Source organism: Pigmentiphaga humi (assembly GCF_900606115.1).
In the GTDB taxonomy this organism is placed as follows: Bacteria; Pseudomonadota; Gammaproteobacteria; order Burkholderiales; family Burkholderiaceae_B; genus Pigmentiphaga; species Pigmentiphaga humi.
Genome location: NZ_UWPJ01000029.1, coordinates 1 through 55,851, shown reverse-complemented (window position 1 = coordinate 55,851; position 55,851 = coordinate 1). Strand labels below are relative to the sequence as shown.

Genomic DNA, 55,851 nt, shown 5'->3' with positions numbered 1-55,851 from the left:
CGGACAGCACGGATGCCGATGTCTTTGTCGGGGTCAGGAAACTGGACGCGAACGGACAGAAAATCGGGCTAGCGTTCATGGCTGAATACGACGACGGCCCGGTCGCGCTGGGCTGGCTGCGTGCCAGTCACCGCAAGCTCGACACCCGGCGATCCTCCCCTGAACAGCCCTGGCATAGCCACGACGCCGAGCAATTGCTGCAACCCGGGGAAGTGGTGCCTCTGGACATCGAGCTCTGGCCGTCGTCCACCGTTTACGAGGCCGGGGAACAACTGCAGCTCGTCATCCAGGGCCAGGACATCTACGTTTACCCCGGCGTCCGCCATGGGCAGGTTCACGACGAGCTGCGCAACCAGGGACCTCACGTCATTCATGCGGGTTGCGCCCGCGATTCCCACCTGCTTATTCCCGTCATTCCGCGCGCGCCGTCAAGAACGGCGCTCAACTAGACACGGCGGCCCGATAGCCAGCCGCGCGAATTCTGGAGACTCCATGTTGAAACGCACTATCTCGACCCTCATCCTCTGCATGGGCGTGGCAGCCAGCGCCACGGCGGCAGCGGAAAGCTACACGCTGGTTGCTCCGTTCAGCGCCGGGTCCGGGCCCGACGTCCTGGCGCGCGCACTCGCCGACGAACTGGAAAAACAACTCGGCGACCACTTCGTCGTGGTCAACAAACCGGGCGGCAACGGTATCGTCGGCATCCAATTTCTGGAGAAATCGCCGCCGGAAAACACGATCGCCTTTCTTGACAGCACCATGCTCACCGTCAATCCCGCGCTGCTGCGGAACCTCACCTACAGCGCGAAGAGCTTCGTACCATTGAGCATGGTGGCGGACACGCCGTTCAGCTTGTTCATCAACACCTCGCTAAACATCAATTCGGTGTCCGAGTTGATCGCCTATGCCAAGGCCCATCCCGGCAAGCTCTCCTACGGCTCGCCATTGGGGGTGGGCCATCCCGGGCACCTGGGCATGGAAGCCTTCAAGGAAAGTACGGGCACCGACATGATCATGGTTCCGTACAAAAGCTCCCAGACCATGCTGGCCGACATGGCGTCGGGGCGCATACAGCTGGGATGGTCCACCTTCGCATCCGGCCGATCCTTCATGGAAACGGGCAAAGTCAAGGTGATCGCCACGGGCGGCGAGCGCCGCATTACGCCGCTTCCCGACGTGCCGACCGTTGCCGAAGCAGGAGGGCCTGCCGATCTGCGCGTAGATGGTTTGCTGGCGGTCTATGCCTTGCCGGGTATGTCGGCCAAGACACGGTCGAAGCTGGAAAAGGCGCTCGCACAGGTAGTGGGATCATCGGCGATTCAACAGCGCATTACAGGGGTCGGCTACGAAAATGCCAGCGGCGACGGGCAGGCCGTCACCCGGCGCCTGGATCGCGAACTGGCTCGGTATATCCCCTTGATCGAAAGGCAGCACATCCAGCAGAACTGACCGATTCGACGTCAGCGCTTCGCCTTCCTCAGCGCCGAGCCCTTGTGCGCCGCGATGTGGCTCGTTTTGTCGCTCTTGATTTCGTACTGCGGGTCTTCCTCGCTGGCGCGGTGCGTGTGTCCCTTGTAGTCGAAGTCCTTCGTGTGCACGCGGATGATCGTGCCGCCGACGACGCCTGCCTCGGAGTTCCAGGCGACGTGGTCGCCCACTTTGAATCGGTCCGCCATGGCGGTTGTCTCCTGTGTGTGAACGCGGGCGGGTCATGCCTCCGGCGAGTACGTCAATGCGCCGTTCTCCAGGCGCGCCGCCGACGTGAAGGGATGGACTTCGCTTTTTCCGCTGCCGAGGATATGCCGCACGCACACCCCACGCGCTTTCAGGTAGTCGGCGATCAGCGAGCGGTGGCATCGCCACCACACCGCTTCCGCGCACATGACGGCCGTGCGCCGGCGGCGGGCCAGCGCCAGCAGGCGTTCGATACCCGCGTGGAAAGCCTCGGTCTCCATGTAGTCGGCATAGCCGCGGAAGGACGCGTTCCGCCAGACGATGTTACGGGAGTCCGCGCGGGGGCGCCGGCGCCCGCCGAGTTCCGGTAGCGGCACATATTCCACGCCGGCCTGCGCCAGGGTGAGGCGCAGCGCATCGGGATTGAAGTGGGGATATTTGCGCGAGCCTGCATGCCGCCGCACATCGGCCAGCGCCTCTATGCCATGGGAAGCCAGGAGCGCCAGGAACGCTTGCATGGGATGCGTGGAATGCCCCACCGTCCACACTTCCACCCCTGCCGTGCCGTCCATCGCCGCCTCCGTCTCCTGCGAAGGTTTCTATAGTATTCCCTTGCTATCCAGACCTGGTTAAATCGGGTTACAAGCCAGCTATCCACCCTGCCGTGCGGAACAGCGCTTCATCGCGGTGTTGGCCGCCTATGAGCTGCAGGCCTACGGGCATGCCGCCGTCTTCGAGCATGGGCACGGTGATCGCGGGTGCGCCGAGTAGCGAGGCCTGGACGGTGAACTTGCTGTTGCCGGTGTTGGACAGGCCTATGGGAGCGGCGCAGGGGGTGGTGAGGGTGATGATGCCGTCCGTGTCCGCCACGAGCGCTTCGAACTGGGCGCGCAGCGCGGCGCGGCGGTTCAGCAGTGCTCGATATCCTTCCCGGCCCAGGGCCGACGATTGCGCGATGCGGTCGTGCATGCGTTGGGTCAGGCCCCAGGCATCGTGATAGGCAGCGGTCTTGAGCGGCCACAGCGATTCATAGCCGACGAGTTCGAACGACAGCGCCTGCATGTCCAGCGCCGCCTGTTCGAACGCCGCGACGCCCGCATGGGCGGCGCCGGTCAGCAACTGCACGCCGGCCGCGCTGCAGGCCGACAGCAGGGACTCGAACTGCCGGTTCACGTCGGCGGGCACGGTTTCCCAGTCGGGCATGCGCAGAACGATCAGGCGGGACGGGCGCGAGGGCTTGGGGGGTTCGGCATCGCCGAACAGCCCTGGATGCCCCGGGTCGCCACCAGCGCGCAAGGCGATGCCGAATACCGTGTGCCATAGATCCGCCAGGCTCGCGCCTATCGCGCCTATGCAGCTCTGGCTTTGAAAGTCGTGACTGCCGCCCCGGTTGATCGCGCCGAAGGTGGGCTTGAAGCCGAAGGCGCCGCAGTAGGCCGCCGGGCGCAGGACCGACCCGATGACCTGCGTGCCGAGCGCGGCCGGCAGCACGCCGCCCCCGACTGCGGCGGCGGAGCCCGAACTCGACCCCCCCGGCGTGCGGGACGGTTCGAGCGGGTGCCGGGTGTCGGTGGGAAAGGTGCTGGCGAATTCGGTGGTCTTGGTCTTGCCGACGATGGCGGCGCCGGCTTCGCGCAAGGCGAAGACGCAGGCGGCATCGCGCGGAGCGCGGTAGCGTTCGCTGGTCGGCGAGCCCAGGCCGGTGGGCATATCGAAGGTTTCGATGACGTCTTTGATACCGATCGGCATGCCGTCGATGGGCGACAGCGGACGCCCTTCGCGCCAGCGTTGGGTGGCGGCGTCCGCGGCCACGCGTGCGCGCTCGATCGACAGGGCGGCAAACGCACGCGTCGTACCCTCCACCGCCTCCAGGCGTTCAATGGACCGCTCCAGGAAGTCGCGAGGGGTATCCTCGCCGGCGCGGAACAGCTCCGTGGCGGCGTGGTAGGAAAGCAGCAGGGGCGAAGGGTGTCGGCTCATGGTCTTATTTCACCCCGGCGCCGGTCGCGTCGACCAGCTTTTTCCACGTGGCGGACTCACGCTGCATGTAGGCGCCGACTTCCTTCGGGTTCAGCGGGGCGGCGACGTCCATGGATTGCACGGCGAATTTCTGGCGCAAGGCCGGGTCCTTCAAGAGCTGGTTGACGGTGGCATTCAACTTCTCGACCATGGGTGCCGGCGTGCCCACGGGCGCGAACAACACCGTCCATGAAGCGCTGAAGTTGTCGTAACCGAGTTCCGCCATCGTCGGCACATCGGGCAGGATGGGCATGCGCTTGTCGTTGCCCAGCGCGAGGATCTTCATGCGTCCGGCCTGCTGCATGTTGTAGGCGCCTCCGATCGTGGTGAAGCCGACGGGGGGTTCGCCCGATGCGACCGCGATGTCCGCCGGGCCGGCTCCGCGATAGGGCACCGCCGCCATATCGCTCTTCCAGAGCGCGTTGAACAGGTACATCCCGATCATTTGCGACGAGGTTCCCTGCCCGGAAGTGGCGAACGAGAGTCCGCCTTTCTTCGCCAGTTTGTGCAGGTCCTCCAGGTTCTTGACGGGCAGGCCGGGGTGGACCACCACCGCGTTGGCCTGCGTGGCCATCAGGGCGATCGGCACGAAGTCCTTGTCGGGGTCGTAGCCAGCGTTCGGCGTGGTCAGCGCGTTCAGCGTCAGCGCATTGGCCGCGACCAGCAAGGTATAGCCATCGGGAGCGGCCTTGGCCACATACTGGGCGCCGATGCCGCCGCTGGCGCCTGTCCGGTTCTCGACGATGAAAGTCTGCTTGAGCGCTTTCTGCAAGCCCTCGGCAATGATCCGCGCGGCGACGTCGGTGGGCCCGCCCGGCGGGAAGCCGACCACGATGCGGACCGGGCGGCTCGGATAGCTGTCTTGGGCATGGGCGACGTTGACCAGAGAGCCGGCCATCAGGCACAGAGCGGCAAAAGGATGCCAAAAGCGCATTGCATGTCTCCATTTCTGTTATTGGAATTCGAGCGCGGGATGACGCGCTCTCGCACGGTGGATCCGTGCTCGTCCGTCGCCGCCATTATTCGTCTTCGGGGGGATGCCGATGATTGTTTTTTCCGCGCCTATCATAAGCAAACTCTTATATTTCCAATGAAGCTCCGCCGAAAATAGAACGGCTCTCGAGCGCAATAAAACCGAGAAACATAAGAATTTCCTGATATCCGTGACCGCCGTTGCGGACGATGCCCACACCAAACGGTTCAAGCACATTCGCAAAGCTCGCAGCCTCACGGCGCTCCCGGCTGGATCGAACAGGCTCGGGCGTCGGTCTGAGGCGCGAAAATTGTGCACAAAATTAATATCGTGCATTAAGGGTTGATCCTGATGAAGGCGCTATTCCCACATTCTTTTTTTATGCATAAAATTCTTCCCATGCACAATATCGATGAGATCAAGAAAGAGTCGACCTTGGTGGAGCAAGCCTTTTCCAGGTTGCGTCACGGTGTGCTGACCGGCGAATTTCCCGCCGGCGCCAAGCTCAAGATCGACGAACTCCAGAAAACCTACGGGTTTTCGAGCAGCCCGTTGCGCGAGGCGCTGAGCCGCCTTGCACAGGAAGGGCTCATACGCGCCGACGAACGCCGCGGCTTTCGCGTGGCCCCGATTTCGCTCGAGGATCTCGCCGACATCACGCACATGCGCTTGATGATCGAGGTCCCGGCGTTGCGGGAATCCGTCGTGCGGGGCGACGATGCCTGGGAAGCGGCGGTCGTTGCGTGCTATCACCGGCTCGAACGCATCGAGGCCCGCCTGAGCGACGGGCCGGTCGCGCTCGACGATGAATGGGCGGGCCTGCATCGCGCCTTCCACCTCTCTCTGCTGGCAGCCTGTCCCTCCGAACGGCAGCGGGTCTGGAGCGCCAGCCTGTTCGACCAGGCCGAGCGCTATCGGCGGTACTCCGCGCGCTTTCGCGAGGCCAAGCGCCGCAAGTCGAACGAACACCGCAAGATCATGGACATCGCATTGCGCCGCGATGTCGAGACCGTCTGCGCATTGCTGGAAGAACACATCCTGAGCACGCAGCGCAATGTCCAGGCGGCGTTCAAACGCATCCAGGGTGCTTGAACGGCAGCCTGCAGAGGCAGTGATCGAATCATTCATCCGATTGGAGAAGCCCATGCTCAAGGTCCAGCGACCGACTCCGTCACACTTCGGCATCTTCGTCACGGATCTCGAGAAAATGGTCGCGTTCTACACCGAGACCTTCGATCTCACGATCACCGATCGCGGCGTGGGCCGCACCTTCAAGAATCAGCTGGTCTTTACCAGCGCCAGTCCCGACCAGCACCATCAATTGGTATTGGCTTCGGGCCGCCCGCCGGAAGCGACCTTCAGCACGGTCATGCAGATTTCGTTCGCGGTACCGAGCATCCAGCACCTGCGCGACGTTGCGCATCGCGCCCAGGCGCGCGGCGCGACCGAACTGAAGGGACTGAACCATGGCAATGCGCTGTCGGTGTACATGCGCGACCCGGAAGGCAACACGGTCGAGATCTACGTGGACACGCCCTTCTATGTGGCGCAGCCCCATGGCGACCCGCTCGACCTGAGCCAGGACGACGAGACGATCATGCGCGAAACCGAGGCCATCTGCCGCCGGGATCCCACGTTCATGCCGCTGGCCGAATGGCAGGCCAGGTTCCTCGCCAGGTCGGAGTTCGCGACGCCGGCCGACCCGTCTGACCCCCATTGATTTTCTTCCGCTGGAGACCTCATGAAACTGCTGTCATTCATCCATCAGGGCCGCGAGACCTGGGGCGCCGTCGTCGGTGACGGCGTGGTCGACCTGGGCAAGGCCCGTCCGCACCAGGCCACGCTGGCCGACTACATCGCTTCCGGCGACTACAAGCAGGCTGCGCAGCATGTCGCTGGCCTGGATACGGCGGCCAAGCTGTCGGACATTACTTATCTGCCCGTGATCACCAAACCGGAAAAGATCATTTGCGCGGTCCGCAACTACATGGACCATCACCAGGAAGTGCTGGCGGCCGGCATGCAGCGCGATCTGTCGGAAGAACCGCCCATCTTCCTGCGCGTCTGGCGCTCGCAGACCGCGCACAACGCGCCCATCGTGCGTCCGCGCGTGTCGGATTCGCTCGATTGGGAAGGCGAGCTCGCCGTCATCATAGGCGCAGGAGGCCGCGATATTCCCGAGTCCAAGGCGTTCGATCACGTAGCCGGGTACGCCTGCTACAACGATGGCAGCGTGCGCGAATGGCAGTTCCACGCCAAGCAGATCGCGTCGGGGAAAAACTTCGAATCCACAGGCGGTTTCGGCCCCTGGATGGTGACCGCAGACGAAATCGAACCGGGACGCCAGCTCAAGCTCGAGACCCGCTTGAACGGCGAGGTAATGCAGTCCAGCCATACGGGACACATGATCTTCAGCATCCAGAAGCTGATCAATTATGCGTCGACCATCTTCACGCTGACGCCCGGCGACGTGATCGTCACCGGCACGCCGGCCGGAGTGGGCTGGAGCCGCAAGCCGCCGCGTTTCATGAAACCGGGCGACGTGTGCGAGGTCGAGATCGAGGCAGTGGGGATTCTCGCCAATCCCATCGTGCAGCAAAGCTGAACCCGTAGTTCCCATCCGGCCCACGGCGGCCGGATGGCGAGCGGCCGCCCGAGCCGTCGTTCACCAAACTGGAATGGAGACAACGATTATGCGACGCAAGATCCTACTTGCTGCAGGCGCGGCCCTGGCCGTCGTTTGCTTGCCCGCGAAGTCCGAGCAGTTCCCGGATCGGCCCATCAAGATCTACCAGGGGTTTGCGGCGGGCGGCAATGCCGACGCCATCGCCCGTGTGGTCGGCACCGAGATGGCCAAGACCCTTGGCCAGCCCTTCGTCGTCGAAGCGCAGGCCGGGGCGGGCGGAACCATCGCGGCGACGACCGTGGCCCGCGCCAGGCCTGACGGCTACACGCTGCTGCTGGCAACCGGTGGCCATGCCGTAGCGGGCGCGCTCTACTCCAAGCTCAACTACCAGACCGTCGATGACTTTCAGATGGTCTCGACGCTGACCTTCTTTCCGTTTCTGCTGGTGGTGCGCGCCGACTCATCCTACCAAAGCCTGGCAGACGTACTGAAAGCGGCGCGCGCCGATCCGAGCGCGATCTCGTATGGCACGGCCGGCATCGGATCCACGCATCATCTGGCGGGAGAACTGCTCGTCAAGATGTCGAAGGCGAGCATGCTGCACGTGCCGTACCGCGGCGATGCCGCGTCGCTCACCGCGCTGCTCAGCGGCGATGTGCCGCTCGTCATCGCGCCGCCCACCGCGGTCATGGCCAACATCAAGGCGGGCAAGCTGCGGGCGCTGGCGGTCAGCGGCGCGCAGCGCTGGAGCCTGATGCCCGAGGTGCCGACCATCGCCGAGCAAGGCGTGCCCGGTTACGATGTCACGTCATGGGCCGGTTTGATGGCGCCCGCCGGCACGCCCCACGCGGTGGTGAACCGGCTGCGCGAGGCCGCGCTCAAGGCCCTCCAGGTGCCTGAAGTGCGCGCCCGCCTGGCCGACATGGGCGGCGAAGTCCGCGGCAGCACGCCGGAAGAAATGACGTCGATGGTGAGCGCCGAACTCAAGAAATGGGTAGCCATCGTCAACGAAGCCAACATTCCCAAGCAGTGAGCCAACCATGTCCCTGATCGAAATCCGCAAGCGCAGTCTCACCATCGAGACCATCTACCACGAGGGCGGGCCCGCGCCCGCCCAGCCGCTGAAGATGGCGGCGTCGTGCGCGGTGATCCGCAATCCCTATGCGGGACGCTATGAACCCGACCTGATGCCCTTCATGGCCGAGCTGCGCTCGTTGGGCACGCTGCTGGCCCGGGAACTGGTCGATACGCTGGGCCGTGACGAGGTGGAGGTCTACAGCAAGGCAGCCATCGTCGGCGTCAACGGCGAAGTGGAGCATGGCGCTGTCTGGCACGAAGCGGGCGGCTGGGCCATGCGCGAGGTGCTGGGCGAACCGAAGGCGATGGTTCCCGCCTCCAAGGCCGTCGCCTCAGCGGGATATCGCCTGATGGTGCCGCTGCACTACATTCATGCGTCGTACGTACGCAGCCACTACAACAGCATGGAGATAGGCATCCAGGACGCCCCGCGCCCCAACGAGATCCTGTTCGCGCTGATGATGGGAACCGGCGGCCGCATTCATGCGCGCGTGGGCGGCCTGACCAAGGATCAGGTATCGGTTCATGACGGGCAGCGCTGAATGAACGCCGCGATCCCAGCGCTGATGCGCGCAGTTCAGGTCCGCGTGCCGGGCGGCCCCGATGCGCTCGATCTCGTAGAACTGCCGGTGCCGGCTTGCGGTCCGGGAGAGGTGCTCGTGCGCGCCGCCGTCATAGGCGCGGGGGGTCCCGACGTACTCATCCGCAAGGGCATCTACAAATGGATGCCGCCGCTGCCGGCCATACCCGGCAACGAGATGAGCGGCAGGATCGCGGCCGTAGGCAAGGGTGTGGACCCCGGGCGGATCGGCCAACGGGTGCTGGTGAGCTCCCGCGAGTTGCCCGCGCGCGGCGGATGCTATGCGCAGTACATCGCCATTCCCGAGCAGGCTCCCTTTGCATTGCCCGACGGCGTCAGCGATACCGATGCGGTCAGCCTGGGCAATCTGCAGTTGGCGCAAGCCATGCTACTGCACAGCAACGGCGGCCTGCCGGTGCGTTCCATTCTCGTGCCGGGCGCTGCGGGCGGCGTGGCGACCGCACTGGTACAACTGGCCGCGCATCACGGCATGACGATCATCGGCACCGCCTCGACACCCGCCAAGCAGGCCCATGCACTGGCTTACGGCGTCACGACGCTGGTGGACGCCGAGCCGGCGGGCTTGCCGCAGCGGGTCATGGCGGCCACAGGCGGGCGCGGCGTCGACCTGGCCTTCGACCACGTCGGCGGGGAACTGTTCATTGCCTGCATCCGTTCGCTCGCGCCGCTCGGTACCGCGATTTCATACAACATCGCGAGCGGACCGCCGGCAGGCGACGTCTTCATGGAGCTGCGGGCGCACCTGAGCAAAAGCCTGGCCGTGCGGACTTTTTCCATTCATACTTTCGACGAGGATCGGGACCTGCGGCGGGCGCTGATGGAAAACGCCATCGCGCTGATGGCGCGGGGCGCGGTCAAGGCGCCCCCGACACAGGCCTTCCCGTTGTCCGAGGTACGCCAGGTGCACGAGATGCTGGATGCCGGCTCCACGCTGGGCAAGCTGGTACTGGTGGCGGAATAAGTGGCGCACCGGGGCCGACCAACGCATCACGGATGAAGCCGGCTTGGCCTGTAATCGCGAATCAAGGAGCCTGCCATGAGTGCCAGCCCCGTTTTATTCATCGGCCATGGCAGCCCGATGAATACCTTGGAAGAAAACCGCTACACGCGGGCCTGGCGCGAGATCGGCCTCGCCCTGCCAAGACCGCGGGCCGTGCTGGTGATCTCGGCGCATTGGTTCTTCGGAGCAACGGCCGTAACGGCGATGGCCAAGCCGCGAACCATCCATGATTTCTACGGCTTTCCGCAGAAATTGTTCGATGTCGACTATCCCGCGCCGGGAATGCCCGATCTGGCTGCGGAAGTGGTAGAGGCCGCCAAACCTCAATGGGTGGGCCTGGACCACGACCAATGGGGACTCGACCACGGCACCTGGAGCGTGCTTGCGCATATCTATCCGGACGCCGATGTGCCGGTCGTGCAGTTGTCGATCAATGCATTCAAGCCGCTGGAATACCATGTCGAACTCGCGGCAAGGCTAGCGCCTTTGCGCGATCGGGGCGTAATGATCATAGGCAGCGGCAATGTGGTGCACAACCTGAAGCGAGTTCAGAGGGATCAGCGGGAGGCCGCGTTTGACTGGGCCGAGCGGTTTGATGACGCCGTGGCCGACCAGATGTCCTCCGATCCCTCGGCAATCTTGAAATCGGTCGAGCATCCGGATTTCTCGAGGGCAGTCCCCACGCCGGAACACTTCATCCCGCTCCTGTATGTTGCAGGGCTTGCAGCCGCGGGCGAAGGCAAGGCAACCGCGTTCGCCCGCGGCTACACCATGGGGTCGATTTCGATGACGTGCTACGCGGCCGGCTGCGAAGCGTTTGCGAGCGGCGGCGCCCCGGCGCCAGCCATGCTTCCGGCGGGTGTGCCGCCCGAGCAGACCAATATATGACGAACGAGGGTATCGCTTGGCGTAGCGGGCTGACCGGCTGACATCGTCCAGGCCATCCCCGGCGCCATCGCAGCCGGGACGTCAGCGCTTGATTCCGTATGCGGACCTTTCTAGCCGGCGGGGTGCCTATAATCGCCTGGCAAGGAGGCCTATAGTAGCCGCCTGCGATCCATACTTCGTTGAATACGTCTCGAATGCCCCCGACTCCCTCCACTCCGCCGGCGCCCGCCATTCAGCTGGCCGCGCTGTTCAAATTGCGCCCTGCCGGCCGCCGGTGGCCTTTCGCGGCACGCGCCGCGCTGTGCATGGGCGTGCCGGTTCTGACGGGCTGGATCGCGGGCGACGTGTCCGCGGGGCTCATGGCCACCATCGGCGCCTTCACGTCGCTCTACGGCGGCGATCGCCCGTATCTGAACCGCGCCATCCATCTTGCCGTGGTCGCGGCATCCTTCGCCGCAGCGGTCATGCTCGGCGTCTGGGCGGCCGGAATGCCGGCGATGGTGGTGCCGACCATCGTCGTGATCGCCATGGTTTCGACCTTTCTGTGCAATGCGCTGCGCATCGGGCCGCCGGGAGCCTACATGTTCGCGCTTGCCTGCGCCGCGGGCACGGGCATGCCCATCAGCCATCTGACCGTTCCCCAGGTCGGCCTCCTGGTCTTCTCGGGCGGCGCGTTCGCCTGGCTGGCCCATATGGCCGGGGCGCTTGCCGGGCCCAGGGGGCCGGAAAGAACGGCGGTCGCAGCGGCGGCCCAGGCCATCGCGCGCTTTGTCGACACGGTCGGCAAACCCGGCGAGGACAGCGCCCGCCACGCCGCCGCGCTGGCCCTGCATCACGCCTGGACCTTGCTGGTGACCTACCAGCCCGCGCGGCCGCGCCCCAGCGGGGTACTGAGCCGCCTGCGCGCGCTCAATAGGGAATTGAACCTGCTTTTCGCGGGCATCCTGAACATTCCCGCCTCCGCCGGCGCCTCGCTCGCGGACGCCGCCGGCACGGCGCGGTCGATTGCGGTCCAGGCGAAAAATGCCCGGGCCCGGCAGGAGCCCACCGATCCCCGCCACGTTCCGCTCGGCCATCATGGCGTGCTGGAGTCGCTGTGGGAGAATCTGCGGCCGTGGTCGCCGGCCCTGCTGGCGGCCGCCCGCATCGGCGTCGCCACGGCCATCGCCGGCCTGATCGGCGCCGCGCTGGGGCTGGAGCGGGCCTACTGGACCATGGCGGCGGCCGTCCTGATGCTGCACCAGGGGCTCAACTGGATGCGCAGCCTGCAGCGCGGCATCGAAAGAATGAGCGGCACCCTCGTCGGCCTGGTGCTGGCGGGAGGGATTCTTGCCGTCCATCCCGAAGGGCCGTGGCTCGTCATGACGCTCATGCTTCTTCAATTCATCATCGAAATGGTCGTCATCCGCAACTATGCGCTGGCCGTCGTGTTCATCACGGCCGCCGCGCTGACCATCGCATCGGGCGGGCATCCGGTTCCGGACATCGGACACCTGCTGTGGGTGCGCGGCGTGGACACCTTCATCGGCTGCGCCGTCGGCCTCGCGATACTGGCATTGACGTCGCCTCGCTCAATAGCGGTGCGCATCCCCCAGGAACTCGTGAATACGCTGGCGGCGCTGAAGCGGGTCCTCGCCCATGCCGCCGCGGGCGAAGTCACCGCCAATGCCGCGCGGCGGGCGCGCCGCGACCTCCAGCACCGCACCATCGTCCTGCTGCAGGCCTATGACGCCAGCGTGGGAGCCACGCCGTGGCACCGCGATGCGGCGGAACGGTCATGGCCCACGGTGGTGGCGGCACAGCGCCTCGCCTACCGTGTTCTCTCCGTTTGCTGGTCGCTGGAGAATGCCGGCGCCGGCGCTCCCGCCATGGCCCGGACCCTGCTCGGCCCGGACGGCGAACAACGCGTAGGCCGCGCGCTGGCGGCGCTGTCCGGCGCGATCCGGGCAGGCGCCAAGCCCGAGCCGCTTTCCGATGTGCCGGAATTCCTCCGCACCGAATTGCAGAACCTGCACGATTCGCTGGTGTACGTCGGAGCGGGCGGCCCGGGCAAGCATGGCGCCGAAGGCGGAAAACCGGATCGGCCGCAGTAAGTAACCAGGCCAGCGCAGGCCGTCTCCCCCGGCCCCCCTTCCCGGCTCAACGCCCAGGATGCGGCGTGAGGCGCAGATACGGCCGCTCGGCGCGATACCCCTTGGGAAATTTCTCGCGGATTTCCGCTTCGTCCTGCACCGTGAGCGGGATGACGACCTCGTCGCCCGGCTGCCAGTTGCCCGGGGTGGCGATGCCGTAGGCATCGCTGGCCTGCAGCGCATCGACAGCGCGCAGGATTTCGTTGAAATTGCGGCCGATGCTGAGCGGATAGGTCAGCGTCAGGCGCAGCTTCTTCTGCGGGTCGATGATGAACACGGTGCGCACGGTCACGGTATTGGACTGGTTGGGATGGATCATGCCGTACAGCCCGGCCACCTTGCGGTCTTTGTCGGCGATGATGGGGAAGCCCACGACCGTGTTCTGCGTGGCTTCGATGTCCTTGATCCAGCCGCGGTGCGACTCGGCGTCGTCGACCGAAAGGGCGATCGCCTTGACGTTGCGCTGCTCGAATTCTTTCTGGAGCTTTCCGGTCAGCCCGAGTTCCGTGGTGCACACGGGGGTGTAGTCGGCCGGGTGCGAAAAGAGGATGACCCAGGAATCGCCCGCCCATTCATGGAAGCGGATCGGGCCGATGGACGAGTCCTGCTGGAAGTCGGGGGCGGTATCGCCCAGAAATAGGGTGCTCATCGATGTACTCCATCAAGTGATGCCCGTTGCCGGGCGGGTTGGCTGTGGATCGCGCCGTGCGCTCCCCTGTCCGTGTCCGTCGCTAGCCGGCCGGGACCGATTCGAGGTCCGCCCGTTCGGCGCGGCGCTCGTTGGGTGTGTTGAAGTCGGGCCCGTCCCGCACCGGCGTGACGTATCCGGCGCGGACGACGAAATCGCCCAGGTGTTCGTCCGGCTGCCGGTCCGCGGCGTAGTGGCCGAGCACTTCGTCCAGCGCAGCGACGATGCTGTCCTCGGGCGCGTTCTCGAGGTAGAGCCGCGCCAGCCGCTCGCCGTGGAACCCGCCGCCGAGATACAGGTTGTACCGGCCGATGGCTCTTCCGGTGAGCGCGATTTCTGCGATGTAGGGGCGCGAGCATCCGTTCGGGCAGCCGCTGATGCGCAGCGTGATCGGCGCCTGCGCCAGCCCGTAGCGGTCGAGCAGGGGCTCCAACCGATCCAGCAGTGCCGGCAGGTAGCGCTCGCTCTCCGCCATGGCCAGTCCACAGGTGGGCAAGGCCACGCATGCTATGGCGCTGCGCCGCAGCGCGCCGGCCTTTTGCCATTTGAGCAGGCCGTGCGATTCGAGCAGACGCTCGATGGCGGGCCGGTCGTCCGGCTCGATGCCGGAGATCACCAGGTTCTGGTTGGTAGTCAGGCGCAGCGTGCCGCGATGGACGCGCGCGATTGCCCGCAACCCATCGAGCCACGGCGCGTCGGCGCTGTTGGTCACGCGGCCGGCGGGAATGAGCAAGGTGACGTGCCAGCGCCCTTCTTCGTCGCGCTGCCACCCCGGGGCGTCGCCGTTGGTCGTGAACGCGTAGCGGCGCGGCGGTTTCAGCGCGTAGCCCAGGCGGCGCTCGATCTCGGCCTTGATCCAGTCCAGGCCGTGATCGTCGATGGTGTACTTGAAGCGCGCGTGGGCGCGGTTCTTCCGGTCGCCGTGGTCGCGCTGCACGCCCATGACCGCGTCGCAAACCGCGATGACCTGCTCTGGAGCGGCGAAGCCGATGACGTCGGCCAGGCGCGGCCAGGTGGTCGCGTCGCGGTCCGTGTTGCCCATGCCGCCGCCGATGGCGACGTTGAAGCCCAGCAGCTTTCCGTCCTTGACGATGGCGATGAAGCCCAGGTCCTGCGCATAGACGTCGATGTCATTGCACGGCGGAATGACGAAGCCGATCTTGAATTTGCGCGGCAGATAGGTATTGCCGTAGAACGGCTCTTCGGGTTCGGAGCCGGCGATGCGCGCCTCGCCGTACCAGATCTCGTGGTAGGCGCGCATCCTCGGAATGACGTGGTCGCTGGCCTGCCTGGCCAGGGCGTGGACCTGCCGGTGCAGGCCCGACAGCCCAGGGTTGACCGAGCACACCACGCCGCGCGCGTCGTCGCCGCAGGCCGCGATGGTGTCCAGCAGCACCTCGTGCAGGCCCTGCAGGGTCGATCGCAGCGCGTGCTTGAGAATCCAATGGAACTGGATCGTGCCGCGCGTGGTGATGCGCAGCGAATCGCCGCCGTGCGCCCGCGCCAGTTCGTCGAGCTTGAGCCATTGCGCCGCCGTGCAGACGCCGCCCGGCATGCGCACGCGCACCATGAACTGATAGGCGGGCTCCAGCTTCTGATGGCGGCGCTCGGCGCGCAGGTCGCGGTCGTCCTGCTGGTAGATGCCGTGGAACTTCATGAGCTTGGCGTCGCTCTCCGCGACCGCGCCCGTGATGCGGTCCATCAGGCTTTCGGCGATCGTGCCGCGCAACTGGTCGCTGCCGGCTTTCAGCCTTTCGTCGGCGCTCAGCTTTTCCAGCGGCTGGCTGATGTCGCGGCTGCGATCGGGGACGATGGGAATGGTGGTTCTGGGTTTCATACCGCTTTCAATAAACGTCTCGTTGATATCGGTGGGCTTGCTGCATGTCGCGCAGATAGGCGTGCGCATCGTCGATATCGCGGCCGCCATGCCGGACGACGATCTCGGCCAGGGTGCGGTGAACGTCCGGCGCCATCTGCGCGGCGTCGCCGCAGACGTACACGTGCGCGCCCTGCTCCAGCCAGTCGTAGACCTCGTACCCGCGCTCCTGGAGCCGATGCCAGACGTAAGTCTTCTCAGCTCCATGCGCGGCATCGCGCGAGAAGGCGACGTCCATGCGATCGAGCACGCCGTCCTTGAGCCAGCCCTGCCATTCCGTCTGGTAAAGAAAGTCGGTGCGGAAACGGCGCTCGCCGAAGAACAGCCATGAGCGGCCCGCAGCGCCGCGCGCTTCGCGCTCCTGGAGGAAGGCCCGGTAAGGCGCGACGCCCGTGCCCGCCCCGATCATCAGAATCGGCGCATCGTCGGCGGGCAGGCGAAAATGCAGCGAAGGCTGGACGTAGACCGGTATCTCGGCATCGGGCCGGCCATGCCCGGCCACGAAGCCGGACATCACGCCCTGGCGCGGCTCGCCGAACAGTTCATAGTCCACCTTGGCGATAGTGAGGTGGACTTCGCCGGGCAGCGCGGCGGCGCTCGACGCGATGGAATACAGGCGCGGCTGCAAAGGGCGCAGGGCCGCGATCAGCGCGGCCGCATCCACGCCTTTGACCGGGTACTTCCTCATCACGTCGATGATGTGATGGGTATGGGAAAAAGCCGCGCGTTCGTGTGCGTTGGCGGGTTGCGACAAATCCTTCAGTTGCTCCGATTCCGCAAGCCTGGCCCATTGCTCGAGAAAGCGCGGCGTGACGTTGACGATGTCCAGCTCGGCCGTCAGCGCCTGGCCGATGGCGAGATCCCGCCCTTTCAGCGCGACGGCGGCATCCCGCGGCACCCCGGCCTGGTCGAGCAAAGCCTGCACCAGCGCCGGGTCGTTGCGCGGCAGCAAGCCGAGCGCATCGCCGGGCTCGTGGCGCAATCCCGAACCTTCCAGCGACAACTCGACGTGGCGGACTTCTTTCGAAGAGCCGCGCCCCGTCAGCACGATGTTTTCCAGTACGCGCGCGCGAAAGGGGTTGCGCTTGTCGTGGGAGCCCGCCGGCGCCGCCGGACCCGGCCCGTCATACTGGGCCGGCCCGGAGACCGGCTGAGCCTGCCCGGCATCGGCATCCGGGCCCAGCTTCTCCAGCAAGGCGTCGATCCAGTTCGAAGCGGCATCCTCGTAATCGACGTCGCAATCGACACGCGGCAGCAGCGATTCGGCGCCCAATCCGGCCAGCCGTTCGTCCAGGCGCCGGCCGGCGGCGCAGAATTGCTCGTAGGTGGAGTCGCCGAGCGCCAGCACCGCATAGCGCGATCCTTCCAGGCGCGGAGCCTTGCGCCCCTCCAGGAACTCGAAGAATGACACCGCGGGCTGCGGCGGATCGCCGTCGCCGTAGGTGCTGGCGACGATCAGCAGATCCTGGGCTTCGCCCAGCTGCTTCGGCTTGAAATCGGCCATGTCGGCCAACTGGACGTCGAATCCCCGCTCGCCCAGCCGCTCGGCCAGGGTGCGCGCCACGGCGGCGCTGTTGCCGGTTTCGGTTCCGAACAACACCGTCATGCGCCTGGACTGGCCGGAGGCGCTCGCCGCCGGCACCGCCGCAGCGGCGGGATGCGCAGCCACGGGCGATGCTGCCGCAAGCAGACCCTGCCCCGGCTTGCGGCCGTGGACGACACCGGCCAGAAAGCCGCTGAGCCAGGAAAGCTGTTCGCCGTCCAGGGCATCGGTCAATGCCTGGACTTGGGCCCATTGCGCGTCGCTCAGCGCAGGCCCCTGAAATTTCGATGGATTCACAATGGGAAGTCGAGCCGGGCGGTGCTTCAGGGCACATCGACCCGGCGCAGGGTTCGGATGACTTCAATAGTGAATCGGTATGGAAATCGAGACAAACGAATTATTATTCGGCTTATCAGCAAAAAAATTGCTAACAACTAGCAGATATTTGCATATTACTTATGGATATTGAAACAGCGCGCACGTTCCTCGAGATCGTGTCCAGCGGCAGCTTCATGGCGGCCGCGGAACGCCTGCACGTCACCCAGACCGCCGTCAGCGCGCGCGTGCGCACGCTCGAGCAGCAGTTGGGCAGGCCGCTGTTCACCCGCAACAAGCGGGCAGGCGTGCGCCTGACGCCGGCCGGCCTGCGTTTCGTACGCCATGCGGCCAGCCTGGTCCAGGGCTGGGAGCGGGCGCGCCAGCACGTCGCCCTGCCGCCGGGACGCGAGGACGGCATCAGCGTGGGCGCCGAGCCCGCGATCTGGCGCCCGTTTCTCTCCGAGTGGCTGGTCTGGATGCACCATCGCTGCCCGGAAGTCGCGCTGCGCGCGGAGGTCGAGCCGCCGCAGCGGCTGCTCGAGCGCATCGACGACGGGTCGCTCGACATGGCCATGCTCTACAACCCGGCGCCGCGTCCCGGGCTGGTCTGCGAACTCCTGCTGGAAGAAAAGCTGGTGCTGGTGACGAGCAATGCCGACGGCAGTTTCGATCCGCATCGGTACGTCCACGTCGACTGGGGCGCCGGCTTCTGGGTCAACTTCCAGTCGGCGTTCCCCGACCTTCCCAACCCTCCGGTGGCGCTATCGCTGGGGCCGCTGGCGCTGACCTACGTACTCGAGGTCGGCGGCGCGGGCTACTTCCGCGCGGGCACCGTAGCCCCTTTCGTGAAGCGCGGGGCGCTTTTCCCCGTGCAGGGCGCGCCGGAGTTCTCCCATTCGGCCAGCGTCGTCTATGCGGCCCAGAATCAGGGGGCCGTCCTGGCGCGTGCCCGCGAAGGACTCCATGCGGTCGCGGCGCGGATAGGCGGGAACGCCTCGATCGAAGTGGAACCGGGCGAGGAATACGGTGCGAGGATCGCCGACCCGGAGTTTCAGTAGTCCAAGCCCAACCTTCTGTGAAACGAACATGCAGCGTCGCTCAGCCCTTACCTGCCTTGCCACTTGCGCTTTCTTCCCATCATGAAACGCGTGCTCGCTCCGCTCAATCCGATGCGGTCGTTCGAGGCTGCCGCACGTCTTATGAGCTTTACCGCCGCGGGGGAAGAACTCAACGTCACCCAGGCCGCGATCAGCCGCCAGGTCCGCGTCCTGGAGCAGTACCTGGGACAGGATCTGTTCGTGCGGCAGGCCCAGGCCATCCAGTTGACCGAAGCGGGCGCCCGGCTATATCCGGCCATCAGCAAGGCGCTGGACGACATGGCTGCCGCCACGGCCCAGGTGGACCGGCGCAGGCGCCCGGAAATACTGGCTATCCAGGCATACAGCACATTCGCGCAATGCTGGCTGATCCGCAAGCTGTCCGACTTCCAGGCCCAGCATGCCGACATCGACGTGCGCCTGTCCGCGTCGTCGGGCCTGGTCGACTTCGAACAGCAGAATCTCGACGCCGTCATTTACTCCGGCGTTCCCGGGGATCCCGGCCTGGCGGTGGATTTCCTGACGCCCATCGAACTGCTGCCGGTCATGAGCCCGGCCTTGCTGCGCCAGCAGCCGGGACGTCAGGCCGACCTGTCGAGATTGAAGCTGCTGCATTCGCTGTCGCGCCCCTCGGGCTGGAGCGACTGGCTGCGGGGCGCGGGGATGGAACATGTGGACGGCCACAAAGGGCATAAATTCGAGAGCTCGGCGATGGCTTTCGAGGCCGCCATCCAGGGCGCCGGGGTGGCGCTCGGCGTGCGTGTGCTGGTCGAGCACTACATCAGCGCGGGGGTGCTGGTCGCGCCCTTCAGCCATGTCCATACCATCGCGGGCGGTTATTACCTCGCGCGCTCCGCCACCCGGCCCTCTTCGCGGGCCTTGAATACGTTCCGGGAATGGCTGCTGGCCAATGTGCCGCAGCGCCCGGATGCACCGGCCGGATCATGAGCGCGCATGAACCGGCCGAGGCATGATCGCAGGTCAGTCCAACCGGATGTTCATCTTCTTCACGAAGGGCACCCAGCGCGCGAACTCGGCACGCGTATAGCGCACGGTTTCCTCACGGTTCTTGGCCAGCATGGGCAGCATGCCCTGCTCTTCCAACTGCTTGATCACGGCAGGTTTGCCGAGAATGCGCTGGACGGCCGCGAACAGTGTATCGGTAGCCGCGGCCGGGGTGCCCTTGGGCGCGAACAGGCAGTTCCATGAATAAGCGTCGAAATCGGGGAAGCCCGCCTCGGCCGCCGTCGGAACGTTGGGCAGCGCCTTGAGACGATTGGGCGAGATCGCGGCGAGAGCGACGAGGCGGCCGTCTTTCAGATACTCCAGCACGACGCTGGGAGACGCGAACAACAGCGAGATATTCCCGGCGAGCAGATCGACCAGGGCTTGCGAAACTCCCTTGTAGGGCACATGGACGACTTGGGTCCCGGTCTGTTCGAGGAAGAGCTCGAAAGCGATATGGCTCGATGTCCCGCTGCCCGAGGAGCCGTAGTTGTATAGCCCGGGATGGGATTTGAGCAATGCCACCAGGCCTTTCAGATCCTTGACCTTGAGCTTGGGCGAGGCCACGAGCACCAGCGGGACGACCGTCGTGACCGCCACGGGCACGAGATCGGTCAGCGGATCGTGCCCCAGGTTCTGGTAGACGGCGGCATTGAGCGCAAACGTCGACAGCGAACCCGCCAGCAGGGTATAGCCGTCCGGCCTGGCGTTGACCACGAAGTTGCTGCCTATGTTGCCCCCGGCGCCCGGCTTGTTCTCCACGACGAAGCTTTGGCCGAGTTCCTCCTGGAGATTCTGGGCAATCAGGCGGGTGATGAAATCGGTCGTGCCGCCGGGCGCATAGGGCGCGATGACCCGCACCGGCCGTTCGGGATAGGCCGCAGCCAGAAGCGGCCCCGTGTAAACCGCGGGCAGCAGGGAGCCCGCAAGAAATGTCTTCACCGCATTGCGTCGTCCGCGCTGCATGTTTCCTCCGTTCGTTGGTCTTGGAAATGGTCGGGGGATGCCTGCAGGCATCCTCAGCCCTGGGGATCCGCGCGCTGATGGATCAGCAGTTCGCGGCCGGCCTCGCCTATGGTTCGAATGCCCAGCGAGGCCATGTTGCGTCGCACTTCTTCTTTCAACAGCGCAATGGCATGCGCCACGCCGGGTTCTCCGGCCACCGCAGCGGCGTACAGGAAGGGCCGGGCGACGAACACGAAATCGGCCCCCAGCGCCAGCGCTTTCAGCACATCGCCGCCCCGCCGTACGCCGCCGTCGAACATCACCGCCATGCCGCCCGCCGCGGCCGCGACGGCCGGCAGCATGCGCAGGGGCGCCACCGCCCCGTCCAGCTGGCGTCCGCCGTGGTTGGAAACGACGATGCCGTCCACGCCGTGTTCGGCAGCGATGCGGGCGTCGTGGGGGGACAGGATGCCTTTCAGCACCAGCCGGCCTGGCCACAGGCGCCTGATCAGCGCCACGTGGGACCAGCTCAGGTTGTCGCGGTTGAACTGCCGGGCCGCCTTGCGCGAGACGACCGGCACGGCTACCTCGTTGGCCGTATTCTCGAAGCGGGGCAGACCGAGAGTCATCAGGGTGCGCACGAACGTGCCGGCCAGCCAGCGGGGGTGCGTCAATCCCTGCCACGCCAGCCGGGGCCCGGGCCGCAGCGGTGTCGAAAAGCCCGCCCGCACGTTGTTTTCCCGGTTGGCGCGGGCGGAGGTATCCACGGTGAGCACCAATGTCCGGAAACCCGCGGCCTCGGCGCGCCCCACCATCCTGCCGGCCTGCGCGTCGTTCCCGGGCAGGTAAGCCTGGAACCACGCGTAGCCCGGCGCTTCGGCCGCCACGTCTTCCATGCGGGTCAACGACGCGCCGCTCAAGACCATGGGAATGCGCGCCAGCCGCGCCGCCCGGGCCAGGACCCGGTCGCCGTCGTAGGCCGCCAGCGCGCTGATGCCCATGGGGCCGATTCCGAAAGGCGCATCGCAGGCCAGGCCGAGCAATTCGGTGCCCGTGTGGCGGGCCGATACGTCGTTGAGCACACGGGGGATGAACTCGTATTCCCGAAACGCGGCGAGATTCGCGTGCAGCGAATGGTTGTCTTCGACTCCGCCGTGGATGTACGAGAAAATCGGGTGGGGCAGGTGGCGGCGCGCGGCATGTTCGAAATCCGCGAGCGACAGCTTGCCGCGCAGCCGGCGGGCATAACGCCTGGCCGAATCCAGCGGTTGCACTTCGAGTGGGGTTTCACCCCGGGAGTCGGATGGCGTCGCGTTCAACAGTCGTCTCGAGTAGCGCCTCCCGCAAAAACGGGCATGTCTTCGGCGAGGCTGATACGCCCGCAAGCGGTGAGACGGCCATTCCGCTCCTCGCCGGGCACCGAGATTCTCGGTGAGAGGAGCCGGAGCGCGAAAGCGACTTTTTCGGCCGGTCAGTCCAACATTTTGTACGGCTGCCCCCTGGGAAAAGAGCGGCCGACTTGATGCAGAAAACTCATGAACTCAGGAGAATAAATTACTTCCCAAAGATGCTTCTACCCGCCAGCATGTGTCCCGTGCAGAGAGTTTGATCATTCGTGCTGAGCGGGGGGCACCATGGAAAGGAATTCGAACATCGGCAGACGCAAAACCATCCGGGCCCTGGCGCGCGCGGCCATGGGAATCGCCGCCGCGGCGGCATGTGCGGCTCAAGCGGCGCCGGCGGAGTGGCCGACGCGCTCGGTCACCATCGTGGTCCCTTACGCGCCCGGGGGCAATACCGACGGCATGGCGCGCCTGCTCGCCGGCAGGCTGACGCAGCGCATGGGGCAGTCCTTCGTGGTCGACAACCGCGGCGGCGCGAGCGGCGCCATCGGCGCGACTGCCGTGGCCCGCGCCAAGCCCGACGGCTATACGCTGATGTTCGCCGCCGCCGCGCCGATGATCATCGCGCCGCTTATCCAGCCGGTGAACTACGACCCGGCCAAGGATTTCGCGCTGATCAGCATCTTTGGAGCGGGTCCGTTCGTAATCGGCATCAACTCGGCGATCGAGGCCAATACCCTCGAAGAGTTCATCGACTACGTCAAGAAGCATCCAGGCAAGGTGTCGTATGGATCCAGCGGCCACGGCGGCATCTCGCACCTGGCGTCGGCCGCCCTGGCCGAGCGCGCCGGACTGCAAATGCTGCACGTACCCTACAAGAGCGGCGCGCCCGCACTCAACGCGCTGATGAGCGGCGAAGTCCAGATGTACTTCGGCAACGCGTCGGAGCTCATTCCCAATATGAACAGCAGCCGCATCAAGCTCCTGGCGACCTCCAGCGCGCAGCGCATGCCGACGCTGCCGGGACGCCCGGCGGTGGCCGAGCTGTTCCCCGGCTTCGACATCACCTCCTGGAATGGCCTGATCGCCCCGGCAGGCACGCCGCAGGCCATTCTCGACGTGCTGGCCGAAGAAACCGCCGCCGCGGCGCGCGACCCCGCGATCGCCCGGCAACTCGGCTCCATGGGCATATTGCCGGTCGGCTCTACGCCGGCACAGTTCGCAGAGACTTTCCGGCGCGACCGCGACTTCTACGCGAAGACGCCGGCCGCATCGAAATAAAGCCGCCGGGCCGCCATGCCCGGAGACCACGGAATCCACCAGGAAACATTACGCCAGCATGAGACATCTGACCTACGGGATGCCGCAAGACAAGGGCGGCACCCACATACAAATGGGCGTTGCCAAGGGCTTCTTCCGCGACGAAGGCCTGCACCTGAATGTCGAGGTGACCTACGGCGGACCCGAGATCGCAGCCAAGTACAGTTCCGGCGCGCTGCAGATCGGGGAAATGGGCTCGCCGCCCGCCACCACGGCGCTGGCGCGCGGCGCCAACTTCCTGATCGTGGGAAGCGGCATACGCCAACGCGCGCTGCAATACTTCGTGGCACGCAGCGACATTCGGTCATGGGAAGACCTTGCCGGCAAGCGGATCGGCGTCCTGTCCCGCGGCAGTTGCAGCTATTGGTTCACCCAATTGCTGCTGCGCCGGCACGGCATGGCCGACAAGGCGGACATCGTTGGGCTGGGCAGCGACTACCCGCAGGTCATCGATCTGGTCGAGCGCGACGAGCTGCAGGCCGCGGTGCTCTCGGAGCCCACTGCCTCGATCGGCGAGCACCGCAAGGCGTTCCGCATCATGCAGGCGCTTACGGAACCCGAATTCTGCCCAGGCATGCAGTGGAGCGTGATCGTTGCGAACCGCGACTTCATCGCCGCGGAGCCGGGCACGGTCCGGGCGGTTCTGCGCGCCTCTACGCGCAGCTACGAATACGCCCGCGACCATCCGGACGAGTTCGCGGAGTTCGCCGGCGGCCGCTACGGCGTCGAGCCATCCGTCGTCAAGCGTTCCGTCGCCCGCGAGGCGCCGGGCTACCGGTACGACGGCGCCATCGACTTCGACGGCCTGGCGCTGGCGATCGAGATGCAGCGCCGCCTGGGCGCTTTCGACGTCCCGCTCGACACGGGCGCCATCACAGATTTGCGTTTCCTTCCTCAATGAGCGCGGCGGGCACCGCCCGCCGGCTCCATTTTTCGGAACGGTTCCATGTCAAGACGCGATTTCCTCCGAAGCAGCGCCATCCTGGCCCTCGCCCCCATGGCCGCCTCCGGCGCCCCTGCGCCCTACCCCAGCCGGCCGGTGCGCCTGGTCGTTCCGTTCGCTCCGGGAGGCGGCAGCGATGCCGTCGCCCGCATGGTGGGGCCGCTGCTGACCGAACGGCTGGGCCAATCGGTGGTGGTCGACTATAAAGGGGGCGCCAGCGGGCGCATTGCCGGCTCGCTGGTCAGCCGCGCCGACCCCGACGGCTACACCCTCCTGCTGTCGAATCCCTCTCCCATGACGATCGGCCCCATGCTCGCGGCCAGCGCCCCCTATGATCCGATGCGCGATTTCAAGCACATCGCCCTGCTTGGCACGTTTGCCAACGCCGTGTTCGTGCGCGCCGACCACCCCGCCAAAACCATGCGCGAATTCCTGGACCTGGCCGGCACCAAGGCGAACCAGCTCACCTACGCGTCCGCAGGCGTCGGTTCGATCGGCCACCTCACCGGCGAACTATTGCGGGAGAAAGCGGGGGTCTCGATGCTGCACGTGCCTTACCGCGGGACGGGCCCCGCGCTGATCGGCCTGCTCGCGGGCAACGTGGACGCCATACTGACCGGGCTGCCCGTCGCCGAGAGCAACATGAAAGAAGGCAAGATCCGCCTGCTGGCGGTCGCGTCCAAGCGCCGGCTGGAGGAATATCCCGACACGCCGACGCTCGCGGAAATCGTACCGGGCGTGGAAGGCGAAGTCTGGTCGGGGATTTCGGCTCCGGCCGATACGCCGGCGAGCATCTGCAGCCATCTGGAACGCGAAGCGACGACGGCCATGCGCCAGCCCGACATCCGCAAGCGTTTCGCCGACGTGGGACTGACCACATCGGGAATAGGACAAGCCGAATTCACCCGCTACGTCGCCGAGGACATCGCCCGATGGGGCCCCGTCGTCAAAGCGCTGAACCTGAAGGACAACTGAGGCTGCCACCGATGCACAATGACGAATCCTCTTCCCGGGCTCCGCTGTGGGTGCCGGCGGCATCCCGGGTCGAGAGCGCCAATCTTCAGCCGTTCATGGCAAGCGTGCGCAGCGCCTGGGGCGCTCCGGTTGCCGACTACGCGTCGCTCTATCAATTCTCCATCGCCGAGCCCGAAAAGTTCTGGTGCTCGGTCTGGGATTTCTGCGGCATCGTGGCCGAGACCCGCGGCGGCGAGGTCGTGCGCAACCGCGACCGGATGCCCGGCGCGGAGTGGTTTCCGCAGGCGCGGCTGAACGTCGCGGAGAATCTGCTGAAGCGGCGCGATGCGGGCGACGCCCTGGTATTCCGGGGAGAAAACGGCACGCGGCAGCGGCTCAGCTTCGCGGAGCTCTACGATGCCGTCTCGCGCATGGCCCAGGCGCTCGAGGCCGCCGGGATCCGGCCGGGCGACCGGATAGCCGGATTCATACCCAACCTGCCGCACGCGATCATCGCCGCGCTCGCCACGGCGGCGCTGGGCGCGGTCTGGTCCTCGTGCGCGCCGGAGCTCGGCGCCCCCGCCGTGATCGATCGGCTGGGGCAGATCGGGCCGAAGATACTGTTCGTCGCGGATGGCTATTGGTACAACGGCAAGCCCTTCGACTCGCTGGGCAAAGCCGCCGAAATCGCTGCGGCGATTCCCAGCATCGAAACTATCGTGGTCGCTCCCTATCTGCGGCAGGCATCGGGTACGAGTGCGCCGGGAACCGTGGCCTGGGACGATTTCATCGGCGGGTTCCCGGCGCGCGACATCGCATTCACCCGCTTTCCTTTCTCGCAGCCCTTGTTCATTCTCTTTTCGTCGGGCACCACCGGCGTGCCGAAGTGCATCGTGCACGGCGCCGGCGGAGCCCTGCTGACCGCGTTGAAAAACCACAGCCTGCAGTTCGACGTGAAATCCGACGATCGGCTGCTGTGGTGGACCACCACCGGCTGGGTGGTATGGAACCTCATGCTCTTCGGCCTGGGATGCGGCGCCGCGCTTCTGCTCTACGACGGCAGTCCGTTCCACCCGGACCGGGGCGCCCTCTTCGACATGATGGAGGCCGAGCGGGCAAGCTTCGCGCGCCTGACGCCGGCCTATCTCAAGGCCGTCCGCGATGCCGGCCTGGCGCCCATCCGCACCCACGATCTTTCCTCGCTGCGCTACATCACGGCGGGCAGCGCTCCGCTCGCTTCGGAGATATGCCGCTACGTCTACGACAGCGTCAAGAGCGACGTCCACCTGGCTTCGCCGGTCGGCGGCACCGACACCTTCGGCTCGCTGGCTACCGGCGACCCGACCGGCGCGATCTGGGCCGGAGAAATACAGGCGCGGGCGCTGGGCATGAGCGTCGAAGTATTCGACGAATCCGGCCGCTCCGTCGTCGGCCGGCAGGGCGAACTGGTGTGCACCTCGTCGTTTCCTTCCTTGCCGCTCGGCTTCTGGAACGATCCCGACGGCGAACGGTATCGCGCCACCTATTTCGACCGCTATCCGAATGTCTGGCGGCACGGCGACTGGGCCGAGATCACGCCTCGCGGAGGCGTGATCATCTATGGACGCTCCGACGCGACGCTGAACGTAAAAGGCGTACGGATCGGAACCGCGGAGCTCTACCGCCAGGTGGCCCGCGTGCCCGAGGTGCAGGACAGCGTCGTGATCGCCCGGCAGGATGGCGACGAGGCGCGCATCCTGCTGTTCGTCCAATTGCACCCGGGCCTTTCGCTGGACGATGCGACGGCGCAGAACATTCGCGCGCTCATCCGGCAGAACGCGTCGCCCAGGCACGTTCCGGACGATATCGTCCAGGTGCCGGACATCCCCCGCACGGCCACCGGCAAGGTATCCGAGGCGGCAGTCTGGGACGCGGTCCACGGCAAAGAGGCGCGCAACCGCGCGACGCTCGTGAACCCGGAGGCGCTTGCGTTCTTCCCGGCAAGCGCGCCGTCCCGGCAGTCTGCGTGAACCTGCCGGAGCGGCAAGGGCGCACGCAAAACACACACGAGGTTGCACAGGAAGGGTGGACATGATCGGAAGCGGCACATTCACGGAGTTGGATGAACTGATATCCCACGTAACGGACGGCGACATCCTCGCGCTGCCGAGCGGATTCGATTCCGACTTCAGCGGCGTTTCGATGGCGGCGGCCCGGGCGCTGGTGCGCAAGAAAGTCCGGCGGCTCGAGCTCGTCCTGGTGCCCGCCGGCTCGATCCAGGCCGACATGCTGATCGGCGCGGGCTGCGTCGCGACGGTCCAGGCGGGCTCCGTGCTTCTCTACGAGCATGGGCGCGCCAACCGGTTCGTGGAGGCACAGCGCAGCGGCGCGATCACCGTGAAGGAGAGCACGTGCCCGGCGATCCACGCGGGCCTGATCGCCGCCGCGAAGGGGCTGCCGTTCATGCCGGTGCGGGGCATCCTCGGCAGCGACATCCTCCGCCACCGCGCTGCCGCCGGCGAATGGGCCACCATCGCCAATCCCTTCGCGCACGACGACCCGATCGTCGCCGTCGCCGCGATCCGCCCCGACGTCTCGCTCTTCCACGTTCCGCTCGCCGATCGCCACGGCAATGCGTGGATAGGCCGGCGCCGCGAACTGGCGACGCTGGCGCACGCGTCGCGCAAGACATTGATCACGTTCGAGCGGGTGTACGACGGCGATCTTTCCCAGGACGAACTGATGGCGCCGGGCACGCTTTCCGCCATGTACGTCACCGCCCTGAGCCATCGGCCGAACGGCGCCTGGCCGCTGCACATGGGAGCCGACTACGCCGAAGACGCCGGACATCTGCGCGAGTACGCCCAGGCGTCCCGGACCCAGGAAGGCTTCGCGCAATATCTTGCCCGCCATGTCCACGGCGAACCTGGAGCCGATAGATAAATGGAACGCATCGCATTCTTCGTCTGCGCGATCGCCCGCATGCTGAAAGACAGAAAGCATGTGGCGGTCGGCGCCAACTCCCCGCTGCAAGCCGCCGCGGCCCTAGCCGCGCAAGCCCTGGCCACGGACGACATGCGGGTGAGCATTCTGGGCACCAAGCGGCACAGCAGCTTCGCCAGCTTCGGCGATCTGTTCGACTGCGCGGCCACCGGACGGCTCGATGCCTTCTTCCTGAGTCCGGGGCAGATCGATGGACAGGCCAACATCAACATGGTCGGGATCGGGACCTATCCCCGCTTCGACGTCCGATGGCCGGGTTCCCATGGCGCGCCGCTGCTGTACATGCTGATTCCCAACATCATTCTGTTCAAGGAAGAACACAGTCCACGCACTCTGGTGCGCGCGGTCGATTTCGTGTCCGCCCCGGGAACCAGCCCACCCAATGTCTACCGGACGGGCGGGCCGACCACGTTGCTCACCGGCAAGGCATGCTTTTCGTTCGACCCGGCCGCGGCACGCTTCACACTCGAGAGCGCGCACCCGGGCGTCGGCATCGACGAGATCCTGGCGAATACCGGCTTCGAGTTCGATCATCCATCTCATGTGCCCGTCACCGCACCGCCGGAAGCCGACATGCTGGATGTCATCCGGCAGCACGTCGTGCCACGGATCCGCGAGCTGTATCCGCAGTTCGCCGATTCCCTGCTGGGCAGCGCGAACGGCTATGCGGAATCCGCGCCAGGCGTCTGATGGCCGACCCGCTCCGGGAGGACGGACGGCAGTTGCGCCAGCGCCTCCGCCGCCTTGCAGCTCTGGTCCACCGCCCGGTGCAGCTCGCTGAGCAGCACCAGCCAGTTGGAAACGCTTTCCAGCTCGTATTCGCCCGAGGCTCCGGCCTGTAGCAGCCGAGCCTTGGATGCCTGGTAATCGCCCTCGAAGCGGTCGCGGGCTTCGTCCATCAGCGTAGGGACGGATTCGGCTTCCGGATCGGCGCTGGAGAAAGCCGCCAGCGCGCTCGCCGCCACGGAAGCGATCTCGGCGAACATGGCCGGCCGGCCCGGATGCTGTCCGCTCTCGGCCGCGCCCCGGCCGATCCATGGCAGGCTGCGCGGCGCGTCAGCCCCTTCGCGCGACAAGTGCAGCACTTCCATTCCGACGTGATGCATGGCGCGCGCAAGCGTGTCGTAGTAGACGACGGCGCGCAGCAATGGCGGAAGCTGGGCCGCCGCCCCTGCGGGCATGGCCTTGCGGTTTACCGTAACGACGAAGTTGCCGATCTGGCGCTGCAGCCTCTCGACCGTCTGCAATTGGCGCGACAAAACCAGCTGCGATTGCGGCGGCGCAGGAGACCAGGCGCCGCTGCCCGGCGCCAGGCGCACGGCGTCGGCGGCAAGCCCCAGGGCCAGGTGCCCGAGCCGGGCGGTTTCCCTGCGCAGCGCCTGCACGGCCAGTTCGGGCACGGCCGCCACGTTGCGGTCCAGGTAGCGCGCCTGGTCGGCGTCGTCCTCGGCGGAACGGAAGCGCGCCAGCAGGAAGCGCGAGAGCGGACGGGACAGCGGCCACATCAGCAAGACGCCGAGCGCGTTGAACGCCGTGTGGAATACGACCAGTTCGGTGATGCCGTCGCTCGTGTCCAGCAGCCATCGCGCGAACACGTCCACGATGCCCAGCAGCGGATGCAGCAGCGCCACCGCCACGGCCGCCGTGACCACGTTGAAAAGCACGTGTGCGCCGGCCAGCCGCTTGGCGTTGGAAGTCGCGCCGACCGCCGCGAGTATGCCGGTCAGCGTGGTGCCGACGTTGGCGCCTATCACCACGGCGGCCCCGGTTTCGAGCGGCATCATGCCGCCCCCCACCGCCGCAAGCACGAGCGTCAGCGTGGCCGACGAGGCCTGCAGCAGGATCGTCAATGCCAGCCCCAGGCCGACCGCCGCCGCCGTGCCGGCCAGGCCGCCGCCCAGCACGGGCAGCGCTTCCGGCCCGAGTCCCGCGAAGCCTTCCTTGAGCAGGTCTATGCCGAGGAACATCGCGCCGAAGCCCGTCATCGTCGTGCCGATGGCGCCGCGCAGGGAGCCTGCGCCGGTCAGCCTGAGCGCCATGCCCAGTCCGATGAAGGGCAGCGCGAACGCATCGATCTTCAGGCCGAAGCCCAGCCATGCGACCAGCCAGCCGGTGAACGACGAGCCCAGGTTGGATCCGAACACCACCCACAGCGCCGGGCCGAAACCCAGCAGCCCGGCGTTGACGAAGCCGATGGCGGCCACCGTCATGGCGGTGGACGACTGCAGCAGCGCCGTCAGCAGCACGCCGGTGGCCAGCCCGTGCAGCGGAGTGCGGGTCCACGCGGCGAGGATGCGCTCCAGCGCGCGGCCGGCAGCCAGTTTCAGCCCGTCGGTGAGCAGGCTGACGCCCAGCAGGAACAGGCCGATGCCGCCGGTCAGGGTAGACGCCAGGACCCAGGGGGAAGTGCTTGCGAACATGGATGTTTCCGCGGTCAATGAGCTTGCTGTTCCCGGCTGCCGCGTCTTCCGCCACAACCCCGGGCGGATGATAACGGGCCGGACGCGGGCTCAGGCCGGATTGGCGGCGTCCCAGATGTCGTTGGTGTACGGCGCCCGGGTGCTCGGGCTCTTCAGCAGCCCCGCCTGGCGCAGCAATTGCTCGGCATCGGCCCAGCGCTTCTCGTCATTGCGCAGCACGTGCCTGGGGTCTGAGGTCAGCCACAGCTCCCGGTTGGCGCGCAGGTCGGCCAGCGCAACGGGCATGAGGCGGGCGCCCGGAACGTCGAACCTGGCGCGCATCAGTTCGATCGCCTTGCGCAAGCCCGCGTCGTCCATGGCGATGAGCGCCTGGGTCGAGAGGTAGATGGCGTGCATGAAGGCGACGTAGCCGGCGCGGTTGGCCGCCAGCATCGACTCCTCGGCCACGAAAACCTGGCCGGGAACGCCATCGTCAATCTTCATGACGGCGACGGGGTGGCCTTGCGCAACCAGGTTGGCGGCCGTGCTGGTATTGGCCAGGAAACCGTCCACTCGCCGCGATTCGATCATGCTTATCGAGGCCGGCGAATCGACCACGCGCGCGCGGCGCAAGGCCTTGCCGTCGATGCGGGCGCGCAGCAGCATCAGGTCCAGCGCGGCCTCCATGGAACCGCCGGCCGATTGCAGGCCTATGGTCTTGCCCGCCAGGGCCTCGGGCGTGAGCAGCGGAGCATCCCTGGGCGAGATGACCGCGAACGGCGAACGCTGGGCGACGGTGCCGAAGGCGATCACGGGCGCCTGGCCATCCACGCGCGCCATCAGGTAGTTGATGCCCCCCGTCCTCGCCATGTCCACCTGCCTGGCGGCCGCCAGCTGCAGGATCTGCGCGCCGCCGCGCCCCGCGTCGATCCGCATGTCCAGCCCTTCCTTGGCGAACAGGCCGGCAACCGCGCCATACATGACAGGGGCGTAAGCCAGCGACAGCGCCGCAGGCGTCAGAAAGGTCAGGGCGCCCCGGGCGGCCGGGCTTTGTGCGTGGACCACCGGCAGGAACCCGGGCAGGGTCGAGAGCGCGGCGGTAGCGGTGCTGTATAGGAAATCGCGGCGTTTCATGAAATAAGCGTAGTTGGCTAGGAACCCTACCGTCGCCGCAACCAAGAACCCGGACGGAACCTGGTCAGCCCGAACCGGAATTATAAGAGTCAACGCTTGGCGAATTCTTTCCCGCAAATGCGCCCGAACCGCAGGCCAGGCTCGTGGGGAGAGCCGCTTCGCACCATGGTGTCCGAGCGAAACAGGCCATCGGGTCTTAGACTGTCGCTTTCACCACGACAAACCGTATCTTCCATGGCTTCCAGCAGCACTCCTCCTTCCCCCGGGCGGCGCGAGCGTTACGGGTCGGACCGTTCACTCGGCTATCTGCTCAACCGCACGGCTGACATCGTGTCGACAGCCTTCATCGAAATCCTGCGCAACGAATCCATCAGCCTGCCGGAATGGCGCGTGCTCACTGTACTCACCGATCGCGACCAGCAGACGCTCAGTGAATTGGCATCGCACGTCGGCACCGAACTGTCCTACCTGTCGCGCATCGTCGTCCACGCCGAGCAGAGAGGCCTGGTTGCCCGATTGGCGAGCCCGGCCGACAAACGCTCGACCTGCGTGTCCATTACCGAGGCCGGCCGCGCGATGGTGCGGCTGTTCATGCCGCAGGCGCGGGCCCTGGAGGCGACCTGGCTGCGCGACATTCCTCCGGACGACGTGAAGGTCCTGCGCCGGACCTTGCAAGCCCTCTACATCAACGTGCTGGATGCATCCACCGCCGCGCCCTCCTCCGGCCGCAAGCTCAAAGTGGCGCACCGCGCCCGCAACCGCCGCGAGGCCCCCGCGGCGAAGAAATAGACGGCGCGCCGAACGCGGCACGGATACACGAAAATCCCGCGGGTTTCCTCTATGTGCGTCGCGTTTAAAAGGTAGCTTAAACTACCTTTTAAACGCGACGCAGCACGGCTGCCGATCTGTCGGCGCCGGCTGAAAAGAAGGAGACACCCGTGGCGACTTACGATGGTCCGATCCTGGACGCATTCACCCATTTTCTGCCACCCGAGTACATGGAGCAGGTCATCCGCCGCTCCACCAACCGCGACCTCGCCAAGCGGCTGACGGCCATTCCCATGCTGTCCGACCTCGAGCGCCGCCTGGCCATGATGGAGCGCTGGCCTCGGTACGCCCAAGTGCTGACCCTGTCCCAGCCGTCGGCGGACAGCGTCTGCGGCCCCGACGAATCTCCCGCGCTGGCCCGCCTGGGCAACGACGGGCTGGCGGCTGTCGTGGCGCAGCATCGGGATCGTTTTCCGGCCTTCGTGGCCAGCCTGCCGTTGAACAACCTGCCCGCGGCAGTGGAAGAGTTCGACCGCGCCGTGCGCCAGTGCGGCGCCGCCGGCGTGCAGATCGACACCAACGTGCAAGGCGTGCCGCTCGACGATCCCCGCTTCTTCCCCTTGTTCGAGAAAGCCGTCGAACTGGACGTGCCGGTCTGGCTGCACCCCTATCGCGGCAGCCGCCCCGCCGACTACCCGGGCGAGGCGAAATCGAAGTACGAAATCTGGCAGGTGCTCGGCTGGCCCTACGAAACCAGCGTCGCCATGGCGCGGCTGGTCTTCTCGGGCGTGCTCAAGCGTCTGCCCACGCTCAAGATCATCACCCACCATCTGGGGGCGATGATTCCGTTCTTCGAAGGCCGCATCGGCTCTCTTTGGGACCAGCTGGGCACGCGCTCCGCGGACGAAGACCTCAGCCACGTCAAGGAGATGCTGGGCCGCCGCCCGGTCGAGTACTTCCGCATGTTCTATGGCGACACGGCTATCGGAAGTTCGCCGGCCGCCATTCGCTGCGGCCTGGAATTCTTCGGCGAAGACCAGGTCGTGTTCGCCAGTGATTGCCCCTTCGATCCCGAAGGCGGCATAGGTTTCATCCGCGACGGCATCGCCGCCATCAACCAGCTCGACCTGCCGCCGGCCACGCAACAGAAAATTTTCTACGGCAATACCGCGCGCCTGCTCAAGCTCGGCCAAGCGGCAGCCCTCCAGGAGACGAACCATGCGTAAACCGATCTTTATCGCGCTCGGCGCCACGGTGCTTGCGTGCGCAGCCGTTCTTCCCTTGTCCGCCCAGGCCCAGGCTTCGGCCGCGCCGTATCCGACACGGGCGATCACCATGATCGTGCCCTACACGCCCGGCAGCGGCGCCGACATCCTGGCCCGAGCGATCGGTCCGATCATGTCGCGCGAGCTCGGCCAGCCGGTCGTCGTCGAAAACCGCGCCGGAGCAAGCGGGACGATCGGCACCACCGCGGTCGCGCGGGCGGCGCCGGACGGCCACACGCTCCTGATGTCGGCCGACACCATCACGATTACGCCCAGCCTCTATCGCAAACTGCCCTTCTCTCCCGAGAAAGACCTGGCGCCGGTCGGCCGAGCCGCGCAAGGCACGCTCGTCCTGGTCGCGAATCCGGAAGTGCCGGCCAAGTCCGTGGCCGAACTCGTGGCCCTGGCCAAGCAGTGGCCCGGCCAGCTTTCCTATGCATCGCCGGGCAGCGGCACGCCGCAGCACGTGCTGATGGAACTCTTCAAGCAGTCCACGGGAACCGACATGCAGCACGTTCCCTACAAGGGCATGGCCGGGGCCTTGACGGACTTGATCGGCGGACAGGTGCAGATAGGGGTGATGTCCGTGCAGGTGGCCATGAACCACGTCACGACGGGCCGGCTGCGGCTGCTGGGAGTGGCCGATTACCAGCGTCTGGCCGCGGCGCCCGACATGCCCACCTTCCAGGAAATGGGCTATCCCGAAATGTCGCATCCCAACTGGTTCGGACTGTTCGCGCCGGCGCAGACGCCATCGGCCGTCATCGACAAGCTGAACGCCACCATGCGCCACGCCCTGGCCCAGAAGGAAGTGCAGGAAACCCTGGCCAAGCAGGGGATGCGGGTGGCCCCCGGTACGCCGGCCGAACTGGCCAAACAGGTCGATCAGGATATGGCGCGCTGGAGCGGCGTCATCGCCAAAGCCGGCATCACGGCCGACTGACCACTGGATCCGGAGCAAGCCATGCCCATACGCGACCTGGAAGCCATGGTCCGCGGCGCCCGCCGTCAACTCGGACGCCCCCCTGAACCGATCGGGTCGCTCCAGGGCGACGGCTCGGCCCGATTCGAACTTTTTCACGCCGCCAACTCGATCTGCTCGCAGAAGGTGCGGGTAGTGCTGGCGCAGCACGACATGCCGTACCTGTCGAACGCGATGCATATCGGCGCGGGAGAAACCTATCTGCCGGAGTACGTACGCCTGCGCATGGCGGCATGCGACCTCGCGGGCCTGCCGCTGGTTTCGGCGCACTCGGGCAGCACCGCGGTGGGCACCGGGGGCTGCGATCCCGCCGTCGTGCCCACGCTGGTGGACTGGCAGACGGGGCAGGTCATCATCGATTCGAAGCGCATTTGCATCTACCTCGACCAGGCCGCCCCTGGCGCGGCGCGGCTGCGCCCCGACGGGCTTGCCCAAGCCGTCGACGAGGAGCTGGACGTGGTCGATGGCCTGCCCAACTACCAGATGCTCGTGGGCAACGCTCCCGGAACAGGACGTCAGGCGTCATCGCCGAATGCCGGAACGGGCGTCGCCTTCGCGATGAGCAAGGTGGAACGCTGCGATCGCTATCTCGCGGAATGTGTCCATGACGCAGATCTGCAGCGAGCCTACCGGGCCAAGCGCGCCAAAGAGCTCGACGCGGCGGAGAGGCTGTTCGCGCCGGCCTCGATGCAGGCCGCCTACGGCCGGGCCGAAGCGGCCTGCGAACGGCTCGAGCGCAGACTGGCGACGAGCCTGGCGGCGTGGCTTTTCGGAGACCGGCCCTCGATGGCGGATCTCTTCTGGGGCATCGAACTGCTGCGCATGCAGAACCTCGGCGCGGATGCGTTCTGGCGCGGCGGCGCGCGGCCGCGCGTGGCGGAGTTCGTCCGCCGGTGCGAGGCCGAGGCGGCCATTCGTTCGGCAGTTCTCGACTGGCCGGGAGCGCTCTACTAGGCCGGCCTGCCGTCCATTCCGGATGCCGCCGGCCTGCGGCGGACAGGCGTCCGGACGCGCTCGATCCGCCCTTGCCGGCGGATGCGGAGCCCCCATTCAGCACCCCTGCCCCGGACAGACTAAAATCGCGGCATGAATATCGTATTGAATGGGGAAACGCGCACCCTCGAGGCGCCGTCCTCGGTGGCCGATCTGATCCAGACGCTGGGCTATGCGGGCAAACGCGTGGCCATCGAGCGCAACGGCGAGATCGTGCCGCGCAGCGCGCATCAAGACACCCGGATCGACGACGGCGACCGCATCGAGATCGTCGTCGCCGTGGGTGGAGGCTAGAACTATGAACATGAACATTTCCGCCGCCCTGCCCGGCCAGCCCATGGAGCCGCCGGCCGCCGTCGCCGCGGCAGAGCCGTCCGCGCCGGCGCGCGGCATGGCGCACATCCGCAGCTTCGTGCACCGTCGCGGCCACATCACGCTGGGCCAGAAAGAAGCGCTCGAAACCCTGAGCGGTGCCTGGACCCTCCCGTATACCGACCGGCATGTCTCGTTCGCGCAGGTCTTCGGCCGCGAAGCGCCGACGGTGCTGGAGATCGGCTTCGGCATGGGCGAAACCACCGAGAAGATCGCGCTGGCCCATCCCGGGCGCAATTTCCTGGGCGTGGAGGTTTTCAATGCCGGCGTCGGCGCCATGCTGCGCCGTATCGAGACCTCGGGCCTGAACAACCTGCGCATCGTCCAGCACGACGCCGTCGAGGTCATGCGCGACATGATCCCGCCCGGGTCGCTGGCCGGCGTGCACATCTACTTCCCAGACCCCTGGCCCAAGAAGCGCCACCACAAGCGCCGCCTGATCCAGCCGCCGTTCATCGCGCTGCTCGCCAGCCGCATCGCCCCGGGCGGCTACCTGCACTGCGCCACCGACTGGCAGCACTACGCCGAGCAAATGCTGGAAGTGCTGGGCGGCGAGCCCCAACTGGCCAACACCTGCGAAGGCTACGCCGAACGGCCCGCCTGGCGGCCCCAGACCAAATTCGAAACCCGCGGCCTGCGCCTCGGCCACGGCGTCTGGGACCTCATCTTCGAACGCCGTCCCGCCTGCAGCTTCCACCCCCGCGCGGAAATCTGAGCCGAAAAACTACCCGCGAAGCACGTCGAGGCAGATCCAGCGCTGAGGACCCGACCGGTCCGCAGCGCTCCTACGAAGCGCGTTGGGTTAAGACCCAGGAGGCGGTGGATCCGGCTCCGCCGGTCCACCCGCCTCGCCCCCTGGGGGGCGCGCGCAAGCGCGTAGGGGGGGACCTAATGCTCAGCCCACTGGATCGAGTTCAGGTCGACGCCGTCCTGGTACATCTCCCACAGCGGGCTCAGTTCGCGCAGCTTGCCGACCTTGCTCTTGATCAGCTCGACCACGAAGTCCACTTCTTCTTCGGTCGTGAAGCGGCCCAGCGTGAAGCGGATGGAGCTGTGCGCGAGTTCGTCGCTGCGGCCCAGGGCGCGCAGCACGAACGACGGTTCCAGCGAGGCCGAGGTGCAGGCCGAACCCGACGAGACGGCCACGTCCTTGATCGCCATGATCAGCGACTCGCCCTCGACGAAGTTGAAGCTCATGTTCAGGTTGTGCGGCACGCGATGCTCGAGGCTGCCGTTCACGTAGACCTCGGGGATCTCGGACAGGCCGGCCAGCAGACGGTCGCGCAGCTTGCCCACGCGCGCCGATTCGAGCGGCATTTCCAGCTTGGCCAGGCGGAAGGCCTCGCCCATGCCGACGATCTGGTGCGTGGGCAGCGTACCGGAGCGCATGCCGCGCTCGTGGCCGCCGCCGTGCATCTGCGCCTCGATCCGCACGCGCGGCTTGCGCCGCACGTACAGCGCGCCTATGCCCTTGGGGCCGTACAGCTTGTGCGCCGTCACGGTCAAGAGATCGACCGGGAAAGCCTGCACGTCGATGGGGATCTTGCCCGCCCCTTGCACGGCATCACAGTGGAACAGCACGCCGCGCTCGCGGCAGAGCTTGCCGATGGCTTCGACGTCCTGGATCACGCCGATCTCGTTGTTGACCAGCATCACCGAAACCAGGATGGTATCCGGGCGGATCGCGGCGGCCAGACGCTCCAGCGGCACCAGGCCGTCTTCGTCGACGTCGAGGTAGGTCGCTTCGAAACCCTGCCTTTCCAGCTCGCGGAAGGTGTCCAGCACGGCCTTGTGCTCGGTCTTGGCGGTAATGATGTGCTTGCCGCGCTCGGCGTAGAAATGGGCCGCGCCCTTGATCGCCAGGTTGTTGCCTTCGGTGGCGCCGGACGTCCAGACGATTTCGCGCGGATCGGCGTTCAGCAGCGCAGCGACGTGGCCACGCGCGGTCTCGACCGCTTCCTCGGTTTCCCAGCCGTAGGCGTGGCTGCGCGAAGCGGGATTGCCGAATTTTTCGTACAGGTAGGGCACCATGGCGTCTACCACGCGGGGGTCCACCGGCGTCGTGGCGCTATAGTCCATGTAGACCGGCAGGCGCATCGGGGTTTGAGGCATGTTTCACTCCTGGAACTTGCTTTTACACATGGCGCCATAGTAGCCTTTTGCGCCGCATCATTAGTTAATACCCCGGCTGGCAGCATTGAAAAATGCGAGCCCGCGTACTGGGTGGAGGATGGGTGGAGAAGCACTCCGGGGAACTTTGGACGGCTGATGCTGCCGGAAGACAAAGCCTGGATAATCACGGCTCGATCCTTCACGTCGGCCACGCGCCGCCAGCCGGACACGGAATCCCATGAAACTTCGACTGACCGCCTCCGACGGCTGGAAACTGCTGTTCTGGGCCGCGCTGCTGGGCACCCTGGCGCTATCGCTGGCGTCCACCTCCGTTCCCCTGCCCACCACCGGCTGGGACAAGACCAATCACCTGCTCGCCTTCTCGGTTCTGACCGTGCTGGTGCGCTTTGCCTATCCGGGCCGCGCGTGGCCCTATCTGCTGGGGCTGCTGGGCTATGGCGCGCTGATCGAGATCCTGCAATCGTTCACGCGCTACCGCTCGGCCGACTGGACCGACATCGCCGCCGACGCGGTGGGCATCCTGCTGGGCTGGGGCATTACCCTGATCCTCGCCACCGCCTGGCCCGCCGGCCGGTCGCAGCCCAGGTAGGCGCGGCAGCGGCGGAATTTGGCCGCAAGCTCCGGGATGCGCCGCCGGGCGGCCGCGCCTAGCATAGGCCTGACCGCTACCTGCCGTTGTCCCGGACGATGATGATCATGCCCTCTACCAAACCCCGCGCCCGCCATGCCGCCGACGATCCCCGCTGGACGGCCGTCATGGCGCGCGACCCGGCCGCCGACGGCCGTTTCGTCTATGCCGTGCGCACCACCGGCGTCTACTGCCATCCCAGCAGCCCGACCCGGCTGCCCCGGCCGGAGAACGTCGAGTTTTTCGATACGCCGGCCGCGGCCGAGGCGGCGGGCTACCGTCCCAGCCGGCGCACGGCTTCCCGCGGCGCCGTCGCCGCCCGCCACGCCGAACTGGTGGCCGATTGCTGCCGGCTCATCGAAACGGCAGCCACGGTACCGGCGCTCGACGAATTGGCTCACCGGGCCGGCCTGAGCGCCTACCATTTCCATCGCATCTTCAAGGCCGCGACGGGGCTCACGCCGCGCGCCTATGCCGCCGCCCACCGGGCGCACGCGCTGCGCAGCCGCCTGCGCGACGGCGCGCCGGTCACAGCGGCCATCTACGAGGCGGGCTTCAACGCCAGCAGCCGCTTCTACGCGCATGCCGACCGGATGCTCGGCATGCGTCCCGCGGACTACCGCGCCGGCGGCGCCAACGCCCGCATACGCTTCGCGCTGGGCCAATGCTCGCTGGGTGCCATCCTGGTCGCGCAAAGCGAGCGGGGCCTGTGCGCCATCCTGCTGGGCGACGACCCCGAGACCTTGCTGCGCCAGCTGCAGGACCAATTTCCCCAGGCGGACCTGGTCGGGGGCGACCCGGATTTCGAAGCAATCGTGGCGCAGGTGGTCGGCCTGGTCGAGACGCCCGCCATCGGCCTGGACCTGCCGCTGGACGTGCGCGGGACCGCTTTCCAGGAACGCGTCTGGCAGGCGCTGCGAGAGATCCCGCCAGGCACCACCGCCACCTACGCCGACATCGCCGCCCGCATCGGCCTGCCCAAGGCCGTGCGCGCGGTGGCCGGCGCCTGCGCGGCCAACCTGCTGGCGGTCGCCATCCCCTGCCATCGGGTGATCCGCAGCGACGGCGCGCTGTCGGGATACCGCTGGGGTGTGGACCGCAAGCAGCGGCTGCTGGCGCGGGAGCTGGCCGCCACAGCCGCCGATCGTTGAGAAGACCCGGAAAAAAACGGATCAATATCCACCGGGCTTCGCGGAGACGGCATCCGCCGCACCGTTTCGATAGGCGGCCAATAGCTGCCTCGCCGCCGCCCCCAGCAAGGCTACGTCGGTACCGACCGCCACGAACGAGGCGCCAGCCGCCAGATACTCCCGCGCCGCGCGCTCATCCGTAGCGAGCACGCCCGACGATTTACCGGCACGCGCAACGCTCTCGATACCCCGGCGAATCTCGGCGCGAACGCTGTCCGCACCAGGCTGGCCGAGCAGGCCGAGCGATGCGCTCAAATCGGCCGGCCCGAAGAACACCCCGTCTATGCCTTCCACCTCGGCGATGGCGTCCACGTTGCCCAGACCGGTGACCGTCTCCACCTGCACCAGCACGCAGATTTCGTCGCTTGCCTTTCCAAGGTAATCCGTCACGCCGTTCCAGCGCGACGCCCGGGCCAGTGCGGCGCCGACCCCGCGCACGCCCCGGGGGGGATAGCGAGTCGCCAGGACAGCGTCACGCGCCTGATCAGCCGTATCGATCATTGGCAGCAGCAATGTCTGAACGCCGATGTCCAGCATCTGCTTGATGGCCGCCGTATCGCTGCGCGCCGGCCTCACGACAGGGTGCGAGCGGTACGGCGCCACGGCCTGCAGCTGCGACAACGTGCTGCGCAGGTCATTCGGCGCATGTTCATTGTCGATGAGCAGCCAGTCGAAACCGATGCTCGCAAGCGCCTCCGTGACATAGGAATCGGCGAATGCCGCCCAGCATCCGAATTGCGGCGCGCCGCGCTGCAGCGCCCGCTTGAAAGAGTTGTCCGGAAGAGTCATGGCGTCGACGGGAGAAGTCAGATTGAAAGTCCATGCATTGTCCGGCCGGGCACGGCCGCGGGCCATCTTCCGGTTCACAAAAAGTCCGTCACATGGAATATTCTCTCTTTCCAACCATCGACTCATCGTGGATCAGCGGCTTGGATCCAGGAAGACGTCCGCACAATAAGAACCACGATATGCAAGCGAAACGATCGGCGCCGAAGGCCGGCTCGGGTGCGAAGAGAACAGCATCCCGGGAGGACGACGCCAGCGGCGTCCGCGCAATCTCCCGGGCGGTCCATCTGCTGCGCATTCTCGCTCTGGGCGGCGAACACGGAATGAGAATCACGGATATCGTCGCGCAATCCGGCATGAGCCGGCCGACCGTCCACAGGATTCTTCAGACCCTCATCGCCGAAAGCGTAGGGGAACAAGATGCGTCGACACGGCGCTATCGGCTGGGCCCGGAGATCAGCTTGCTTGGGATGAGCCGACCGGCGCAGTTTCCCGTGCGCGCGGCGGCCGAGCATTACATCGAGGCATTGGCGAACGAACTGGGCGACACGGCCTTTCTTTCCATCCGGGTCGGGCTGGATTCCGTGGGAATCGACAGAAAAACGGGTTCCTATCCGATCAAAGTGCTGGCGATCGAGGTAGGCGCCCGGCGCCCCCTGGGCGTCGGCGTCGCGGGCGTCATGCTGCTTGCGTCGCTGCCCCCCGACGAAGCCGGCCATATCTGCGACGTAAACGCTGCCCGCCTGCCCCCGGACGGCCCATCGATGGAGGCGATCCGTACCCGCGTACGCGCCGCTCGCAGCAACGGCTACGCCTATTCCGAAGTGGGCGTGCTGCGCGGCACGCGAGCGGTTGCTGTCCCCGTAACGGACACGAACGGCAATGTCATTGCCGCGCTGTCCGTCGCAGCCATGGCCGAGCGCCTCAAAGAGCCGAAGCTGCCGCAAGTCATAGACGCCATGCGCCAGAAGGCGGCCTTGATCACCCAACGCCTTGCCGAGATGGAGCGCGCCAGACGGCCCGCCTCCTGAAAGCGCGGTTTCCCAAGCTCCCAGAAAAGTCCACTGTACGGAACTTCTTGAGAAGCTCCGATAGCAGCCCCGCGCAGCCTGTGGAACGATGGCCCTCGTCGGCACGGCACACGTATCGCTACAGCCGAATCGTCGAACGCCGCGCGATCTCCGCTCCGCGCATGGTGACGGCAACCGACAGGCAATTCTCGGGCATGGCCGGCACCGGCCGGCTCCTGCCGGAGAACTTTTTCGTAGGCTCGGAAAAATCAATGAAACTGATTCGTTTTGACTTGAACGACGGCGACGCGCATCCAAGAATCGGCGTACTGCACGATGGCTCGATCGTCGAACTGCGCGGCATCTCCACCTTGGACGCGCTGCTCCGGTCGCACGATCCGCTTGCCGCCGTACGCGGCAGCATCGCCGAACCGGGTGCGGCGCGCCATGCGCTCGACGGTGTGCGCCTGCTGCCGCCGCTTACCGCACCGGAAAAGATCTGGTGCATCGGCGTCAATTACCAGGACCGCAACGCGGAATACCGCGACCACTCGGAACTTCCCAAGTATCCCAGTCTGTTCGTGAGGAACGTCGGGTCGTTCGTCGGCCATCGAGAAGCGCTCATCCGGCCCCGCGTCTCCGAGCAACTGGACTATGAAGGCGAATTGGTCCTGGTGATCGGCAAGGCCGGACGGCACATTCCGCGTGAACGCGCCTTCGAGCATATCGCCGGCATGACGCTCGCCAACGAGGGTTCCGTGCGCGATTGGCTCAAGCACGGCAAGTTCAACGTCACCCAGGGAAAGAACTTCGATGCCTCGGGAAGCATCGGTCCGTGGATCGTAACGGCTGACGAATGCGACCCGCGTGCCGAGCACACGATCGTCACGCGGGTGAACGGCGAAACAAGGCAGCAGGAAACCACCGCCCGCATGATGTTCCCGTTCGACATGCTGATCCACTATCTGAGTACGTTCGCGACGCTTCAGCCTGGCGATCTGATCCTGACCGGAACCCCTACCGGCACCGGTTGGAACATGACGCCTCCCCGCTTCCTGAAGCCGGGCGATGTGGTGGAGGTGGAGTCGCCCGCCCTCGGCACGCTGCGCAACCACGTTGCAGACGAGGCCTGACGCCATGCTCGATCGGGATACCCTACGCAGCTTTGCGCAAGCGCTCGATACGGCCGAGCGAAACCGCGAGCCCATCGGCATTTTCTCGCACAGCCACCCCGGCATCACGATAGACGACGCATATGCCATCCAGGGCGAATGGATGCGAATCAAGCGAGCCAATGGCCGCACGGTCATCGGCCACAAGATCGGCCTGACGTCCAAGGCCATGCAGGACGCGGTCGGCATCGATGAACCCGACTACGGCGTCCTGCTCGACGATATGCTGGAGCACGACGGCGCTTCTATCGATACGTCGCGCTTCCGGCAGCCGCGTCTGGAAGTGGAGCTGGCCTTCATCCTGGACAGGCCGCTGTCCGGGCCGAACTGCACCCTGTTCGACGCGCTCGATGCCACGCGCTACGTCGTTCCCGCCCTCGAGATTCTCGATGCGCGGCTGTACCGCACGGATCCGGTCACCGGAGCGGGACGAAAAGTCATGGACACGATCTCCGACAACGCCGCCAACGCCGCGCTCGTTCTGGGCGCGCGGCCGTTCCGCCCGCACGAAGTCGATCTGCGTTGGATAGCCGCGCTGCTGTTCTGCAACGGCCGCATCAGCGAAACCGGCGTCGCAGCGGGCGTCCTCGGGCATCCGGCGCTTGGCGTGGCCTGGCTGGCCAACCGGCTGGCGCAATACGGCGAAAGCCTTGCCGCCGGCGAGATCGTGCTGGCGGGCTCTTTCACGCGTCCCATCGACATCGCCAAGGGGGACGTAATTCATGCCGACTACGGGCCGTGCGGCTCGGTCTCCTGCCGCTTCGCTTGATGAAGGATGGAGCATCCATGACACGTCGCGTCAGCATCTATCTTCCTGACTCCAGACACAGGAATCCGATTCCCAATGCCTGCATCGTGAACGGCTTGTTGATGTCGGGGGTGATTCTTGGGACCGACCCGCAGACAGGCGAAATGCCCGCCACGATCGAGGCGCAATGCGCAAACATGTTCGCCCATGTGCGCGCGCTGGTCGAGACGGCGGGAGGCACGCCCGACGACATCGTCAAGATGACGGTCTGGCTGCGTGATCCGGGTCAGCGCAAACCGGTCAACGACGAGTGGACCAGGCTGTTTCCCCATCACGACGATCGTCCCGCCCGCCACGCGCTGCCGCTCCTGGCAGAAGGGCCGTCGCTCGTTCAGTGCGACGTCACCGCCGTGCTGCCCTGCTGATGCGCATCGGATTTTCAGGATTCCCATTCATGCCCGACTACTTTTCGTTCGACCCCCATCCCCGCGCGCCCTCGCGCAAACTCCCGCCGCACGCCTGCGACAGCCAGTTCCACGTATTCGGTCCCGCCGACCGTTATCCGGTTGCGCCAGGCTCGGCCTATCAGATGCCCACGGCCACCGCCGGCCGAGCGCTGCACATGCATGCAACGCTCGGCTTCGAGCGCGGCGTCATCGTCCAATCGACTACCTACGGCGCCAACTGCCAGAACATCCTGGACGGACTGGCGGCGGCCGGACCCGGCTATCGAGGCTGCGCCCATGCCGCCGTGCTGAAAGAGCAGACCGACAGCTATCTTTCAACGCTGCACGACGCGGGCGTGCGCGGCGCACGGTTCACGCGCGCAGGCCTGGGCTCATCGCTCGAAGCGAAAGACATCGAGCGCGCTCTTGCCCGCGCGCAAGAACTCGGCTGGTACGTCAAACTCCAGCCGGAAATGAACGGCCTGGCGGAAACCATCTCGCCGTTTCGCCACCTGGACGTCCCGTTGATCATCGACCACATGGGACGTCCCGACCCTGAAGCCGGCGACGCGGATCCATCGCTGCGATGCGTACTGGACATGCTTGCGGAAGGCAATACCTGGGTGATGCTGTCGCTACCCGAGAAGATTTCCAGAACAGGTCCTCCCTGGGACGATGCTTCCAAGATAGCCAGGCGTCTCGTGGAAACAGCGCCGAACCGCTGCATTTGGGGCAGCGATTGGCCTCACCCGGTCTCCGTCAAACAGCCGCCGAACGAAGCGGACCTGGTGGAGTTTCTGTATCGATGCGTGCCCGACGACTCGGCACTGACCCGGATTCTGGTCGACAACCCTGCGCACTTGTTCCAGTTTTGATTGAACGGAAGAAAACCGCATGATCATCGATTGCCACGGCCATTTCACGACCGTCCCCCAATCCATCCGGGACTGGCGCGCCAGGCAGATAGCCTCTGCGCACGATCCGGCCATCGCGCCGCGGCGCGATGGCGCCCGGATATCCGACGACGCCATCCTCGAAGCCGTCGGCAACGGGCAATTGAAGCTGCAGCGGGAACGCGGCTGCGATCTGACCCTGTTCTCGCCCATTGCAGGCCTCATGAGCCACCACCTCGGCAATGAACGCACCAGCCTCGAATGGGCGGAGATCTCGAACGATCTCGTGCGCCGCGTCTGCGATCTCTATCCCCATCACTTCGCGCCGGTGTGCCAGTTGCCCCAATCGCGGCATGCTCCGCCGAAGCACTCGATTCCCGAGCTGCGCCGTTGCGTCGAGCAGATGGGGTTTGTCGGCTGCAATCTGAACCCGGACCCCAGCGGAGGCTATTGGACGGGCAAGCCCATGACGGACCGCGACTGGTATCCGCTCTACGAAGCGCTGTGCGAACTCGACGTGCCGGCGATGATTCATGTCGCCGCGTCATGCAATCCCTGCTTCCATGGAACCGGTGCGCATTATCTGAATGCGGACACCTCCGTCTTCATGCAGTTGGTACAGGGCGATCTCTTCAAGGATTTTCCCACGCTGCGCTTCGTCATCCCCCATGGCGGCGGAGCCGTGCCCTATCACTGGGGCCGCTACCGGGGCATGTCGCTGGAGGCGGCCAACCGGCCTCTCGAAGGCCTCCTAGAAAACGTCTATTTCGACTCCTGCGTATACCACCAGCCTGGAGTCGAATTGCTGACCAAGGTCATCCCTTCGAGCAACGTGCTGTTCGGCTCTGAAATGATCGGCGCAGTACGCGGCAGGGACCCGTCGACCGGCGAGTATTTCGACGATACGAAGCGCTACATCGACGCCTGCGCCGCGCTGAGCGATGAAGACCGCCGCAACATCTTCGAAGGCAACGTACGCCGTGTCTACCCTCGTCTCGATGCCTATTTGAAAACACAAGGCCGATGAACCTGCAGCCACGCATCGAGCATGGCTGCCATGCCCTGGACGAATTCCAGGATTTCATCCACATACAAAAACTCTCTTGGAGACCAAGATGAACTTTCTACACAAGCTCCTCTGCTCTGCGGCCTTGGGTGCCGCATTCGCAACACCGGCGGCCGGCCTGGCGCAGAGCTACCCGACCAGGCCGATCAAGCTGGTCGTTCCCTGGCCAGCAGGCGGTCCGTCGGATTTCGTGGCACGAGCGGTGGCCGAAGGCATGCGCGAAGACCTCGGCCAGACCATCGTCGTCGAAAACAAACCCGGCGCCACGGGCCGCATCGGCACCGAAGCCGTGCGCCTGGCTCCTCCCGACGGATACACGCTCGTGCTGGCAATCTCCAATACACACGGCGTCGCGCCGGCGCTCTACCCCAAACTGCCCTACGATCCCGTCCGCGATTTCACCGCCGTCGGCGTAGCGGCGATCGGTCCGCTCGCCCTGGCTGTCCGCTCCACCTTGCCGATCAAGACGATGGCCGAACTCATCGACTATGCCAAGCGCAACCCAGGCAAGCTCAACTTCGCAAGCGCCGGGCCGGGAAGCGGATCGCATCTGATGGGCGAGATGCTCAAGGCCATGGCCGGCATCGATATCGTCCACGTGCCTTTCAAGGGCACTGCGCCGGCGGTGAATGACCTGGTTGCCGGGCACGTGGACCTCATCTTCGAAGGTCTGGCCATCAAACCTTACGTCACGGAAGGAAAGCTGAGCGTTCTCGCCACGACCGGCAGCGCGAGATGGTTTGCCTATCCCGATGCGCCGACGACCACGGAAGCAGGCTTCCCCAAGCTCCAGAGCGCGTCCTGGTTCGGCCTCATGGGACCTCGCGACATGCCGCCGGCCATCGTCGCCCGCCTGAATCGCAGTCTGCTCGTCGCGCTGAAGAGCCCGGCGGTCCAAGCTGCCTTCAAGAGTCAAGGGATGGATGCCGCGAAAGCCACTTCGCCTTCAGAGATGGACGCCTTCATCGCCGATGAGATCGCGCGCTGGAAGGAAAATTTGGCCCTGATCAATTACACGCAAACCGAGTAATCCGAGAACAGCGCGGGCCTGGATGATCGAAGACGATTGACGCGAATGCCGGTCCCAAAACGAAAAAAAGGCACTTCCGTAGAAGTGCCTTTTTTCGAATATTCTGGTGGGCGGTACAAGTTTCGAACTTGTGACCCCTGCCGTGTGAAGGCAGTGCTCTACCACTGAGCTAACCGCCCGAAGTTTGTGCCTCGGTCTGTGCAGCATTCGCTGCGACAGCCCATGACTATAACACAATTATTCCGCTGCGGTAGGAAGCGGCTCCCATTTGCGCCACAGCGTCTGGCCTTTGGATTCTTTGTCCAGCCCGGCCAGGTAGGCGGCATGCGCAGCGCGGTCGGCCTCGTCCAGGGCGGCCAGCGCCAGGACCGAGGGATCGAAGGCGCCGAAGCTGGCCGTGGCCATTCCGCTCGTTTCATCCAGGTCCATCATCAGGCTGTCCTGGCCGCGGGTCATGGCCAGCCAGACTTCCGCCAGCAGTTCCGAATCGAGCAAGGCGCCGTGCAGCACCCGGTGGGCATTGGAGATGCCGTAGCGGTCGCACAGCGAATCGAGCGAATTGCGCTTGCCCGGGTGCAGTTCGCGGGCATGCAGCAGCGAATCGACCACGCCCAGGCATCTGCTGCGGAAGTTGCCGCGCTGCAGGCGGGCCAGTTCGGCGTTCAGGAAACGGATGTCGAACTCGGCATTGTGGATGATGACGTGGCCGTCCTGGATGAAATCCAGGAATTCGTCGACCTTGTCTTCGAAACGCGGCTTGTCGGACAGGAACTCGGTGGTCAGGCCGTGTACTTCCAGCGCGCCGGGATCGCTGTCGCGGTCCGGGTTCAGGTAGGTATGGAAGTGGCGCTGCGTGACCCGGCGGTTGGCGATCTCCACGCAGCCGATTTCGATGACGCGATGCCCTTGCTGAGGATCGAGGCCGGTGGTTTCAGTATCCAGGACGACATAGCGCATGAGGTGGCACCACAGTAAAGATTGCGACGGCCCTCAAGTTTAGGGTATTTGGGAAGGCGCCGTCGGAATCGGCCGGCCGATTCCGACGTTGGGTGCGCGCTACCCCACCGTCTCGGGCGTCGGCGCCGGCGGCGCGCCGTGCGGACCGGGTTCGAGCGCGTGCTCGCCGACCGGCAGCGGACGTTTGCGCTTGCCCGCGACGAGGGCGTAGACGCACGGAACGACGAACAGGGTCAGGAAGGTGCCCAGGCTCATGCCGCCGACGATGACCCAGCCTATCTGGGTGCGCGATTCGGCGCCCGCGCCGACTGCCGTGGCCAGCGGAACGGCGCCCAGCACCATGGCGCCGGTGGTCATCAGGATGGGACGCAGGCGCAGGACGCTGGCCTCGGAGACGGCCTCGAGCAGCTCCTTGCCTTCGTCGCGCAGCTGGTTGGCGAACTCGACGATCAGGATGCCGTGTTTGGTGATCAGGCCCACCAGCGTGATCAGGCCGATCTGGCTGTAGATCGACAGCGTGCCGCCCGAGAACCATAGCGCCAGCAGCGCGCCGGTCATGGACAGGGGCACCGACAGCATGATGATGAAAGGATTGCGCCAGCTTTCGAATTGCGCGGCCAGCACCAGGTAGATGAAGGCCACGGCCATCGCGAACACCAGATAGATGCTGCCCGCGGAATCGCGGAATTCGCGCGACTGGCCGTTCAGGTCGGTCTGGGCCGAAGCCGGCAGGACCCGGTCGGCGATGCCGTACATCGCGTCCAGGGCCTCGCCCAGTGCATAGCCGGGCGCGACGGCGGCCGTGACCGTGACTGAGCGCATCCGGTTGAAGTGGTTCAGCGTCTGCGGCGACACGCCCTCTTTCACCGACAGCAGGTTGGCCAGCTGCACCATCTCGTTGCCGCGCACGCGCACGTAGATGTCGGAGATGTCGTTGGGATTGGAGCGGTCGCGCGGCACCACCTGCACGAGCACGTCGTATTGCTCGCCGCTGTCCTTGAAGCGCGTGACCTGGCGGCCGCCGAGCATGGATTCGAGCGTGCGGCCCACGCGGTCGACGTCCACGCCGACGTCGGCCAGCTTGTCGCGGTTGACCTGGACGCGCAATTCGGGCGTGTTCAGGCGCAGGTCGGTCTGCACGTTCTGCACGCCGGGGTACTTGGCCAGCTCGGCCAGGAAGGTGTCCGTCATGGCGGACAGTTCCTGGTAGGACACCTGGCTCATGATGACGAACTCGATGGGCCAGGAACGCGGCGACTGGCCCAGCGACGGCGGATTGGTGGCGAAGGCCTGCACCCCGGGGAGCGTGGCGAAGCGCGGCTGCAGCGAGCGGGCGATCTCCTGCTGCGAACGGGTGCGCTCTTCCCAGGGCTTGAGCCGCAGCACGGCGTTGCCCTCGGTCACGATGGGGAAACCGGCGACGGCCTGGTAGGCGGCCATCTCGGGAATGTCTTTGTAGATTTCTTCCATCCGCTCCAGGTAGCTGGTGGTGTAGCCGACCGTGGCGCCCTGCGGCGAGACCACGCGGCCGTAGATGACCCCGCGGTCTTCCACCGGCGACAGCTCGCTCTTGATGTTCTGGAACAGCGGGACGCTGCAGGCGCCGACGAGCACGCCCAGCGCCACCACCCAGCCGCGGTACGCCAGCGCCGCGCCGAGCGCGCGCCGATAGCCGTTGGTCAGGGCCATGAGCGCGCGCTCGATGGCGTTGTAGAGGCGGCCGTGCGAAGTCTGGTGGCGCAGCATCAGCGAGCACATCATGGGCGTCAGCGTCAGCGCGACGAAGCCGGACACCAGCACCGCGCCGGCCAGCGCCAGCGCGAACTCGATGAACAGGCGCCCGGTGCGGCCGGTGGCGAAGGCCAGCGGCGCATAGACGGTGACCAGCGTCAGCGTCATCGCCACCACCGCGAAGCCGATCTCGCGCGAGCCGATCAGCGCCGCCTGCATGCGCGACTTGCCTTCCTCGATATGGCGGTAGATGTTCTCCAGCACCACGATGGCGTCGTCCACCACCAGGCCGATGGCCAGCACCATGGCCAGCAGCGTCAGCGTGTTGATCGAGAAGCCGAAGGCGTACATCAGCGTGCAGGCGCCGATCAGCGACACCGGGATGGTGACGATGGGGATCAGGCTGGCGCGCAGGTTGCGCAGGAACAGGAAGATCACCAGCACCACCAGCAGGATGGCCTCGCCTATGGTGTGGAACACCGAGTCGATCGACTTCTCGATGAACACCGAGGTGTCGTAGGCCATGTTGAGCTTCATGCCGCTGGGCAGCGTGGCGTTGAGCTCTTCCATCTCGGTCCGCACCGCCCTGGAGAGGTCCAGGGGATTGGCGGTGGACTGCTTGATCACGCCGATGTTGAGCGCGGGCCTGCCGTTGAAGCGCGAGGTGACGCGCTCGTCCACCGGTCCCAGGCCGACGGTGGCGACGTCGCCGATGCGCACGCTGTAGCCGCCGACGTTGGCGATGATGACGCTTTCGAACTGTTCCTTGGTGCGCAAGTCGGTGGCGGCCACGACCGAGAACTCGCGCGCGCGCGACTCGATCCGCCCCGAGGGAATCTCGACGTTCTGCTTGCGCAGCGCGTCTTCCACGTCCTGCACCGTCAGGCGGTAGGCGGCCAGTTTGCCGCGGTCCACGTTGATGCGCATGGCGGGCAGGCGCTCGCCGAACACCCGGACCTCGGCCGCGCCCGGCAGCACCGACAGGCGCGGCTTGATGAAGCGGTTGATGTAGTCCGAGGTCTCCATCGGCGACAGCGAGCCGGACTCGACCGCCAGGTACAGCACCGGCTGGGAATCGGCCTCGACCTTGGCGATGATGGGCTCGTCGATTTCGTCGGGCAGGCGGCCGCGCACCCGCGCCACCTTGTCGCGCACGTCGGCGGCGGCGGAGTCGGGCGAGACCGACAGGCGGAAGCGCACGTTGATGTTGCTGCGCTCGGAACGGCTGGTGGAGGTCATGACCTCCACGCCCTCGATCCCGGAGAGGGAATCCTCGAGCACCTTGGTGATCTGCGATTCGATGACCTCGGCCGACGCCCCCTTGTAGACCGTGCCGACCGAAACGACCGGTTCGTCGATCTGGGGATACTCGCGTACGCTCAGGCGCGAATACGAGATCAGCCCGACCAGCACGAGCAGCAGCGACAGCACCGTCGCGAAGACCGGGCGCTTGATACAGACTTCGGACAAGACCATGGCGCGGCCCTCAGAGCGTCGAACCGGCAGCGCCGGCGAATTTCACCGGCACGCCGTCGCGCAGCTTGTGCATCCCGGCCACGACCACCAGGTCGCCCTCGGCCAGGCCGGAGACGATCTCGACCATGCCTTCCTGGCGCTGGCCGACCGTGACCTGCACGCGCTCGGCCTTGCCGTTGTTCACGCGGAACACGAACTGGTCGTCGCCCACCGGCGCCAGCGCGGCCTCGGGCACCGCGAGCGCCTGGGCCGGCGTGTCCAGGATCAGCCTCACCCGCGCGAACATGCCGGGACGCAGCTGGCCGCTGGGATTCTTGACCTGGGCGCGCATGACGATGGCGCGCCCCGCGGCGTCGATCAGCGGACTGATGGCGTACACCGCGCCGCCGAAGCTGCGGTCGGGCATCGCATCCAGCGATACCTGCAGCGTCTGGCCGGTGCGGATCTGCGACAGGTAGATCTCGGGGATGCGGAAATCGACCTTCAGCGGATCGATGGCCTCGAGCGCCACGAGGTCCGCCCCGACGCCGACGTAGTCGCCCACCGATACGTTGCGCAGGCCGATGACGCCGCCGAAGGGGGCGCGGATCTCGTTCTTGTCCAGGCGGACCTGCGCCAGCACCATGGCGGCCTGCTGGACTTTCATGGCGTTGTCGGCCTCGTCCTTGGCCTGCTTGCTGATGAAGCCTTTCTGCTGCAGTTCGATGGAGCGGTCGTAATTGCTCTTGGCCAGCGAGAAATTGGCCTTGGCCTGCTCGAACTCCGCGCGCGGCACGGAGTCGTCGAGCCGGATCAGCACCTGCCCTTTCTGCACGCGCTGGCCTTCGGTGAAGCGGATCTCGCTGATGCGCCCGGCCACTTCGGGCCGCAGCGTGACGGACTCGTCCGAGCGCAGGCTGCCGACCGCCGTGATGCCCCGTTCGAACGGCCGCTTGGCGACCTTCTGGGCCTCGACCAGGATGGCCTGGGGCGCGTTCTTCTCCCCTTCCGCGGCGCGCGAACCGCCCCCTTCGGAGGAGCCATGTCCGGCCAGGCGCGACGAGTAATAGCCGGCACCCGCTCCCACGGCGAGCGCGACGACGACAGCGAGCACTATCGAATTCTTTTGCATGTTGGGGGAAAGGGGGAAAAGGGCAACAAGGTGTATCCCGCTCACTGTAGCATCGGCATGCCGGTTTTTGAGCACGATCTGACGTTCTCGGCCGCGCGGTAACGACAAAAATTGTTTCGCGCCGACGGTGGCCGGCTCGAAGCTCGGCGCATAGGCAGCGCTCCGGACTGCCCGGTGCTCAAGCGGCGTCTCGGCCGTGATGCAAGCCTGTGCGGGGCGCCGCGACCACTGCGGCGCGCGGCGGGGCCTTGGCCTTCTTCCAGGACGGGCCGATCAGCCTCAGCGTGGCCGTGCGCTTGATGGCGGCCACGACATAGAGGCCGCCGCAAACCGGCCACCACCGCGCGCCCGCGCGCTCCATGAATGCATAGCGCCGCAGCCATTTCTCGGTGCGGCAGGCCGGCACGTAGGCGCCGAAGCGCCCCTGGTCGACCTCGAACGACAGCAGCTTGAGCCAATCCTTGAGACGGACGGGCGAAAGCGGCTGGACGCTCCCGGGCAGGAAAGGCCGGCTTTGGCCCGGCAGGCGCCCCCACAGGCTCCATGGGTTGAAGCCGGTAATCACCAGCCGTCCCTCGGGAATGAGCACCCGCTCGGCCTCGCGCAGAACGCGATGGGGATCGGCCGAATACTCCAGCGTATGGGGCAGCACCAGCAGGTCCAGGCTCTGCGTCTCGAACGGCAAGGCATCCAGTTCGGCCTGCACGAAGGCATTCCAGCGCGAGCGCAGCGGCACGGCGGGCCGGGCTGGACCCACGTAGCCCTTGAACGGCATGCGGTTGGCGCGCAGCGCGTCGAGCTGCGGCAGGCCTGCCTGCATCGCATGAAAGCCGAATACGTCCGATACGGCATCGTCCAGCCGGGCCTGCTCCCATTCCAGGGCATAGCGTCCGGGGGCCGTCTCCAGCCACTCGGCCAGTTCTACAATAGGAGCATTCTGGACGTCAGGCAGCATCGACATGAAAGACTCGGTGAAACAAAACACGCGGCGCACGCAACGCGCAGGGGATGGGCCTGCCATCACCGGCCTCCCCGCTTTCAACGACAACTACCTGTGGCTGGTGCGGCAGGGTTCGCTGGCGGCGGTGGTGGACCCGGGCGATGCCGCGCCGGTGCTGGCCGCGCTGCAGCAACAACGCTTGCAGCTCCGGGCCATTCTACTGACACATCACCACAAGGACCATGTCGGCGGTGTGCTGGAGCTGGTCGAGCGCACCGGCGCCACGGTATTCGGCCCCGCCAACGAGAAACTGCCGCATTGCGACCGGCGGCTGGGCCAGGGCGACCGCCTGACGCTGCCCGAACTCGACCTGGACCTTGAAGTGCTGGACGTGCCGGGCCACACCGCCGGACACATCGCCTACGCGGGCCGCGCCGCCGGGGTGGAGCCGCTGGTGTTCTGCGGCGACACCTTGTTCGCCGCGGGCTGTGGACGGCTGTTCGAAGGCACGCCGGCGCAAATGAAGGAATCCCTGGACAAGCTGGCCGCCCTGCCTGCCCGTACCCGGATCTACTGCGCGCACGAATACACGCTGTCCAACCTGGCCTGGGCCGCCGCCGTGGAACCCGACAATGCCGCGCTGCGCATCTGGCACCAGCAAGCTCGCCAATTGCGCGACCAGGGCGAGCCCACGGTGCCCACGACGCTGGACCTGGAGCGCCAGGTCAATCCCTTCCTGCGCACCGCCGTGCCCGAGGTGGCGGCCGCTGCGGCCGCCCATGCCGGCAAGCCGCTGGCGGACGAAACCGGGGTGTTCGCGGCACTGCGCCAGTGGAAAAACGACTTTCGCTGAACCGTAGCAACATCTTGCTTTCTTTTGCGTGCATTGGCCCGTAACAGCGTCGAATTTGTAAAAGCGGGTTGACGGCGCGGGCCGGCAATTCGTACTATGCCGCGCTAAATGCACGGTGCGCCTGCCCACTCCCGGCCATCTCTCCAGGCCGCCGGCCGCGCCCGCAATACTGAATCGAAACTGCCTGGCTGAGCCCCTTCCTTGGGAGGAGGCCCAGCCAGGCATGTGGTCAAGGACAAGACTATGCAACTACGCCTGCGCGGCGTCTGGAATGCGCGGGCGGGCGTCCGCGAGGGTCGTCCAGCCTCTCCGTTCAAATTCATGGCCGCCGCCTGCGTCATGGCACTGGCCGGATGCGCGTCGCTCGACCGCCCGGCAGACGGCTCCGACCCGGCCGCAGCCTCGCAGGCACCGGCCGTCACGGCCCAGGCACCGGCAGCGGCGCCGGTCCAGCGGCCCCAGCCCCCGGCGGGCTACCGGCTCGACGTGCCGCTGGCCGTCCAGCCTGCCGACGGCAGCCTGATTCCCGAAACCGTAGACCTGACCGTCCAGCCCGACGACGTCTGGACCCGCATCCGCCGCAGCTTCGCCGTCCCCAACATCGACACGCCGCTGGTCAAGGAATGGGAGAATTTCTATTCCGCGCGGCCCGACTACCTCCAGCGCACCGCTACCCGCGCCGGTAAATATCTCTACTACATCATCGAGGAAATCGACGAGCGCGGCATGCCCAGCGAATTGGCGCTGCTGCCCTTCGTCGAAAGCTCGTTCGACCCCTGGGCGCTGTCGCGCTCGCAGGCATCCGGGCTGTGGCAATTCATTCCCTCCACCGGACGCGGCTTCAATCTGAAGCAGGACTGGTGGCGCGACGAGCGGCGCGACCCCATCGCCTCCACCAAGGCCGCGCTGGACTACCTGCAATACCTGTTCGACTTCCAGGGCGACTGGCACCTGGCCCTGGCCTCCTACAACTGGGGCGAAGGCTCGGTCAAGCGCGCCATCGACAAGAACCTGGCGCGCAACCAGCCCACCGACTACCTGTCGCTGGACATGCCGGACGAAACGCGCAACTACATCCCCAAGCTGCAGGCGATCAAGAACATCATCGCCAACCCGGCCGCCTACAACGTCGCGCTGCCCGTCATCGACAACCAGCCCTACTTCGTCACCATCACCAAGAGCCGCAACATCGACGTCAAGCTGGCCGCCCAGCTGGCCGAAATGCCGCTGGAAGAATTCAAGGCGCTGAACCCCTCGTTCAACCGCGGCATCATCCTGGGCAGCACCGAACCCACCCTGCTGCTGCCGGCCGACCGGATCGGCATCTTCGAAGCCAATCTGCGCGCCCACAACGGCGCGCTGTCGTCCTGGCACACCCACCAGCTCGGCCGCGGCGAAACCCTGACCAGCGTGGCCAAGAAATACGGCACCACCATCGCCACCCTGCGCAGCGCCAACGGCCTGGGCCCGCGCTCGCGCATCAGCGCCGGCGACATCCTGATGGTGCCCGCCGGCGGCGCCCCCGAACCCACCCTGGTGGCCAGCGCCGGCCCCACGCCGGTACGCGCCGCCGTACCCAGCCGCGCCAAGACCGCTCCCGTGCGCACCTACAAAGTCCGCAAAGGCGACACCCTCAGCGCTATCGCGCGCCAACACAACGTCTCCATCGACCAGCTCCGCGTGCTGAACCGCCTGAAAGGCTCCTCGATCAGCATAGGCAAGACGCTGCGCGTACAATAGAAACAAGAAAAAAGACCCCCACGC

Annotated in this window: 52 protein-coding genes and 1 tRNA gene (1 of these 53 only partly in view); 35 read left to right on the top strand and 18 right to left on the bottom strand. The window is 66.2% G+C overall.

All coding sequences use genetic code 11. The annotated features are described in order from the left end of the window. A protein-coding gene (locus PIGHUM_RS18995; RefSeq protein WP_124081286.1) for a CocE/NonD family hydrolase crosses the window boundary here: on the top strand, positions 1-449 show its final stretch. Its footprint begins 1,261 nt before the window's first position; only the last 449 of its 1,710 coding nucleotides appear in the window; its start codon lies beyond the left edge, outside the window; the stop codon is at positions 447-449. Positions 450-492: 43 nt separating this feature from the next. Further along, a complete protein-coding gene (locus PIGHUM_RS18990; protein ID WP_160142354.1) occupies positions 493-1,449 on the top strand; it encodes a tripartite tricarboxylate transporter substrate binding protein in 957 nt (318 codons plus the stop codon). A gap of 11 nt (positions 1,450-1,460) precedes the next feature. On the opposite strand, the gene PIGHUM_RS18985 is transcribed toward PIGHUM_RS18990, so the two are convergent. The 4 genes from PIGHUM_RS18985 to PIGHUM_RS18970 form a co-directional block, all read right to left on the bottom strand. Continuing rightward, the gene (locus PIGHUM_RS18985) at positions 1,461-1,676 is read right to left on the bottom strand and encodes a hypervirulence associated TUDOR domain-containing protein (protein WP_124081284.1); all 216 of its coding nucleotides are present in this window, start codon (positions 1,674-1,676) and stop codon (positions 1,461-1,463) included. Positions 1,677-1,709: 33 nt separating this feature from the next. Then, positions 1,710-2,246: a DUF488 domain-containing protein gene (locus PIGHUM_RS18980; RefSeq protein WP_124081283.1), complete on the bottom strand. Its 537-nt coding sequence runs from the start codon at positions 2,244-2,246 to the stop codon at positions 1,710-1,712. Positions 2,247-2,313: 67 nt separating this feature from the next. Next, a complete protein-coding gene (locus PIGHUM_RS18975; RefSeq protein WP_124081282.1) occupies positions 2,314-3,654 on the bottom strand; it encodes an amidase in 1,341 nt (446 codons plus the stop codon). Positions 3,655-3,658: 4 nt separating this feature from the next. Further along, positions 3,659-4,627 carry a Bug family tripartite tricarboxylate transporter substrate binding protein gene (locus PIGHUM_RS18970; protein WP_124081281.1) on the bottom strand — a complete coding sequence of 323 codons (969 nt, stop codon included), beginning with the start codon at positions 4,625-4,627 and terminating at the stop codon, positions 3,659-3,661. A 420-nt stretch (positions 4,628-5,047) separates the two neighbouring features. Here PIGHUM_RS18970 and PIGHUM_RS18965 point away from each other — a divergent pair, with 420 nt between their 5' ends. The 8 genes from PIGHUM_RS18965 to PIGHUM_RS18930 all read left to right on the top strand — a co-directional run bounded on the left by PIGHUM_RS18965 (position 5,048) and on the right by PIGHUM_RS18930 (position 12,951). Further along, positions 5,048-5,758: a GntR family transcriptional regulator gene (locus tag PIGHUM_RS18965; protein WP_124081366.1), complete on the top strand. Its 711-nt coding sequence runs from the start codon at positions 5,048-5,050 to the stop codon at positions 5,756-5,758. A 52-nt stretch (positions 5,759-5,810) separates the two neighbouring features. Further along, the gene (locus tag PIGHUM_RS18960; protein ID WP_124081280.1) at positions 5,811-6,386 is read left to right on the top strand and encodes a VOC family protein; all 576 of its coding nucleotides are present in this window, start codon (positions 5,811-5,813) and stop codon (positions 6,384-6,386) included. A 21-nt stretch (positions 6,387-6,407) separates the two neighbouring features. Then, complete coding sequence (locus tag PIGHUM_RS18955) at positions 6,408-7,271, top strand: fumarylacetoacetate hydrolase family protein (protein ID WP_124081279.1); 864 nt, start codon at positions 6,408-6,410, stop codon at positions 7,269-7,271. A gap of 88 nt (positions 7,272-7,359) precedes the next feature. Beyond that, positions 7,360-8,325 carry a tripartite tricarboxylate transporter substrate binding protein gene (locus tag PIGHUM_RS18950; protein ID WP_124081278.1) on the top strand — a complete coding sequence of 322 codons (966 nt, stop codon included), beginning with the start codon at positions 7,360-7,362 and terminating at the stop codon, positions 8,323-8,325. Positions 8,326-8,332: 7 nt separating this feature from the next. Beyond that, on the top strand, positions 8,333-8,911 hold the full coding sequence (locus tag PIGHUM_RS18945; RefSeq protein ID WP_124081277.1) for an amino acid synthesis family protein: 579 nt from the start codon (positions 8,333-8,335) through the stop codon (positions 8,909-8,911). Next, the gene (locus PIGHUM_RS18940; protein ID WP_246013339.1) at positions 8,912-9,931 is read left to right on the top strand and encodes a zinc-dependent alcohol dehydrogenase family protein; all 1,020 of its coding nucleotides are present in this window, start codon (positions 8,912-8,914) and stop codon (positions 9,929-9,931) included. Between the two features lie 75 nt (positions 9,932-10,006). Beyond that, positions 10,007-10,858 carry a 4,5-DOPA-extradiol-dioxygenase gene (gene ygiD, locus PIGHUM_RS18935; protein ID WP_124081276.1) on the top strand — a complete coding sequence of 284 codons (852 nt, stop codon included), beginning with the start codon at positions 10,007-10,009 and terminating at the stop codon, positions 10,856-10,858. A 194-nt stretch (positions 10,859-11,052) separates the two neighbouring features. Beyond that, positions 11,053-12,951, top strand: a complete 1,899-nt coding sequence (locus tag PIGHUM_RS18930; protein WP_124081275.1) for an FUSC family protein — start codon at positions 11,053-11,055, stop codon at positions 12,949-12,951. A 46-nt stretch (positions 12,952-12,997) separates the two neighbouring features. Here PIGHUM_RS18930 and PIGHUM_RS18925 read toward each other — a convergent pair whose 3' ends face one another. From PIGHUM_RS18925 to PIGHUM_RS18915, 3 genes are all read right to left on the bottom strand, one after another. After that, the gene (locus tag PIGHUM_RS18925) at positions 12,998-13,639 is read right to left on the bottom strand and encodes a peroxiredoxin (protein ID WP_124081274.1); all 642 of its coding nucleotides are present in this window, start codon (positions 13,637-13,639) and stop codon (positions 12,998-13,000) included. Positions 13,640-13,721: 82 nt separating this feature from the next. Further along, positions 13,722-15,515 (bottom strand): assimilatory sulfite reductase (NADPH) hemoprotein subunit, encoded by a 1,794-nt coding sequence (cysI, locus tag PIGHUM_RS18920; RefSeq protein WP_124081273.1) that lies wholly within the window; start codon positions 15,513-15,515, stop codon positions 13,722-13,724. 7 nt (positions 15,516-15,522) lie between these two features. After that, positions 15,523-17,394: an assimilatory sulfite reductase (NADPH) flavoprotein subunit gene (locus PIGHUM_RS18915; RefSeq protein WP_124081272.1), complete on the bottom strand. Its 1,872-nt coding sequence runs from the start codon at positions 17,392-17,394 to the stop codon at positions 15,523-15,525. 161 nt (positions 17,395-17,555) lie between these two features. On the opposite strand from PIGHUM_RS18915, the gene PIGHUM_RS18910 reads away from it, so the two are divergent. Then, positions 17,556-18,473: a LysR family transcriptional regulator gene (locus PIGHUM_RS18910; protein ID WP_124081271.1), complete on the top strand. Its 918-nt coding sequence runs from the start codon at positions 17,556-17,558 to the stop codon at positions 18,471-18,473. An 81-nt stretch (positions 18,474-18,554) separates the two neighbouring features. After that, positions 18,555-19,460, top strand: a complete 906-nt coding sequence (locus tag PIGHUM_RS18905) for a LysR substrate-binding domain-containing protein (RefSeq protein ID WP_124081270.1) — start codon at positions 18,555-18,557, stop codon at positions 19,458-19,460. A gap of 33 nt (positions 19,461-19,493) precedes the next feature. On the opposite strand, the gene PIGHUM_RS18900 is transcribed toward PIGHUM_RS18905, so the two are convergent. Further along, positions 19,494-20,483, bottom strand: coding sequence for a Bug family tripartite tricarboxylate transporter substrate binding protein (locus PIGHUM_RS18900; protein WP_160142353.1), 990 nt, complete (start codon positions 20,481-20,483; stop codon positions 19,494-19,496). A gap of 53 nt (positions 20,484-20,536) precedes the next feature. Further along, entirely contained in the window at positions 20,537-21,697 is a 1,161-nt protein-coding gene (locus PIGHUM_RS18895) for an alpha-hydroxy acid oxidase (protein ID WP_246013345.1), read from the bottom strand. A gap of 399 nt (positions 21,698-22,096) precedes the next feature. Between PIGHUM_RS18895 and PIGHUM_RS18890 the strand changes: the two genes are divergently transcribed. The 6 genes from PIGHUM_RS18890 to PIGHUM_RS18865 all read left to right on the top strand — a co-directional run bounded on the left by PIGHUM_RS18890 (position 22,097) and on the right by PIGHUM_RS18865 (position 28,694). After that, positions 22,097-23,086 carry a tripartite tricarboxylate transporter substrate binding protein gene (locus PIGHUM_RS18890; RefSeq protein ID WP_124081268.1) on the top strand — a complete coding sequence of 330 codons (990 nt, stop codon included), beginning with the start codon at positions 22,097-22,099 and terminating at the stop codon, positions 23,084-23,086. 58 nt (positions 23,087-23,144) lie between these two features. Beyond that, the gene (locus PIGHUM_RS18885) at positions 23,145-24,026 is read left to right on the top strand and encodes an ABC transporter substrate-binding protein (RefSeq protein ID WP_124081267.1); all 882 of its coding nucleotides are present in this window, start codon (positions 23,145-23,147) and stop codon (positions 24,024-24,026) included. A gap of 45 nt (positions 24,027-24,071) precedes the next feature. Continuing rightward, the gene (locus PIGHUM_RS18880; RefSeq protein WP_124081266.1) at positions 24,072-25,043 is read left to right on the top strand and encodes a Bug family tripartite tricarboxylate transporter substrate binding protein; all 972 of its coding nucleotides are present in this window, start codon (positions 24,072-24,074) and stop codon (positions 25,041-25,043) included. An 11-nt stretch (positions 25,044-25,054) separates the two neighbouring features. Further along, positions 25,055-27,031 (top strand): acetoacetate--CoA ligase, encoded by a 1,977-nt coding sequence (locus tag PIGHUM_RS18875; RefSeq protein WP_124081265.1) that lies wholly within the window; start codon positions 25,055-25,057, stop codon positions 27,029-27,031. 61 nt (positions 27,032-27,092) lie between these two features. Further along, entirely contained in the window at positions 27,093-27,944 is an 852-nt protein-coding gene (locus PIGHUM_RS18870; RefSeq protein WP_124081264.1) for a CoA transferase subunit A, read from the top strand. Then, the gene (locus PIGHUM_RS18865) at positions 27,945-28,694 is read left to right on the top strand and encodes a CoA-transferase (protein ID WP_124081263.1); all 750 of its coding nucleotides are present in this window, start codon (positions 27,945-27,947) and stop codon (positions 28,692-28,694) included. Here PIGHUM_RS18865 and PIGHUM_RS18860 read toward each other — a convergent pair. Together PIGHUM_RS18860 and PIGHUM_RS18855 are read right to left on the bottom strand one after the other, a co-directional pair. Next, entirely contained in the window at positions 28,667-30,424 is a 1,758-nt protein-coding gene (locus PIGHUM_RS18860) for a Na/Pi cotransporter family protein (RefSeq protein ID WP_124081262.1), read from the bottom strand. The genes PIGHUM_RS18865 and PIGHUM_RS18860 overlap by 28 nt on opposite strands. A gap of 90 nt (positions 30,425-30,514) precedes the next feature. Continuing rightward, on the bottom strand, positions 30,515-31,537 hold the full coding sequence (locus PIGHUM_RS18855; protein WP_124081261.1) for an ABC transporter substrate-binding protein: 1,023 nt from the start codon (positions 31,535-31,537) through the stop codon (positions 30,515-30,517). Positions 31,538-31,771: 234 nt separating this feature from the next. On the opposite strand from PIGHUM_RS18855, the gene PIGHUM_RS18850 reads away from it, so the two are divergent. The 6 genes from PIGHUM_RS18850 to trmB all read left to right on the top strand — a co-directional run bounded on the left by PIGHUM_RS18850 (position 31,772) and on the right by trmB (position 36,632). After that, positions 31,772-32,326, top strand: a complete 555-nt coding sequence (locus PIGHUM_RS18850) for a MarR family winged helix-turn-helix transcriptional regulator (RefSeq protein WP_160142352.1) — start codon at positions 31,772-31,774, stop codon at positions 32,324-32,326. Between the two features lie 149 nt (positions 32,327-32,475). After that, on the top strand, positions 32,476-33,531 hold the full coding sequence (locus PIGHUM_RS18845; RefSeq protein ID WP_246013335.1) for an amidohydrolase family protein: 1,056 nt from the start codon (positions 32,476-32,478) through the stop codon (positions 33,529-33,531). Further along, positions 33,524-34,513: a Bug family tripartite tricarboxylate transporter substrate binding protein gene (locus PIGHUM_RS18840; RefSeq protein ID WP_124081259.1), complete on the top strand. Its 990-nt coding sequence runs from the start codon at positions 33,524-33,526 to the stop codon at positions 34,511-34,513. Before PIGHUM_RS18845 ends, PIGHUM_RS18840 begins: the two co-directional genes overlap by 8 nt. A 21-nt stretch (positions 34,514-34,534) precedes the next feature. Continuing rightward, the gene (locus PIGHUM_RS18835) at positions 34,535-35,506 is read left to right on the top strand and encodes a glutathione S-transferase family protein (RefSeq protein WP_124081258.1); all 972 of its coding nucleotides are present in this window, start codon (positions 34,535-34,537) and stop codon (positions 35,504-35,506) included. A gap of 132 nt (positions 35,507-35,638) precedes the next feature. After that, positions 35,639-35,839 carry a sulfur carrier protein ThiS gene (thiS, locus tag PIGHUM_RS18830; RefSeq protein WP_124081257.1) on the top strand — a complete coding sequence of 67 codons (201 nt, stop codon included), beginning with the start codon at positions 35,639-35,641 and terminating at the stop codon, positions 35,837-35,839. Positions 35,840-35,843: 4 nt separating this feature from the next. Then, the gene (trmB, locus tag PIGHUM_RS18825; protein ID WP_425466741.1) at positions 35,844-36,632 is read left to right on the top strand and encodes a tRNA (guanosine(46)-N7)-methyltransferase TrmB; all 789 of its coding nucleotides are present in this window, start codon (positions 35,844-35,846) and stop codon (positions 36,630-36,632) included. 173 nt (positions 36,633-36,805) lie between these two features. Here the strand turns inward: trmB and PIGHUM_RS18820 are convergent, their stop codons facing one another. Beyond that, entirely contained in the window at positions 36,806-38,029 is a 1,224-nt protein-coding gene (locus tag PIGHUM_RS18820) for an IscS subfamily cysteine desulfurase (protein WP_281279087.1), read from the bottom strand. Between the two features lie 238 nt (positions 38,030-38,267). Here PIGHUM_RS18820 and PIGHUM_RS18815 point away from each other — a divergent pair, with 238 nt between their 5' ends. After that, complete coding sequence (locus PIGHUM_RS18815) at positions 38,268-38,639, top strand: VanZ family protein (RefSeq protein WP_124081255.1); 372 nt, start codon at positions 38,268-38,270, stop codon at positions 38,637-38,639. Between the two features lie 107 nt (positions 38,640-38,746). After that, a complete protein-coding gene (gene ada / locus PIGHUM_RS18810; RefSeq protein WP_124081254.1) occupies positions 38,747-39,829 on the top strand; it encodes a bifunctional DNA-binding transcriptional regulator/O6-methylguanine-DNA methyltransferase Ada in 1,083 nt (360 codons plus the stop codon). A 21-nt stretch (positions 39,830-39,850) separates the two neighbouring features. Here ada and PIGHUM_RS18805 read toward each other — a convergent pair whose 3' ends face one another. Next, entirely contained in the window at positions 39,851-40,657 is an 807-nt protein-coding gene (locus PIGHUM_RS18805; RefSeq protein ID WP_124081361.1) for an aldolase/citrate lyase family protein, read from the bottom strand. Positions 40,658-40,749: 92 nt separating this feature from the next. Here PIGHUM_RS18805 and PIGHUM_RS18800 point away from each other — a divergent pair, with 92 nt between their 5' ends. The 7 genes from PIGHUM_RS18800 (at position 40,750) to PIGHUM_RS18770 (ending at position 47,019) form a co-directional block, all read left to right on the top strand. Further along, the gene (locus tag PIGHUM_RS18800) at positions 40,750-41,685 is read left to right on the top strand and encodes an IclR family transcriptional regulator (protein ID WP_246013333.1); all 936 of its coding nucleotides are present in this window, start codon (positions 40,750-40,752) and stop codon (positions 41,683-41,685) included. A gap of 251 nt (positions 41,686-41,936) precedes the next feature. Continuing rightward, positions 41,937-42,797, top strand: coding sequence for a fumarylacetoacetate hydrolase family protein (locus PIGHUM_RS18795; protein WP_124081359.1), 861 nt, complete (start codon positions 41,937-41,939; stop codon positions 42,795-42,797). A 4-nt stretch (positions 42,798-42,801) separates the two neighbouring features. After that, complete coding sequence (gene hpaH, locus PIGHUM_RS18790) at positions 42,802-43,605, top strand: 2-oxo-hept-4-ene-1,7-dioate hydratase (protein WP_124081253.1); 804 nt, start codon at positions 42,802-42,804, stop codon at positions 43,603-43,605. A 17-nt stretch (positions 43,606-43,622) separates the two neighbouring features. Next, positions 43,623-44,009, top strand: a complete 387-nt coding sequence (locus tag PIGHUM_RS18785; protein WP_124081252.1) for a RidA family protein — start codon at positions 43,623-43,625, stop codon at positions 44,007-44,009. Between the two features lie 29 nt (positions 44,010-44,038). After that, on the top strand, positions 44,039-44,905 hold the full coding sequence (locus PIGHUM_RS18780) for an amidohydrolase family protein (protein ID WP_124081251.1): 867 nt from the start codon (positions 44,039-44,041) through the stop codon (positions 44,903-44,905). Between the two features lie 19 nt (positions 44,906-44,924). Then, complete coding sequence (locus PIGHUM_RS18775; protein WP_124081250.1) at positions 44,925-45,950, top strand: amidohydrolase family protein; 1,026 nt, start codon at positions 44,925-44,927, stop codon at positions 45,948-45,950. Between the two features lie 88 nt (positions 45,951-46,038). Further along, on the top strand, positions 46,039-47,019 hold the full coding sequence (locus PIGHUM_RS18770) for a Bug family tripartite tricarboxylate transporter substrate binding protein (protein WP_124081249.1): 981 nt from the start codon (positions 46,039-46,041) through the stop codon (positions 47,017-47,019). 104 nt (positions 47,020-47,123) lie between these two features. Here the strand turns inward: PIGHUM_RS18770 and PIGHUM_RS18765 are convergent. The 5 genes from PIGHUM_RS18765 to PIGHUM_RS18745 form a co-directional block, all read right to left on the bottom strand. Further along, positions 47,124-47,198, bottom strand: a tRNA-Val gene (locus PIGHUM_RS18765). A 58-nt stretch (positions 47,199-47,256) separates the two neighbouring features. Further along, complete coding sequence (gene dnaQ / locus PIGHUM_RS18760; RefSeq protein ID WP_124081248.1) at positions 47,257-47,976, bottom strand: DNA polymerase III subunit epsilon; 720 nt, start codon at positions 47,974-47,976, stop codon at positions 47,257-47,259. 99 nt (positions 47,977-48,075) lie between these two features. Next, complete coding sequence (locus PIGHUM_RS18755; protein WP_124081247.1) at positions 48,076-51,183, bottom strand: efflux RND transporter permease subunit; 3,108 nt, start codon at positions 51,181-51,183, stop codon at positions 48,076-48,078. 10 nt (positions 51,184-51,193) lie between these two features. Next, positions 51,194-52,294, bottom strand: a complete 1,101-nt coding sequence (locus tag PIGHUM_RS18750) for an efflux RND transporter periplasmic adaptor subunit (protein ID WP_124081246.1) — start codon at positions 52,292-52,294, stop codon at positions 51,194-51,196. 178 nt (positions 52,295-52,472) lie between these two features. Next, positions 52,473-53,255, bottom strand: coding sequence for a class I SAM-dependent methyltransferase (locus PIGHUM_RS18745; RefSeq protein ID WP_246013331.1), 783 nt, complete (start codon positions 53,253-53,255; stop codon positions 52,473-52,475). Between PIGHUM_RS18745 and gloB the strand changes: the two genes are divergently transcribed. Both gloB and PIGHUM_RS18735 read left to right on the top strand, forming a co-directional pair. Next, the gene (gene gloB, locus PIGHUM_RS18740; RefSeq protein WP_124081245.1) at positions 53,254-54,087 is read left to right on the top strand and encodes a hydroxyacylglutathione hydrolase; all 834 of its coding nucleotides are present in this window, start codon (positions 53,254-53,256) and stop codon (positions 54,085-54,087) included. The genes PIGHUM_RS18745 and gloB overlap by 2 nt on opposite strands. Positions 54,088-54,330: 243 nt before the next feature. Continuing rightward, positions 54,331-55,827, top strand: coding sequence for a LysM peptidoglycan-binding domain-containing protein (locus PIGHUM_RS18735; RefSeq protein WP_246013327.1), 1,497 nt, complete (start codon positions 54,331-54,333; stop codon positions 55,825-55,827). The last annotated feature ends 24 nt before the right edge of the window (positions 55,828-55,851 follow it).

What these genes read in the sequence shown, in the direction of transcription:
- PIGHUM_RS18990 (WP_160142354.1), top strand. Translation starts at nt 493, where the DNA reads ATGTTGAAACGCACTATCTCGACCCTCATCCTCTGCATGGGCGTGGCA.
- PIGHUM_RS18985 (WP_124081284.1), bottom strand. Translation starts at nt 1,676, where the DNA reads ATGGCGGACCGATTCAAAGTGGGCGACCACGTCGCCTGGAACTCCGAG.
- PIGHUM_RS18980 (WP_124081283.1), bottom strand. Translation starts at nt 2,246, where the DNA reads ATGGACGGCACGGCAGGGGTGGAAGTGTGGACGGTGGGGCATTCCACG.
- PIGHUM_RS18975 (WP_124081282.1), bottom strand. Translation starts at nt 3,654, where the DNA reads ATGAGCCGACACCCTTCGCCCCTGCTGCTTTCCTACCACGCCGCCACG.
- PIGHUM_RS18970 (WP_124081281.1), bottom strand. Translation starts at nt 4,627, where the DNA reads ATGCGCTTTTGGCATCCTTTTGCCGCTCTGTGCCTGATGGCCGGCTCT.
- PIGHUM_RS18965 (WP_124081366.1), top strand. Translation starts at nt 5,048, where the DNA reads ATGCATAAAATTCTTCCCATGCACAATATCGATGAGATCAAGAAAGAG.
- PIGHUM_RS18960 (WP_124081280.1), top strand. Translation starts at nt 5,811, where the DNA reads ATGCTCAAGGTCCAGCGACCGACTCCGTCACACTTCGGCATCTTCGTC.
- PIGHUM_RS18955 (WP_124081279.1), top strand. Translation starts at nt 6,408, where the DNA reads ATGAAACTGCTGTCATTCATCCATCAGGGCCGCGAGACCTGGGGCGCC.
- PIGHUM_RS18950 (WP_124081278.1), top strand. Translation starts at nt 7,360, where the DNA reads ATGCGACGCAAGATCCTACTTGCTGCAGGCGCGGCCCTGGCCGTCGTT.
- PIGHUM_RS18945 (WP_124081277.1), top strand. Translation starts at nt 8,333, where the DNA reads ATGTCCCTGATCGAAATCCGCAAGCGCAGTCTCACCATCGAGACCATC.
- PIGHUM_RS18940 (WP_246013339.1), top strand. Translation starts at nt 8,912, where the DNA reads ATGAACGCCGCGATCCCAGCGCTGATGCGCGCAGTTCAGGTCCGCGTG.
- ygiD (WP_124081276.1), top strand. Translation starts at nt 10,007, where the DNA reads ATGAGTGCCAGCCCCGTTTTATTCATCGGCCATGGCAGCCCGATGAAT.
- PIGHUM_RS18930 (WP_124081275.1), top strand. Translation starts at nt 11,053, where the DNA reads ATGCCCCCGACTCCCTCCACTCCGCCGGCGCCCGCCATTCAGCTGGCC.
- PIGHUM_RS18925 (WP_124081274.1), bottom strand. Translation starts at nt 13,639, where the DNA reads ATGAGCACCCTATTTCTGGGCGATACCGCCCCCGACTTCCAGCAGGAC.
- cysI (WP_124081273.1), bottom strand. Translation starts at nt 15,515, where the DNA reads ATGAAACCCAGAACCACCATTCCCATCGTCCCCGATCGCAGCCGCGAC.
- PIGHUM_RS18910 (WP_124081271.1), top strand. Translation starts at nt 17,556, where the DNA reads ATGGATATTGAAACAGCGCGCACGTTCCTCGAGATCGTGTCCAGCGGC.
- PIGHUM_RS18905 (WP_124081270.1), top strand. Translation starts at nt 18,555, where the DNA reads ATGAAACGCGTGCTCGCTCCGCTCAATCCGATGCGGTCGTTCGAGGCT.
- PIGHUM_RS18900 (WP_160142353.1), bottom strand. Translation starts at nt 20,483, where the DNA reads ATGCAGCGCGGACGACGCAATGCGGTGAAGACATTTCTTGCGGGCTCC.
- PIGHUM_RS18890 (WP_124081268.1), top strand. Translation starts at nt 22,097, where the DNA reads ATGGAAAGGAATTCGAACATCGGCAGACGCAAAACCATCCGGGCCCTG.
- PIGHUM_RS18885 (WP_124081267.1), top strand. Translation starts at nt 23,145, where the DNA reads ATGAGACATCTGACCTACGGGATGCCGCAAGACAAGGGCGGCACCCAC.
- PIGHUM_RS18880 (WP_124081266.1), top strand. Translation starts at nt 24,072, where the DNA reads ATGTCAAGACGCGATTTCCTCCGAAGCAGCGCCATCCTGGCCCTCGCC.
- PIGHUM_RS18875 (WP_124081265.1), top strand. Translation starts at nt 25,055, where the DNA reads ATGCACAATGACGAATCCTCTTCCCGGGCTCCGCTGTGGGTGCCGGCG.
- PIGHUM_RS18870 (WP_124081264.1), top strand. Translation starts at nt 27,093, where the DNA reads ATGATCGGAAGCGGCACATTCACGGAGTTGGATGAACTGATATCCCAC.
- PIGHUM_RS18865 (WP_124081263.1), top strand. Translation starts at nt 27,945, where the DNA reads ATGGAACGCATCGCATTCTTCGTCTGCGCGATCGCCCGCATGCTGAAA.
- PIGHUM_RS18860 (WP_124081262.1), bottom strand. Translation starts at nt 30,424, where the DNA reads ATGTTCGCAAGCACTTCCCCCTGGGTCCTGGCGTCTACCCTGACCGGC.
- PIGHUM_RS18855 (WP_124081261.1), bottom strand. Translation starts at nt 31,537, where the DNA reads ATGAAACGCCGCGATTTCCTATACAGCACCGCTACCGCCGCGCTCTCG.
- PIGHUM_RS18850 (WP_160142352.1), top strand. Translation starts at nt 31,772, where the DNA reads ATGGCTTCCAGCAGCACTCCTCCTTCCCCCGGGCGGCGCGAGCGTTAC.
- PIGHUM_RS18840 (WP_124081259.1), top strand. Translation starts at nt 33,524, where the DNA reads ATGCGTAAACCGATCTTTATCGCGCTCGGCGCCACGGTGCTTGCGTGC.
- PIGHUM_RS18835 (WP_124081258.1), top strand. Translation starts at nt 34,535, where the DNA reads ATGCCCATACGCGACCTGGAAGCCATGGTCCGCGGCGCCCGCCGTCAA.
- thiS (WP_124081257.1), top strand. Translation starts at nt 35,639, where the DNA reads ATGAATATCGTATTGAATGGGGAAACGCGCACCCTCGAGGCGCCGTCC.
- trmB (WP_425466741.1), top strand. Translation starts at nt 35,844, where the DNA reads ATGAACATGAACATTTCCGCCGCCCTGCCCGGCCAGCCCATGGAGCCG.
- PIGHUM_RS18820 (WP_281279087.1), bottom strand. Translation starts at nt 38,029, where the DNA reads ATGCCTCAAACCCCGATGCGCCTGCCGGTCTACATGGACTATAGCGCC.
- PIGHUM_RS18815 (WP_124081255.1), top strand. Translation starts at nt 38,268, where the DNA reads ATGAAACTTCGACTGACCGCCTCCGACGGCTGGAAACTGCTGTTCTGG.
- ada (WP_124081254.1), top strand. Translation starts at nt 38,747, where the DNA reads ATGCCCTCTACCAAACCCCGCGCCCGCCATGCCGCCGACGATCCCCGC.
- PIGHUM_RS18805 (WP_124081361.1), bottom strand. Translation starts at nt 40,657, where the DNA reads ATGACTCTTCCGGACAACTCTTTCAAGCGGGCGCTGCAGCGCGGCGCG.
- PIGHUM_RS18800 (WP_246013333.1), top strand. Translation starts at nt 40,750, where the DNA reads ATGGAATATTCTCTCTTTCCAACCATCGACTCATCGTGGATCAGCGGC.
- PIGHUM_RS18795 (WP_124081359.1), top strand. Translation starts at nt 41,937, where the DNA reads ATGAAACTGATTCGTTTTGACTTGAACGACGGCGACGCGCATCCAAGA.
- hpaH (WP_124081253.1), top strand. Translation starts at nt 42,802, where the DNA reads ATGCTCGATCGGGATACCCTACGCAGCTTTGCGCAAGCGCTCGATACG.
- PIGHUM_RS18785 (WP_124081252.1), top strand. Translation starts at nt 43,623, where the DNA reads ATGACACGTCGCGTCAGCATCTATCTTCCTGACTCCAGACACAGGAAT.
- PIGHUM_RS18780 (WP_124081251.1), top strand. Translation starts at nt 44,039, where the DNA reads ATGCCCGACTACTTTTCGTTCGACCCCCATCCCCGCGCGCCCTCGCGC.
- PIGHUM_RS18775 (WP_124081250.1), top strand. Translation starts at nt 44,925, where the DNA reads ATGATCATCGATTGCCACGGCCATTTCACGACCGTCCCCCAATCCATC.
- PIGHUM_RS18770 (WP_124081249.1), top strand. Translation starts at nt 46,039, where the DNA reads ATGAACTTTCTACACAAGCTCCTCTGCTCTGCGGCCTTGGGTGCCGCA.
- dnaQ (WP_124081248.1), bottom strand. Translation starts at nt 47,976, where the DNA reads ATGCGCTATGTCGTCCTGGATACTGAAACCACCGGCCTCGATCCTCAG.
- PIGHUM_RS18755 (WP_124081247.1), bottom strand. Translation starts at nt 51,183, where the DNA reads ATGGTCTTGTCCGAAGTCTGTATCAAGCGCCCGGTCTTCGCGACGGTG.
- PIGHUM_RS18750 (WP_124081246.1), bottom strand. Translation starts at nt 52,294, where the DNA reads ATGCAAAAGAATTCGATAGTGCTCGCTGTCGTCGTCGCGCTCGCCGTG.
- gloB (WP_124081245.1), top strand. Translation starts at nt 53,254, where the DNA reads ATGAAAGACTCGGTGAAACAAAACACGCGGCGCACGCAACGCGCAGGG.
- PIGHUM_RS18745 (WP_246013331.1), bottom strand. Translation starts at nt 53,255, where the DNA reads ATGTCGATGCTGCCTGACGTCCAGAATGCTCCTATTGTAGAACTGGCC.
- PIGHUM_RS18735 (WP_246013327.1), top strand. Translation starts at nt 54,331, where the DNA reads ATGCAACTACGCCTGCGCGGCGTCTGGAATGCGCGGGCGGGCGTCCGC.